At 35.3% G+C, this 57,671-nt stretch carries 47 protein-coding genes and 1 other RNA gene; 5 read left to right on the top strand and 43 right to left on the bottom strand.

All coding sequences use genetic code 11. The annotated features are described in order from the left end of the window. Positions 1–150: 150 nt before the first annotated feature. On the bottom strand, positions 151–888 hold the full coding sequence (locus FG384_RS10970) for a CsxC family protein (RefSeq protein WP_142642705.1): 738 nt from the start codon (positions 886–888) through the stop codon (positions 151–153). A 740-nt stretch (positions 889–1,628) separates the two neighbouring features. Here FG384_RS10970 and FG384_RS10975 point away from each other — a divergent pair. Next, positions 1,629–1,853 (top strand): hypothetical protein, encoded by a 225-nt coding sequence (locus FG384_RS10975; protein ID WP_142642642.1) that lies wholly within the window; start codon positions 1,629–1,631, stop codon positions 1,851–1,853. A 19-nt stretch (positions 1,854–1,872) separates the two neighbouring features. On the opposite strand, the gene FG384_RS10980 is transcribed toward FG384_RS10975, so the two are convergent. The 11 genes from FG384_RS10980 to FG384_RS19810 all read right to left on the bottom strand — a co-directional run bounded on the left by FG384_RS10980 (position 1,873) and on the right by FG384_RS19810 (position 20,330). Beyond that, the gene (locus FG384_RS10980) at positions 1,873–8,217 is read right to left on the bottom strand and encodes a BC_2427 family protein (RefSeq protein WP_142642643.1); all 6,345 of its coding nucleotides are present in this window, start codon (positions 8,215–8,217) and stop codon (positions 1,873–1,875) included. 557 nt (positions 8,218–8,774) lie between these two features. Further along, the gene (locus tag FG384_RS10985) at positions 8,775–10,277 is read right to left on the bottom strand and encodes a carboxypeptidase M32 (RefSeq protein WP_142642644.1); all 1,503 of its coding nucleotides are present in this window, start codon (positions 10,275–10,277) and stop codon (positions 8,775–8,777) included. Between the two features lie 48 nt (positions 10,278–10,325). Beyond that, positions 10,326–12,227 (bottom strand): ATP-dependent DNA helicase, encoded by a 1,902-nt coding sequence (locus tag FG384_RS10990; RefSeq protein ID WP_142642645.1) that lies wholly within the window; start codon positions 12,225–12,227, stop codon positions 10,326–10,328. A gap of 58 nt (positions 12,228–12,285) precedes the next feature. Then, positions 12,286–13,413: a THUMP domain-containing class I SAM-dependent RNA methyltransferase gene (locus FG384_RS10995; protein ID WP_142642646.1), complete on the bottom strand. Its 1,128-nt coding sequence runs from the start codon at positions 13,411–13,413 to the stop codon at positions 12,286–12,288. After that, positions 13,410–15,140 carry a putative bifunctional diguanylate cyclase/phosphodiesterase gene (locus FG384_RS11000; RefSeq protein ID WP_240793402.1) on the bottom strand — a complete coding sequence of 577 codons (1,731 nt, stop codon included), beginning with the start codon at positions 15,138–15,140 and terminating at the stop codon, positions 13,410–13,412. The genes FG384_RS10995 and FG384_RS11000 overlap by 4 nt, the downstream gene beginning before the upstream one ends. 224 nt (positions 15,141–15,364) lie before the next feature. After that, positions 15,365–15,747: RNase P RNA component class B (rnpB, locus tag FG384_RS11005), an RNA gene on the bottom strand. Positions 15,748–15,810: 63 nt separating this feature from the next. Next, positions 15,811–16,104: a cell division regulator GpsB gene (gpsB, locus tag FG384_RS11010; RefSeq protein ID WP_142642647.1), complete on the bottom strand. Its 294-nt coding sequence runs from the start codon at positions 16,102–16,104 to the stop codon at positions 15,811–15,813. A gap of 70 nt (positions 16,105–16,174) precedes the next feature. Further along, positions 16,175–17,470: a ribonuclease H-like domain-containing protein gene (locus tag FG384_RS11015; protein ID WP_142642648.1), complete on the bottom strand. Its 1,296-nt coding sequence runs from the start codon at positions 17,468–17,470 to the stop codon at positions 16,175–16,177. Continuing rightward, positions 17,460–19,739, bottom strand: a complete 2,280-nt coding sequence (locus FG384_RS11020) for a DEAD/DEAH box helicase (protein WP_142642649.1) — start codon at positions 19,737–19,739, stop codon at positions 17,460–17,462. Before FG384_RS11020 ends, FG384_RS11015 begins: the two co-directional genes overlap by 11 nt. After that, positions 19,732–20,100, bottom strand: a complete 369-nt coding sequence (locus FG384_RS11025; protein WP_240793403.1) for a YppE family protein — start codon at positions 20,098–20,100, stop codon at positions 19,732–19,734. Before FG384_RS11025 ends, FG384_RS11020 begins: the two co-directional genes overlap by 8 nt. Positions 20,101–20,174: 74 nt before the next feature. After that, entirely contained in the window at positions 20,175–20,330 is a 156-nt protein-coding gene (locus FG384_RS19810; RefSeq protein ID WP_166462430.1) for a hypothetical protein, read from the bottom strand. Between the two features lie 238 nt (positions 20,331–20,568). Here FG384_RS19810 and recU point away from each other — a divergent pair, with 238 nt between their 5' ends. Then, positions 20,569–21,168 (top strand): Holliday junction resolvase RecU, encoded by a 600-nt coding sequence (recU, locus tag FG384_RS11030; protein WP_142642651.1) that lies wholly within the window; start codon positions 20,569–20,571, stop codon positions 21,166–21,168. A gap of 21 nt (positions 21,169–21,189) precedes the next feature. After that, complete coding sequence (locus FG384_RS11035) at positions 21,190–23,784, top strand: PBP1A family penicillin-binding protein (RefSeq protein WP_142642652.1); 2,595 nt, start codon at positions 21,190–21,192, stop codon at positions 23,782–23,784. A gap of 1,412 nt (positions 23,785–25,196) precedes the next feature. Here the strand turns inward: FG384_RS11035 and FG384_RS11040 are convergent. From FG384_RS11040 to dinG, 7 genes are all read right to left on the bottom strand, one after another. Further along, positions 25,197–25,487 carry a YpoC family protein gene (locus tag FG384_RS11040; RefSeq protein ID WP_142642653.1) on the bottom strand — a complete coding sequence of 97 codons (291 nt, stop codon included), beginning with the start codon at positions 25,485–25,487 and terminating at the stop codon, positions 25,197–25,199. Continuing rightward, positions 25,477–26,127, bottom strand: coding sequence for an endonuclease III (nth, locus tag FG384_RS11045; protein WP_142642654.1), 651 nt, complete (start codon positions 26,125–26,127; stop codon positions 25,477–25,479). Before nth ends, FG384_RS11040 begins: the two co-directional genes overlap by 11 nt. Positions 26,128–26,135: 8 nt before the next feature. Then, positions 26,136–26,846: a DnaD domain-containing protein gene (locus FG384_RS11050; RefSeq protein ID WP_142642655.1), complete on the bottom strand. Its 711-nt coding sequence runs from the start codon at positions 26,844–26,846 to the stop codon at positions 26,136–26,138. A gap of 97 nt (positions 26,847–26,943) precedes the next feature. Next, entirely contained in the window at positions 26,944–28,239 is a 1,296-nt protein-coding gene (gene asnS / locus FG384_RS11055; protein WP_142642656.1) for an asparagine--tRNA ligase, read from the bottom strand. Positions 28,240–28,267: 28 nt separating this feature from the next. Continuing rightward, positions 28,268–28,756 (bottom strand): cell wall elongation regulator TseB-like domain-containing protein, encoded by a 489-nt coding sequence (locus FG384_RS11060; RefSeq protein WP_142642657.1) that lies wholly within the window; start codon positions 28,754–28,756, stop codon positions 28,268–28,270. 3 nt (positions 28,757–28,759) lie between these two features. Further along, complete coding sequence (locus tag FG384_RS11065; RefSeq protein ID WP_142642658.1) at positions 28,760–28,930, bottom strand: YpmA family protein; 171 nt, start codon at positions 28,928–28,930, stop codon at positions 28,760–28,762. Between the two features lie 28 nt (positions 28,931–28,958). Next, complete coding sequence (dinG, locus tag FG384_RS11070) at positions 28,959–31,715, bottom strand: ATP-dependent DNA helicase DinG (protein WP_142642659.1); 2,757 nt, start codon at positions 31,713–31,715, stop codon at positions 28,959–28,961. 179 nt (positions 31,716–31,894) lie between these two features. Between dinG and FG384_RS11075 the strand changes: the two genes are divergently transcribed. Beyond that, positions 31,895–32,587, top strand: a complete 693-nt coding sequence (locus FG384_RS11075; RefSeq protein WP_142642660.1) for a ZIP family metal transporter — start codon at positions 31,895–31,897, stop codon at positions 32,585–32,587. 66 nt (positions 32,588–32,653) lie between these two features. On the opposite strand, the gene panD is transcribed toward FG384_RS11075, so the two are convergent. The 9 genes from panD to FG384_RS11120 form a co-directional block, all read right to left on the bottom strand. Continuing rightward, positions 32,654–33,037: an aspartate 1-decarboxylase gene (gene panD / locus FG384_RS11080; protein WP_142642661.1), complete on the bottom strand. Its 384-nt coding sequence runs from the start codon at positions 33,035–33,037 to the stop codon at positions 32,654–32,656. A gap of 3 nt (positions 33,038–33,040) precedes the next feature. Further along, on the bottom strand, positions 33,041–33,886 hold the full coding sequence (panC, locus tag FG384_RS11085) for a pantoate--beta-alanine ligase (protein WP_142642662.1): 846 nt from the start codon (positions 33,884–33,886) through the stop codon (positions 33,041–33,043). Beyond that, the gene (gene panB / locus FG384_RS11090) at positions 33,861–34,718 is read right to left on the bottom strand and encodes a 3-methyl-2-oxobutanoate hydroxymethyltransferase (RefSeq protein ID WP_142642663.1); all 858 of its coding nucleotides are present in this window, start codon (positions 34,716–34,718) and stop codon (positions 33,861–33,863) included. The genes panC and panB overlap by 26 nt, the downstream gene beginning before the upstream one ends. 429 nt (positions 34,719–35,147) lie before the next feature. After that, positions 35,148–36,137, bottom strand: a complete 990-nt coding sequence (locus FG384_RS11095; RefSeq protein WP_142642664.1) for a biotin--[acetyl-CoA-carboxylase] ligase — start codon at positions 36,135–36,137, stop codon at positions 35,148–35,150. Between the two features lie 1,058 nt (positions 36,138–37,195). Then, positions 37,196–38,425 carry a CCA tRNA nucleotidyltransferase gene (locus FG384_RS11100; RefSeq protein ID WP_142642665.1) on the bottom strand — a complete coding sequence of 410 codons (1,230 nt, stop codon included), beginning with the start codon at positions 38,423–38,425 and terminating at the stop codon, positions 37,196–37,198. After that, positions 38,403–39,533, bottom strand: coding sequence for an N-acetyl-alpha-D-glucosaminyl L-malate synthase BshA (bshA, locus tag FG384_RS11105; RefSeq protein WP_142642666.1), 1,131 nt, complete (start codon positions 39,531–39,533; stop codon positions 38,403–38,405). Before bshA ends, FG384_RS11100 begins: the two co-directional genes overlap by 23 nt. 12 nt (positions 39,534–39,545) lie before the next feature. After that, entirely contained in the window at positions 39,546–39,953 is a 408-nt protein-coding gene (gene mgsA / locus FG384_RS11110; protein ID WP_142642667.1) for a methylglyoxal synthase, read from the bottom strand. Positions 39,954–39,963: 10 nt separating this feature from the next. Further along, a complete protein-coding gene (dapB, locus tag FG384_RS11115) occupies positions 39,964–40,740 on the bottom strand; it encodes a 4-hydroxy-tetrahydrodipicolinate reductase (protein ID WP_142642668.1) in 777 nt (258 codons plus the stop codon). A 2-nt stretch (positions 40,741–40,742) separates the two neighbouring features. After that, on the bottom strand, positions 40,743–41,075 hold the full coding sequence (locus FG384_RS11120; RefSeq protein WP_142642669.1) for a nucleotide pyrophosphohydrolase: 333 nt from the start codon (positions 41,073–41,075) through the stop codon (positions 40,743–40,745). Positions 41,076–41,182: 107 nt separating this feature from the next. On the opposite strand from FG384_RS11120, the gene FG384_RS11125 reads away from it, so the two are divergent. Then, positions 41,183–42,052, top strand: coding sequence for a YitT family protein (locus tag FG384_RS11125; protein WP_142642670.1), 870 nt, complete (start codon positions 41,183–41,185; stop codon positions 42,050–42,052). Between the two features lie 133 nt (positions 42,053–42,185). Here FG384_RS11125 and FG384_RS11130 read toward each other — a convergent pair whose 3' ends face one another. The 15 genes from FG384_RS11130 to FG384_RS11200 all read right to left on the bottom strand — a co-directional run bounded on the left by FG384_RS11130 (position 42,186) and on the right by FG384_RS11200 (position 56,730). Next, positions 42,186–42,866 (bottom strand): zinc metallopeptidase, encoded by a 681-nt coding sequence (locus tag FG384_RS11130; RefSeq protein ID WP_142642671.1) that lies wholly within the window; start codon positions 42,864–42,866, stop codon positions 42,186–42,188. Positions 42,867–42,922: 56 nt separating this feature from the next. Beyond that, positions 42,923–43,519 (bottom strand): lipoprotein heptaprenylglyceryl N-acetyltransferase LhaT, encoded by a 597-nt coding sequence (lhaT, locus tag FG384_RS11135; protein ID WP_142642672.1) that lies wholly within the window; start codon positions 43,517–43,519, stop codon positions 42,923–42,925. Positions 43,520–43,621: 102 nt separating this feature from the next. Continuing rightward, positions 43,622–44,404 carry a menaquinol-cytochrome c reductase cytochrome b/c subunit gene (locus FG384_RS11140; RefSeq protein ID WP_142642673.1) on the bottom strand — a complete coding sequence of 261 codons (783 nt, stop codon included), beginning with the start codon at positions 44,402–44,404 and terminating at the stop codon, positions 43,622–43,624. Between the two features lie 42 nt (positions 44,405–44,446). After that, complete coding sequence (gene qcrB, locus FG384_RS11145) at positions 44,447–45,121, bottom strand: menaquinol-cytochrome c reductase cytochrome b subunit (RefSeq protein WP_142642674.1); 675 nt, start codon at positions 45,119–45,121, stop codon at positions 44,447–44,449. A gap of 20 nt (positions 45,122–45,141) precedes the next feature. Then, positions 45,142–45,645 (bottom strand): QcrA and Rieske domain-containing protein, encoded by a 504-nt coding sequence (locus FG384_RS11150; RefSeq protein WP_142642675.1) that lies wholly within the window; start codon positions 45,643–45,645, stop codon positions 45,142–45,144. 158 nt (positions 45,646–45,803) lie between these two features. Then, positions 45,804–46,250, bottom strand: coding sequence for a DUF2487 family protein (locus FG384_RS11155; RefSeq protein WP_142642676.1), 447 nt, complete (start codon positions 46,248–46,250; stop codon positions 45,804–45,806). Between the two features lie 11 nt (positions 46,251–46,261). Next, a complete protein-coding gene (locus tag FG384_RS11160) occupies positions 46,262–46,813 on the bottom strand; it encodes a ReoY family proteolytic degradation factor (protein ID WP_142642677.1) in 552 nt (183 codons plus the stop codon). 20 nt (positions 46,814–46,833) lie between these two features. After that, the gene (locus FG384_RS11165; RefSeq protein ID WP_142642678.1) at positions 46,834–48,084 is read right to left on the bottom strand and encodes a tetratricopeptide repeat protein; all 1,251 of its coding nucleotides are present in this window, start codon (positions 48,082–48,084) and stop codon (positions 46,834–46,836) included. A 1,594-nt stretch (positions 48,085–49,678) separates the two neighbouring features. After that, the gene (aroA, locus tag FG384_RS11170) at positions 49,679–50,971 is read right to left on the bottom strand and encodes a 3-phosphoshikimate 1-carboxyvinyltransferase (protein WP_142642679.1); all 1,293 of its coding nucleotides are present in this window, start codon (positions 50,969–50,971) and stop codon (positions 49,679–49,681) included. 15 nt (positions 50,972–50,986) lie between these two features. Continuing rightward, positions 50,987–52,084, bottom strand: coding sequence for a prephenate dehydrogenase (locus tag FG384_RS11175; protein WP_142642680.1), 1,098 nt, complete (start codon positions 52,082–52,084; stop codon positions 50,987–50,989). Then, positions 52,084–53,181 carry a histidinol-phosphate transaminase gene (hisC, locus tag FG384_RS11180; protein WP_142642681.1) on the bottom strand — a complete coding sequence of 366 codons (1,098 nt, stop codon included), beginning with the start codon at positions 53,179–53,181 and terminating at the stop codon, positions 52,084–52,086. The genes FG384_RS11175 and hisC overlap by 1 nt, the downstream gene beginning before the upstream one ends. Before the next feature lie 24 nt (positions 53,182–53,205). After that, on the bottom strand, positions 53,206–53,568 hold the full coding sequence (gene aroH / locus FG384_RS11185; RefSeq protein ID WP_142642682.1) for a chorismate mutase: 363 nt from the start codon (positions 53,566–53,568) through the stop codon (positions 53,206–53,208). 2 nt (positions 53,569–53,570) lie between these two features. Next, positions 53,571–54,659 (bottom strand): 3-dehydroquinate synthase, encoded by a 1,089-nt coding sequence (aroB, locus tag FG384_RS11190; RefSeq protein WP_142642683.1) that lies wholly within the window; start codon positions 54,657–54,659, stop codon positions 53,571–53,573. Positions 54,660–54,662: 3 nt separating this feature from the next. Next, on the bottom strand, positions 54,663–55,844 hold the full coding sequence (gene aroC, locus FG384_RS11195) for a chorismate synthase (protein WP_142642684.1): 1,182 nt from the start codon (positions 55,842–55,844) through the stop codon (positions 54,663–54,665). A gap of 115 nt (positions 55,845–55,959) precedes the next feature. Further along, on the bottom strand, positions 55,960–56,730 hold the full coding sequence (locus tag FG384_RS11200) for a CheR family methyltransferase (protein ID WP_142642685.1): 771 nt from the start codon (positions 56,728–56,730) through the stop codon (positions 55,960–55,962). Positions 56,731–57,671 lie beyond the last annotated feature (941 nt).

The raw sequence follows: 57,671 nt of genomic DNA on the forward strand, positions 1-57,671 counted from the left end.
CTCTAGGGATGCTTGCCTAATTTGATAACAACTCTTTCTTTATTTCTATTAATAAAACCGTTGGCGTTGATTTCGCCAACGGTTTTTGATATTTATAAAGATTCCCCTTACACATTTTCAGCATACTTGTTTCTTGCCTAGGAGAAATTTTTAACAATCGCCTAGAGATTCCACTCTTACTTGTCGTACTTGCAAAACCTTTAGCGTAAGGTCAACTACAATTTTCTCGCGTAAACAATCGAATGTTTCATCCGCTTCTACTGGACACGGTGTAAAATCAAGTTCGAAGAAATTTGCACTTATTAACTCGCAATATGGTTGTTCATTATAAAAAGCACTATTTTCAAAGAAGTATTTATCTTGGCGAGGGATATCTCCGTTTTTAGGATTTATAAATCGAGATTTGCTTTCGGAAGATTGACCAATTACTGGGAAAAGAATAAAATCCCCACCCTCATTAACGTCCCCTTTTAAATCTGCAAAACCAGAAAACGGAACAGTAGCAATTCGATCACGTATTACTCCATTACAATTCGCTGTAGCATATTCAATATCTTTGCGGATAAATCCTTGGATGAATAATTTCCCTCTTGTTACTGTTCGTACACCTGGGCATATTTCATCACAAAATTTTACTGGAACTAGTTTACATTGGGTTAAAAATACATCTTTTAACACTCGTTTAATTTCAACTGCTGGTGGATTAAGTGGAATATTTGATTCTACAACGATTTGAAGAGTTGTTTCTGCTAATACAGCTGGAACTTTAATAATTGGTCTAAAATTTTCCGGAATTACACAAGGTTTCGAAGGTTCATCTGACAAAGGTATCAATGTATTAGCTTCTACAGGACAAGGATTAACAATAGGACAATCATCACTACTCATACCATTTTGTTCACTCACAACATTTCCTCCATTCATTCTTTTCATTTGTTTTCACATTTCTCTCTTAAAATATGTTGTCTAAGACATTCGTGTATAAGCAACCAGCACAGAAGATGCACAATTTCAGAAAAGGGAAATAATAAAAATGAAATGTTATTTTGTAAAAACGATTATTTTGTAAAAACGATCATTTTGTATTATGGAAGTTCATCTTAAAAAAGACGACTCCACATTCAAAGTTCGAAAGTGAAGTCATCTTATTAGGAAGTATATAAATTTAACTAAAAAAATGGAATCCCCAAGAAGTTCGTCCAATGCAATTGAAAACTAATTAATAGTATAAATTATGAATGTAATAAAAGATGAGGTTAGACATGTAGAAAATAGAGGTGGAACTTTTCTATTACTTTCTAATATAAATCCAGGTATCCAAAGTGATTGACAGTTGTCGAATTGACTTAATTGACTTAATCGATTTCAACTAATCTTTAAGAACTAACTCCTTGCTCAACTTAAAGGTTCAATTTCAATATCGATATTTATTAACATACTATCTAAAAAAGATGACTTATTTTTATGTATGCAATATAAAGGTATTTATCTGAAATCAAAAATGGAAAATCTTATAGAATCCTTTATTATTTTTAAACAAAAATATTCAATTCGCAAGTAGTTCGTCCAAGTCAATATAAAACTAATAAATATTATAGAGTAAGTCCTGCTTATAAGGAGGTGATATTATGTGTATGAATAAAAAAGAAGATCATAAGGGAGGAATCTTCCACTTACTTTCTACTTTAAATCCTGGTACTGATGTAGAAGATGTTTTTATTAACGGTAGAGAGGAATCTGTTGATTCTTTTGCTACGTTTAACCCTTTCACTGGTCTAGCTTATTTCTCAAAAAACAATGGTGAAATTTTAGTTGTTGATTTTCGTAAAATTGATGCAATTGAATTTAACTAATCTCTTGAAAATTGGCTCCTTAACTCAAAGTTAAGGAGTCAATTTGATTTGTATTAACGGATAATATATTATTATTTTCGAGGAGAAATGTTGAAATATTTGTAAATGAATTATATTCAATAAAAGAGGATACTTTTATTATTTTTCCCTTAACTGTTAGTTGTGTAATATTAGTACCCGGAGCTAAATTTTTTAGCAAGTTTATTATAGGTTTATCTAGGCTAACTTCCTTTTTTGTATGGAACGGCTGAAGTTCTTCAAAATTTATTTTTTCTTGTTGATTTCTTGGTTTCACAGTATACATATTTAAGCTAGGTTGATGTACAGTATCCATTGAAACTTTTTGTACTTGGAGTAATTGCACTATTAATTCTAAAACAATATTTTGACGTAGTAGATGAAATATAGCTTCTAATTCGTTTGTTACTGATTTTTCAACTTGATTATGACCTGAAATATATTCAATATTTTGATTAATATATCCTTCAATAAATAGCTTCCCTCTTAATGCTTCCCGTGTTTCTCCCATTTTTGAAAACGAGAATCCGGCAGGTACGAACTTGCAATTTGTTAATATTACTTTTTTAGAAATTTCTAAAACTTTATGAATTTTTTCTTCAAATAAAACATCTTCTTCTAAACTAATTTCGACGTTATATTCTCCTACTACTACTGGTACTTTAATACTAACAGAAGGAGTAAAATTTGCTTCTCTTGTTTTAACAGATACTGCATCATGTATTGGAGTTAATACAGACCTAGTATTCCCCCTTCCTTCCTTCATTTTTTTATTATATTTGTAATTAATCTCGATTGTATCTAGGATTTCATGGGATTTAAAGCCTACTAAGTAACAGTATGGCTCTTCATGATAAGATGTTATTGTATTAAATAGTTTTGTGTTTAGTTGTGGAATTTGTTTATTATAAGGGTCGATATATTTAAATGTATTTTGAAATGTACTCCCAAATATTGGAGGGTTAAGGAATGTGTCAATATCCGAAACGCTGGAGAACGGAATTTTTATTGATCTCGATCTTACTCCTGATTGTTTATTAAGCTCCGTCGTATAATTAGGTTTATGATTTATTTCATTTACTAAGTTTTCTTCTTCTGCTTCTTTCACTTGGAAAAGTTGCTCTGACGATACAACTTCCTGATCTTTCTCTGCCTTCAATAGTGAAGAATGTTCAGGCTCGTCAGTTAAACTTGTTCTGGAATCTATAGTTCGATGTTGTAAGTTATAAATTTTTACAAAGGTAGTATTGGGTATTTTTATTGTCCTAGGTTTTAACCCTAGTTGTATGTTTGGCTCATTTAGCCGATTTGTATCATTATCAAAACTTTCTTCTACAGTTTCTTCCACTTTGGAAGTGTGCTCAGACCTGAATTCTATTTCCTGTACTGTTGAATCTTCCAAATGATCGAGCTCTTGGTCATTTTTCAGAAGGTGTTGGAATTTATATATTTTTAAGAAAGTAGAATAAGGGATTTTTATCTTTCTCGATTTTGTTCCTAATGGATTATTTGTCTCCTTAAGTTGATTGCTTTCGCTTTTTATTTCATTGAAAAAATTTTCTTTTATTGTTTCTTCCATTTGGAGAGTGTGTTCAGACGTAGGTACTACTTCTTGTACTGTCCCTGTTTCCAATTGATCGAGATCTTGGTCATCTACTGTTTCACTCCAATTCGGACGGTGTTGGAAATTATAGATTTTTATAAAAGTGGTATAGGGGATTTTCATTGTTTTCCGTTTTGTTTCTAATTGGTTACTGGGTTCCATTTGGTGATTAGTATCCTCATTCTTTTCATTAACAAAATTTTCTTCAATCGTATCTTCCACTTTAAACGTGGGTACTGTTTCTTGTACTGTCTCTACTTCCAATTGATCGAGCTCTTGGTCATTGATATCAACTGGGCTGCTCCAATCCGGTCGGTATTGGAAGTTATAGATCTTTATGAAAGTGGTGTAGGGGATTTTTATGGTTCTCCGTTTTGTTTCTAATTGGTTACTGGGTTCCATTAGGTGATTAGTATCCTCATTCGTTTCATTAACAAAATTTTCTTCAATCGTATCTTCCACTTTAAACGTGGGTACTGTTTCTTGTACTGTCCCTGCTTCCAATTGATCGAGCTCTTGGTCATTGACATCTAACGTTTCGCTCCAATTCGGACGGTGTTGGAAATTATAGATTTTTATAAAAGTGGTATGGGGGATTTTTATTGTTCTCCGTTTTGTTTCTGATTGGTTACTGGATTCCATTAGGTGATTAGTATCCTCATTCGTTTCATTAACAAAATTTTCTTCTATCGTATCTTCCACTTCTGTCCTAGGTATCATTTCTTGTACTGTTTCTGCTACGAATTGATCGAGCTCTGTATCATTGACATCTACTGTTTCGCTCCAATTCGGACGGTGTTGGAAGTTATAGATTTTTATGAAAGTGGTATAGGGAATTTTTATGGTTCTCCATATTGCTTCTATTTGTTTATTGGGCTCTATTAGGTGATTTGTATCCTCATTCGTTTCATCAACAAAATTTTCTTCAATCGTATCTTCCACTTTAAGCGTGGGTACTATTTCTTGTACTGTCCCTGCTTCCAATTGATCGAGCTCTTGGTCATTGACATCTACTGTTTCGCTCCAATTCGGACGGTGTTGGAAACTATAGATTTTTATGAAAGTGGCATAGGGGATTTTTATTGTTCTCCGTTTTGTTTCTAATTGATTACTGGGTTCCATTAAGTGATTAGTATCCTCATTCTTTTCATTAACAAAATTCTCTTCAATCGTATCTTCCACTTTAAACGTGGGTACTGTTTCTTGTACTGTCCCTGCTTCCAATTGATCGGGCTCTAGGTCATTGACATCTACTGTTTCGCTCCAATTCGGACGTTGTTGGAAATTATAGATTTTTATAAAAGTGGTATAGGGGATTTTTATTGTTCTCCGTTTTGTTTCTGATTGGTTACTGGGTTCCATTAGGTGATTAGTATCCTCATTCGTTTCATTAACAAAATTTTCTTCCATTGTATCTTCCACTTTAAACGTGGGTACTGTTTCTTGTACTGTCTCTACTTCCAATGGATCAAGCTCTTGGTCGTTGATATCAATTGGGCTGCTCCAATCCGGTCGGTGTTGGAAATTATAGATTTTTATGAAAGTGGTATAGGGGATTTTTATTGTTCTTGATTTTATTCCTAATTGCTTATTGGGCTCGATTGGGTGATTTGTTTCGTCATTCGTTTCATTAAAAAAATTTTCTTCTTTCGTATCTTCCACTTCGTACCTAGGTACTATTTCTTGTACTGTTTCTGCTTCCATTTGATCGAGCTCTTGGTCATTGATATCAACTGGGCTGTTCCAATCTGGTCGGTGTTGGAAGTTATTGAGCTTTAAGAAACTGGTATAGGGAATTTTTATTGTTCTCCGTCTCGTTTCTAATTGGGTACTGGGTTCCATTAGGTGATTAGTATCCTCATTCGTCTCATTAACAAAATTTTCTTCTATTGCATTTTCCTCTTCGGACCTAGGTATTATTTCTTGTACTCTCCCTGCTTCCAATTGATCGAGCTCTGGATCATTGACATCTACTGTTTCGCTCCAATTCGGACGGTGTTGGAAATTATAGATTTTTATGAAAATGGTATAGGGGATTTGTATGGTTCTCCATTTTGTTTCTGATTGGTTACTGGGTTCCATTAGGTGATTAGTATCCTCATTCGTTTCATTAACACATTTTTCTTCTATCTTATCTTTGACTTTGAACATGGGTACTGTTTCTTGTACTGCTTCCAACTGATCGAACTCTAGCTCATTTATATCAACTGTGCTGCTCCAATTCGGACGGTGTTGGAAATTATAGATTTTAATGAAAGTGGTATAGGGGATTTTTATGGTTCTCCGTTTTGTCAATTGGTTGCTGGGTTCTATTAGGTGATTAGTATCCTCATTCTTCTCATTAACAAAGTTTTCTTCTAGTGTATCTTTGACTTTGAACATAGGTACTGTTTCTTGTACTGTCTCTGCTTCCATTTGATCGAGTTCTGAATCATTGACATCTACTGTTTCGCTCCAATTCAGACGGTGTTGGAAATTATAGATTTTTATGAAAGTGGTATAGGGGATTTTTATGGTTCTCCATTTTGTTTCTGATTGGTTACTGGGTTCCATTAGGTGATTAGTATCCTCATTCGTTTCATTAACAAAATTTTCTTCAATCGTATCTTCCACTTTAAACGTGGGTACTGTTTCTTGTACTGTCCCTGCTTCCAATTGATCGAGCTCTTGGTCATCGATATCAACTGTGCTGCTCCAATCCGGTCGGTGTTGGAAATTATAGATTTTTATGAAAGTGGTATAGGGGATTTTTATTGTTCTCCGTTTTGTTTCTAATTGATTACTGGATTCCATCAGGTGATTAGTATCCTCATTCTTTTCATTAACATATTTTTCTTCTATTGTATCTTTGACTTTGAACGTGGTTACTGTTTCTTGTACCGCTTCAATCTGATCGAACTCTAGCTCATTTATACCAACTGTGCTGCTCCAATTAAGACGGTGTTTGAAGTTATAGATCTTTAAAAAAGTGGAATAAGGTATTTTTATGGTTCTCGATTTTTTTCCTAATAGCTGATGATGATGTTTGGTTTCACTATTTATTTCACTAACTATTTTTTTTATCATATCTTCCATTTTGAGTGAGTTCTCGGACTTGAATACTATTTCTTGTACTGTCTCAGCTTCCAATTGGTTCAGCTCTTGGTCATTAGCATCAATTGTACTGCTCCAATTAAGCCGGTGTTGGAAACAATATATTTTCAAGAAGGTCGAATATGGTATTCTTATTTTCCTTTGTTTTATACCAATTTGCTTATTAGCTTTCTTCAGATGATTGGATTCATCATTTAATTCACTAATAATACTTTGTTCTATTACCCCGTCATCCATTTGGAGAGGATATTCAATCTGCGATACAATTTCCTGTTCTATTTTAGTTTCCATATCATGTTCCTTAACATCTTTTGAATTTACTGTGTTAGGTCGGTGTTGGAAATTAACCATTTTTAATAAAGTGGAATGGGGTATTTTAATAGTTCTTTGTTTTACCTCTAATTGCTTAATAGTTTCCTTTAGATGATTGGATTCATCATTCATTTCACTAACTAAGTTCTCTACTAAGTCATCCAATTGGAGTGGATGTTCAGCTTCTTCGGGGGTACTTATACCAGACTTGAAAAATCGATGTTGGTAGTTAATAATTTTTAAAAAAGCAGTATAAGGTATTTTTAATGTTCTTTGTTTTACCCCTAATTGCATATTAGGCTCTGTCAGTTGATGGGTATCATTTATTTCCCTTTTCAAATTTTCTTCTACCTTCGTTTCCACTTGTTCAAGAGAATGTTGAGAGTGAAAAATTTTTAAAAATGTGGAATAAGTTATTTTTATTGTTCGAGGTTCAACTCCCGAATGCTTAATAGGCTTCTTTAGATGATGCTTTTCGATATTCAGTTCACCAGCTACATTTTTTTCTACTTTTTCATTTTCTTGAAGAATATTCTCGAATGGTGATAGAATTCCCTGTTCTGTCTCAGATTCCAATTGGCAAAGTTGTTCAGTTACTTTTGGTCCACTTGAACCCGAATCAATAAGATGTTGTTGATAAGTAAATATTTTCAAGAAAGTGACGAAGGGTATTTTTATTGTTCTAGGTTTTAAGCTTAAATCCTTTTTATGTTCGTTTTCCTGTTTGATATTATTAGATATTACCTCCTGTTTTGTCACCGCTTCGATTTGACCCTCTTGTGAATCGGTAGCAACTTCTCCCTTCAAAATAAAAGGGGGGAGGAGGTGATGAATTTTGGCAAAAGTACTGTATGGAATTTTTACATATCTTGAGCTTCCAATATGTTGTTTGGGAACTTTAGTTTTATCCATATCATTGGTATGTTCATGTATAAATGGCAGTTGGTTTTCTTCTCTTAGGTATGATTCATCTAAACGTTTCTTTTTATAAAGATTATTTTCTCTCAGTAATTTGTTACGTTTTAACACATTTATAGGTACTACTAATTCATTAATTTCAGCAGTATTTATAGTACCTAGCATGGATTCCTCTTTATTAAGGTTATATCTTCTGTTTGCCCTTGCCCCTTTTTTCCTCTTAGAAGTTTTACTTGAATCATTTAGTTTATTGATGTTGCCAACATCAAATTTATGATCAATTTCGGGCGAATCACCTTTGTAAACTTTACTTTCCTGGTCAATATGCTGAATATCAGGATTAAGGGAGAACCTGAAAATGGTTTTTTGTTTTAAACTCAACTTCATTATTGCTTCATAGTTGTACCAAGGAATAGTCATTCTCCCCTCCTTATTTATATAATGAAAATCAGAAGCAACAATAAAACTAAATAAGGGTTTTTGTTTGATATCTATTCTCTGTTTATCTTCACAACTGAACCACCGAATTGTCATCCCCACCTTATTAAAATGTCGAAAAATCGGGAGCAACAGAAAATGTGTATACTTCTTGTTCTACACATGCATTTTTACTATTCTAACCGGTTTTTTCTGTAACCTCCTGTACTTCTAGGCTTCACAAAATTTCAGATATCTAGGCTTTTGTATTATGTATTCTATTCAATGTTACATAATTAGTTCTTCCTGTTGTTAACAGTTGCACAAGTATGGCTGTTGAGGTTTAGTATGTAAATACCACATGCATTTCCCTATACTCTTTGCACTTTGTTTCCATAAAAAATCCCCTTTTAGTTGTTGTGTATTGTTCCATGTATACATGGTTTATTACACTTTTTTCTAAAAGGGGTTAGTAACTGATCAAATCAGTTAGTCATTCTATTATTTTAATGTTTTTTCGAAACGGAATAATTGCTCTTGGACATTCTGTCTCTTTTTCTTTAGGATAATTGATAGATTTCTGTATATTTTTTCTCTAAATAATCTGCCAAATAATTTCCGTTAAGTCCTTCACCAGTCGCATCTTTTAATATTTCCAAAGGTTTTTTTACTGCACCATATTGATGCACGTTTTTTGTTAGCCAATTTTTAATTGGAGACAAATCGCCTTTTTCAAATAACTCATCAAATTCAGGGATGTCATTCAACATAGCCGCTTTTAATTGAGATGCATACATATAGCCAAGTGCGTACGATGGGAAATAACCAAAACTTGCTCCAGCCCAGTGTACATCTTGAAGAATACCTTCTGCATTTGTTGATGGTCGAACACCTAAATATTCTTCATATTTAGCATTCCAGATTTCTGGCAATTCTTCTACTTTTAGATCACCGTTGAATAGCCCTTTTTCTATCTCATATCGAATCATGATGTGGAGTGAATAGGTTAGCTCGTCTGCTTCAATACGTATAAGTGAAGGTTTTACTTCATTAATTGCGCGTAAAAATTCATCTACTGAAACGTCTCCAAATTGTTCAGGTGAGTAGTTTTGTAACTTTCCATAGTTTTGTTCCCAAAACTTTGGATGGCGCCCAACAAAGTTTTCATAAAAGAGTGATTGAGATTCGTGAATTCCCATAGATGCACCTCCAGCTAAAGGAGTGCCTGTTAGTTCTTCTCCGACGTTTTGATCATACATTCCATGGCCACATTCATGGATAGTTCCAAAAACAGCTGAACGGAAATCTGATTCGTCGTATTTCGTTGTAATACGAACATCCCCACGATTTAATCCAGTTTCAAATGGATGAACCGTTTCATCAAGTCTACCCGCTTCAAAATCATAGCCTAATTGCTCTAGAACATCTAAACTAAATGCCTTCTGCTGCTTTTTATCAAAATGCTTAAACAAAAAATCCGTTTTTGGCTGATTAGGAGATTCTGTAATTTTCTTTAATAAAGGAACGATTCTATTTCGGAGATCACTAAACACTTTGTCTAAAACTTCCGTTGTCATACCCGGCTCGTATTGATCTAAAAGTACGTTATATGGGTTTCCGTCCTTTACTCCCCAATACGTAACAAATTTCTTTAACGTTTCAACCATTTCTTTCAAATACGGCATGAACAATTCCCAATCATTTTGTGCTTTCGCTTCTTCCCAAACAGATTCTGATTTCGATTGCAAGATAACGAATTTCTTATATTCATCAGCAGGAATTTTTTTGCTTAAATCGTATTCTTTTTTTACTTCTTCATATGTGCGCTTTGTTACAATGCTCGCGTTATCCAGGGTTGGTTCTAAATCATCTAGTAATTTTTTTAGTTCATCTGAAGTGGACAAATTGAACACGTCTGTCGCAAGAACTCCAACGACTTCAGAGCGTTGATCTATACCTTTTTTCGGTGCTCCTGTTCGCATGTCCCAATATAATACCCCTAGTGCTTCTTGATAAGCACCAATTTTCTTTACGTAGTCTAAAAATTGTTGTTCAACTGTCAAAATTACATCCCCCTTATTACGAATTATTTCTATCGTACCATATTTTTATCAACGAATTATATGAGTAGGTAAAATATTCGTAAAACGATCTTCAAGCATTGCTTCTTCCGCATTAAGAAGTATATGAATTTCTCCTTCATCACTAGATGTACGTATAAGTCTACCTATTCCTTGCTGAAGTCTAAGTAGCATAAATGGAAGATCTACCTCTTCAAATGGATTATTTGAAAATTTTCTTTTCGCTTCAAATAATGGATCAACTGGAGGGAAAGGTAAGTCAAAAATAATTACTCTTGTTAGTGCCTCCTCTGGCAAATCGAGTCCTTCCCACAAATGATAGGAACATAGTGTTGAGAAAGCTCCATTTTGAAATTCTTTCACGATAGTAGAAAGTTCCCGTTCTCCTTCAAATACGATATCATTTGATACCGTAATAGATGATCGAAACATATCCATTGCGGACTTTGATTTAAAGAGTATGAGTGTTTGTTGTTTTTCTTTCAGTAATTCTTGCACTTGGTTAGCTTTGCTTTCTTGTTCTACATTCTGTACGTATATGTTCATCACTTCATCATAATCAAATGGAGAAGCCACAGAGAATGATTGGAATTTTTCTACACCGAGCGAATCCGCAATATACGTAAAATCTTTTTGGATAGATAATGTTGCTGAAGAGAATACAATTGGCATTTTAGAAGAGAAAAGCTTCTCATTCAAAATATCTGTTACCAATCGAGGCATTATTATTAATGTTTCATGCCCATCAATTATTTCAAGCCACTCTACTCCATCGCCCTTCTCCGTAAATAAACGTAAAGAGAAGGAATACTGCTCTAAAAATTCTTCTACCATTCGTAGTTCGTATTCTGGAATCGTAAATAGCTCTGATTCAAAAACAAATTCCTCTAATAAATCATCTGTTATTCGAATTGCCTTTTTGCAAGTTTCAATAAGTGAGTTAGTCTTATCTATTGTCTTTCGCTCTGTATCTTGAGCAGCACTACCTTTTCTTATTAAACTAAAAAGCTCATCATGTGTTTCTTGTAATCGCTCCATTAAATACAATGTTTTTTCTCTAACACCATCTACCATGATTCTTTCGAGTAAACGTACAAGAGTTTCACTTTGTATTTCATACGTAAGCGCTTTTTGAGCTGCAAATTCTAATAAATGTCCTTCATCTAACACTGTCATAGATACTTCTGGAAGTAATGGTAATTGACCTTCACGAATTCTTGATTCTTTTGTCCAAATATGCTCCATTAAAAATTCATGCGAACAAATAATTAGATCTGAAGATTCTCGATAGTTCTGTCGGTGAATTGTTTGACCACAACGATTACGAACATCACAAACTGTACATTGCTGAGTTGGATGGTAATTTACTTTTTGCCAGTCTTCATCACTTACACCAGGATATTGACTTCGTTCCCCATAAGGATAAATCTTTTGAAGAGAAGAGTGACCATATACGAAATCAGGGACTAGGTCTTCTATTTCTTCTAGAAAATAATCATTGTCTCCACTTTTTTGAGCATCCTCTAAACGTTTTAAACATAAATACTGATTTCGAGATTTAGCTAATCGAACATCAATTTTAATATCTAAATAGTTCTGTAGTTTAAAGATATCTCCAGCTTCTTTAACTAGTTGTTCTATTAAAGTTTCGTCTGCACAAGCTATTAATGCTGGCTTTCCTGTATACCTTGCATATGAAATGGCTGGCAACAAATACGCAATTGTTTTCCCAGTACCGACTCCTGCTTCAGCAAATAACACATTTTTTTCTTTTAAAGCTTTTTCAATTTGATAGGCCATAAAAATTTGTTCATCACGGCACTCAAATCCTTTTTCTGGTAATTCATCGTATAATACATCGCCCATCCAATCACCTAGTGATTCGAAGAAAGAACGGTCTTTTGATAATTGAAAAGGTAAAGTTTTTTTCATATGATAACTCCTCCAAAATAATAGAACGGAAAGGAGAAACTCCCTTCCGTGTGACTTTTTAAGAACGTTTACCCCAAAATTGATAATAATCAGTGCGGATAAATCCATTAAATAATTTACGCTTTTTCGTTGCTTTTTTTCCGTATAATTGTTCGAAGTTTTCCATGGAAGAAAGCATGTAAACTGACCAAGTTGGATGTTGTTCCAGTACATAACCTAGATCACTAATCACTTTCTCAATAACTTCAATCTCCCCGATACGCTCACCATATGGAGGATTACCTATCATCACTCCATCTGTTAAAGTCGTAGAAAAATCTCGAGCTTGCATTTGTTTAAATGTTATTAAATCTGCGAATCCGGATTCAAATGAATTTTGTTCTGCAATTTGTATCATCTTATGATCGATATCAGTTCCAATTATTTGTAATTCTTGGTCGTAGTTAGCTAAATCCTCCGCTTCATTGCGTACATCATCCCATATCGTCTTTGGCATCCATGACCACGCTTCACTATGAAAGTCACGATTGTATCCTGGTGCGATATTTTGACCAATCATAGCTGCTTCAATTGGAATCGTACCAGAACCACAGAATGGATCTACAAAAGGACGGTTCGGACTCCATTTAGAAATTTTAACAAGTGCAGCTGCTAGTGTTTCTTTTAAAGGAGCTTCCCCCTGTTCCTGTCTATATCCACGCTTATGAAGTCCAGCTCCACTAGTATCAATCGTAATAGTGGCTATGTCTTTTAATATGCTAACTTCAATCTTATAAGTCGCACCAGATTCATCAAGAAATCCTATACGTTTATGTGCAAGTTTTAATCGTTCAACGATTGCTTTTTTCACAATTGCTTGACAATCTGGAACACTAAATAAAGTAGATTTAACTGATTTACCTTGAACAGGAAATGCCGCATCTACTGGTAAAAACTTTTCCCATTGAACTGCTTTCGTTCGTTCAAAAAGTTCGTCGAATGTCTTTGCTGGAAACTCTGCAGCTATAATTTTCACTCGATCAGCAACTCTCAACCAGATATTTGCTCTAGCAATTGCTCTTTCATCACCTTCGAAATAGATTTTGCCATTTTCTGTTGTTGTTTCGTAACCTAATGCCTTTACTTCATCCGCAACGATAGATTCTAATCCCATTGCGGAAGTTGCTACTAGTTTAAATTTTGTCATAATATATTCCTTTCTTGCTTATGAATTTCCCAAAGCTCCACGAAATCCAATAGCTCTGTACTCGGAATTGGTTTGCTAAAATAATATCCTTGTATAATGTCACAATCCATTTCCTTTAAAAGTTTTACTTGATCTTTCGTTTCTACTCCTTCGGCTACTACTTTTATATGCAATCTATGAGCCATCAAAATGATGCAATCGACAATCGCTTGTTTATCTTTTAACGCTGTTATTTGCTTTACGAAGCTACTATCAATCTTTAGGTAATTTAAAGGAAATCGATTTAAATAACTTAAAGAAGAGTATCCTGTTCCGAAATCATCAATAGAGATTTTAAATCCCATATGTTTAAGTTTGATTAATTTTTTCACAATACTTTCAGAATCTTTCATAACTGTTCTTTCTGTTAGTTCCAATTCTAACTGTTGCGGACTACAATTATATTGCATAACAATTGTATTTATTCGTTCGATAAAGTCGTCCTGTTGGAAATGTAAAGCAGCAATATTAATAGAAACTGGAATATCAGAAATTCCTTTCATCCTCCACTCAATGATATCCATACATACTTTTTCAAGTATTACCTCACTTAGTGGAATGATTAAACCCGTTTCTTCAGCATAAGGAATGAATTCTCCTGGTGAAACAGTGCCTAATTTATCACTAGTCCACCTAACAAGTGCTTCAACACCAATAATTTCTTGTTTTTCAATTGAAATTTTAGGTTGGTAGTGAATGCTGAATTCCTTTTGTTGAATAGCTTTTCTAAGCTCTGCTTCTAAAAGAAGTAAGCGTTTCGAATCCCTTTTTAATTCATCAAAGTAGAATGCATACTGATTTCGGCCATTTTGTTTTGCAAAATACATCGCCTTATCTGCTTTATGTATTAACTTTTCCGCATCTATACCATCTTGAGGAAAAATACTAATTCCTATACTTGAAGTAATATAAATTTCATTTCCCTCTATATAAAATGGTTTATTCAATTTCTTTGTTATTTCTCTCGCAAGTTTTGCTGCTTCTTTTTGATATAAGATATTATTTAAGGCAAGTAAAAATTCATCTCCACCATATCTTGCAAATAAATGTTTTTGCTTTACTAACGATTGAATTCGATTTGCTACCTCTATTAATAGTGAATCGCCTACTTCGTTACCTAAAGTTTCATTTATTTGTTTAAAACGGTCTAAATCTATAAATAATATCCCATGTTTATCATGATTCTGTTTTGAAAGGTTAATCAAATCATTTAAGGAATCATAAAAGGAATAACGGTTTGGTATATTCGTTAAATAATCAGTATTTGTAAGTTCTTCAATTTCCTTTTCCACTACTTTTTCACTAGAAATATCTGAGAACACACCAAAATAATTCGTCGTTTCTCCAGAACTATTTACAATGCTAGCTATGGATAATAATTCTGGGTAAACTTCCCCATTTTTTCTCTTATTCCAAATTTCCCCTCGCCAAATACCAGTGCTTTCTATATCATCCCACATTTTTTTATAAAAAGATGCATTTTGTTTTCCAGATTGTAAAATACGTGGGGTTTTTCCTCTTACTTCATCGAGAGAATATCCCGTAACTGTTTCAAAGGCAGAATTGACGAGTGAAATACACATATTCTCATCTGTAATCATTATTCCTTCAGAAGTCGATTGGAATACTTCTTCCACTAATTTATTTGGGTATAAATAAAACTGATCAGGTTGTTGCTTTTTTTCCACTATCTACCCCTACCTTTGTATATGTTAAGTTAACTACTTACCTGGTCACTTTATAACTGTAGGCACAGTTTATGTCAAGGTTACCTTGCGTAAGCTCGTGGTAAACTCGAATTTACTTACCACTGGTAATAGATAGCGCGATTCTTTTGTTGTATGTAAGAATAGAAAAGCTCTCCTAGAATGGAGAGCTTCTTTTTTATATATAATAATTAGCCACTCATACACTCAATAAGCCATGTTTTGTCTCTACGGTACTCAAACGGCGCTATACCTCGTACGATGTAGATGGCAATCATCTATCTACAGAATATCATCTGTTCTTCTATCCGTTCATTTCCTTCAAGAAGATGCCCCTACCATTATTTGGGTTTCTCACTCGTGGGGTTTACCTCGTTCCACCTGTATAGTTTCCTATACAGCTCCGTCACTGTGGCACTTTCAGGGATTGTCAGCCATATCCAAAGACTTAGGCCTTCATCCCGCCGTCAGCTAAATTAGCTGCCTTAGTTTATTTTTTCACTAAGCACGAACACTACATTCATCGCAGAATTGTGTGAGCATGGACTTTCCTCTACAATGTCTAGCATTGCAGCGATTGCCCGAATATATAAGTGGTCTATTTATTATATACCAAGTATGTCCTTGTTACAATATCTATGAATTAATATAATTATTCGTACAATTTGCTACCAAATACATGCTTTTCTAAATGTGATAATCTTTTTAGAATATCAAAATTTGTTGCACCTGCTTGCGGGGCTTGTTGGGTTCTTTTAGGTGTATCTGCGATTTCTTCTTTAAGTTTTTTATTTTCTAATTGAAGTTGGGAAATTTTCTTTTCAAATGCCTCGTAATCTTGAATAATATCATCTAAGAAAGTGTCAACTTCCTCTTGGTTGTATCCTCTTAAGCCCGTTTTAAATTCTTTTTCTAGTATATCTGAAGCCTTTAATTTCATTTCCATATGGCATCTTCCTTCCATCTACTTTTCGCTAATCGTATTATAGCATAATGGTGTCGAATAATGGAGCATTTTAAGGCATTTCTCCGCGCTTTTTGTTAGGTTGTGCGGTTTCCCGGGAAATATTTATTTTGCGAATAATTCTTTTTCTTCTTTTAAGATTATCTTGCTTATGGCGTTCAAAATTTGTAAGGTGAAACGATTTATACAAGCTTTCTATATAGGCCATACACTGATCTGTCATTTGTAATGCCATATCGTAATTTTTTTCCTGATGTTCAAATAATTTCGCCAACTCTATAAAAACTTCTATACGATATTTCCCATCAATTTCTTTTAAAGCTTCCAAGAAAGCTTTTATACTCTCATCATATAACTTCCTTCGTTTTAAATGCAAACCAACATAATAATATGCTAAGCTCACATCTTTACTTGAAAAGTTTCTCACAACAAATTGAAACCAGTCAAAACCTGCTTGCATCGTTTTTAAATCTTGAAACCATTTCCCGATATTCGTATACGTAATCGCAGATTCTACTACCTCATTCTCTTTTAATAACTCTACTGTTAATATATAGAGAGTTACTAAAGATAAAATATCCCATTCATTATGCTTTAATACTTTCATCAAATTACTCGGATTTCCGTGTTTCACTGCATCGAAATAAATAATTGGTGCAAGATGTCCCGGTATATCATCCTTTCTAACAAACCCAAGTTTCTGTTCCTCTACTTGCTTCAACTTGAATCTATCCAAATCCCCTTTCCAAATTCTTTTAGAAGAGTGCATTAAATCAATTTGCTCATGGATTTTAAGCTTCGGAATGAAATTACGATTCATCGTCCATCTCGATACTAACTGCGGAATATCAAAACTTTTTCCGTTATACGTAACGATTGTTTTAGATTCTTTCCAAAAATCAGATGCAAATAAAAAAGCGGATTCCTGACTAGGATCTGCTAAGACATATTGTGTTAAAAGGAAGCCGTTTTCCACTTTGTTCAATACACCATTTAAAAAAATGAGTACTCCTGTCCCTCTTAAACCTGTTGTTTCAATATCATAAAAACAAAAAGCACTATTGGGAGAAAACGTTAATGGATGACCTGGATATTTTTCTTGCATAAACGATACAGCTTCTGTTAATCTTTGCAGCTCAATATTTCCATGTATATGCTGCTCCGGATAAAAAATTTCTTTCACAAATAAAAATCCATGCTCATTTTGTATTAAACTTAGTCCTGCTTTCTCCCACATTTCCGTATAAAAAGGAAGCACAGTGTTAGGCACTTCCTTTTTTGTTTGCTCGCTTGGAGAATTCTTTTTTACAAGACCTTTCATTTGCATTAGTTTCTTTTCATAAGACATTTTCTTTTACCTGCAAAAAGGAGAGTAGTTTCGTTACTTCTTTTTTCAAATTTAAGGCTGCATCTTGTGCCCCTATACAAGCTGGGCAACCATTTGAACATGAACAATTTTCCACTTGCTCTGTTACTTTTGGAACTAATTCGTCCCATAAATCAAACATTCTTTCAGATAAACCAATTCCTCCAGGATAACTATCGTATACATAGAAGGTTGGCTTCTCCATATTAATAGATTTAACTTGTGGAACTACATGAATGTCTTTTGCATCACAATGAATGAACAATGGAATAAACGAATGCAACGCATAAGCAACTCCGGTCATAGCATCTGATAGCAAAGTATCTGTCCAATCTGTAGGTTTGTCAAAAGTAAACCATGTAGAAGAAGTATGCAATTCTATAGGAGGTAAATGAATTTTTCCAGATCCAATATTGTCATGTGTGTCAAACTTAATTTTTTTGAATATGGTTGGTTGAGCAAGAACGATTATATCGCCATACTGCAATGCTCCAACATTTACTACTCTTTCTTTGTCTTCACTTAACACTTTTAATTCAACAGCTATATTCGCATCTGTGAAATAATCTACATCTACCTCTCGAACAAAAGCCTTCTTTTCTTCCCAATCTAGTTTTTCCACTTGAAATTGTGTCCCTTGATGTAGATAAATAGCCTCTTCATGAAGCAAAGTCATCGCACTATACTGATCCATTTCCCCAATTACACGTGTACGTGAAGGTATAGATTGATCAATAATGATAACATTTTCTTGCGATGCAGAACGCAAACTAATATTGCTTGCTGGAAAGCTTTCAGACATCCAGTGCCATTTATCCGCTGTTTTTAACAAAACACTTTCTTCTTCTAAAAATGCTAATAACTCTTGCACAGAAAACTCAGCATATGAATCTAGCGTAGAAAAGGGTAACTCAAAAGCTGCACATTTCAAATGATCCATCAAAATAATCATGTTATCAGGATGAATTCGAACTTCTTCCGGAGACTGCCCTAAAAAATAGGATGGATGATTCACGACATATTGGTCTAATGCAGTCGACTGCGCAACGTAAATAATTAGCGCTTCATCTTGTCTTCTACCCGCTCTTCCAGCTTGCTGCCAAGCGCTTGCTATATTACCCGGGTATCCAGTCATAATACAAGCCTGTAATTGGCCTATATCGACCCCAAGTTCAAGTGCATTCGTGCTTACTACTGTACGAATTATTCCTTCACGTAAGCCTTTTTCAATCGTTCTTCTTTCAGAAGGCAAATAGCCACCACGATAGCCACGAATTGATTGATCATTAATCTTTTTACTTACTAATGCTTGTAAGTAAGTAACAAGCATTTCTACTCGGACTCTACTTTTCGCAAACACAATTGTTTGAATTCCATTCACATACAGTTCTTGCGCTAAATCTCGTACTTCTAAAACAGCACTTCTACGTACATTAAATACAGGGTGTATGACAGGTGGATTATAGAATACAAAATGTTTTCTACCAGCAGGTGCTCCATTTTCATCGATTAGTTTATGCGTCGTATTCGTTAAAGACTCCGCAAGTTCTTTTGGATTTTTAATGGTTGCAGATGTACAAATAAACTGTGGATTACTCCCATAAAACTCACAAATCCTTTTTAACCTTCTAATGACATGTGAAACGTGACTACCAAAAACACCTTTATATGTATGTATTTCGTCTATTACTATATATTTTAAGTTTTCAAAGAGAGATACCCATTTTGTATGATGAGGAAGTATACCTGAGTGTAGCATATCCGGATTCGTTAAAACGATATGTCCAGACTTCCGTACTTTTTGTCTAATCCCTGGCTCCGTATCCCCATCGTATGTATAACTTAAAATTTCTTCCCCACTAGCTTCAATTAGATGCTGTAAATCACTTTTTTGATCTTGGGCCAATGCTTTTGTAGGAAATAAATAAATAGCTCGAGAGGTGGGGTCGTCTAATATCGACTGTAGAACCGGTAGATGATAACAAAGAGATTTACCAGAGGCAGTAGGTGTGATTGTCGTATAGGAATCGCCAGAGACTGCAGCATCAAACGCTTGTCTTTGGTGAATATATAATTGGTCTACTCCCCGACTAACTAATGCTTTTTGCAAGGATGGATGCATTTTGTCTGGAAAAGGAGCATATTTTGCCTTTTTCTCTTCAGTAGTATGAACATGCACAATTTTTGAATTTCGATTTCCATCTATTTTCCAGCCATCTAATAACTGTTGAATTGTCTGTTGTTTATGCATGTTCGTCCCCTACTTCCTTTATCGCCTGAATAATCGTTTCTAAAGTATACTTTGAAGAATGTATGGATTTATAAAACCGTTTTTTACTTGTACCCTTATAATAGGATTGAACTATAAACTGTTTCATGGATTCAACTAAAGAATTTATTTGGCTTGGATGTACATACTTTGGCCTTTTTACTTGAATCCATTTCCGGACAAGATTTTCCCATTCAAGGAGAAGTTCGTCTATATAATACGCGTGTGGACGAACTTCTTGAAAAAAATCTGGATCTTTATCTTCTTCTCTATATGATTCAAAACGAATGATACAATCATCACATTCGCCTAACAACTGTTTACTTAAATCTGCTAATGACAAAATAATCCCTCGCATTCTAGTAATAGTTTAACAAATTCGAAGGCATATTACTAGTTTCAACGAACATACATTCTTTATAATTTATTTTCAATTTTTTCAATCTTTGCAAGTAAATGAAAGGATGATTTGCTAAAATTCTCTTCGAACTTATCCTGTTCATCATGTAAGCGACTTTCAAGTAAATACTCCAACAATTCTAGTTGGTCAATTAAACGTTCAATTTTATTCATCCTATACTCCCCCTTTATTTATAAGTATGTTCCGTATTAATTGTTCAATACCTCCCCCGTCGACAAACGTTCTTTCGAACAGACAAAACTAGTGCGGTGTCGACACTTCCTAAGATAAGTAGTTGAATTTACTGTAATTCGATTTATTTATTTTTTCAAATAGAATAATGAAACTATATTTGTTTCATTAACGTCTAATTAACTTGTGATAAACTAATAGCATAAAGAGGTGAGCAGCTTGGCTATTCGTTATCCAAATGGAAAGGTATACACTCCAAAAAAAGATCAATCAATAGTAAAGAAAAAGGATTATTCTTTTAGTAATAGGGGTAAGACATTAGAGGATGAAATAAACGATGCTAATGAGTACTACCTGACACATGGAATTGCCGTAATCTATAAAAAACCGATTCCAATTCAGGTCGTTAAAGTAGATTATCCAAGTAGAAGTAGCGCTGTTATAAAGGAAGCATACTATCGAACTGCTTCTACAACCGACTTTAATGGAGTGTACGAAGGGAAATATATTGACTTTGAAGCAAAAGAAACGGAAAATAGAACAGCATTTCCTTTAAAAAATGTTCATCTTCATCAAGTGGAACATATGAGAAAAGTGGTTAAACAACATGGTATTTGTTTCTTACTTGTTCGCTTTTCTGCTATTAATCGTTATTTTTATTTGCCATTTGAACATTTAGGTCTATTTTGGGATAGAATGCAAACAGGAGGACGAAAATCTATTGCCTTATCTGAATTTGAAGAACATGCAATAGAAATATCCCCCAAATATGCACCAAGAATTGATTATTTAGAAATAGTTAAGAACTTGTCTGTATAAAGTGAAAGTGAGGAGACGTTTATGAGTGAGCAAAAAAGAACTCGTGAACAACGAAGAAAAGAATTACAACAACAAAAGCAAACAAAAAAACCTATAAAACTATGGATTAAACGAATATTTATTACATTGATTGCTTTAGGTGTTCTAGCCGGTATAGGAGGCGGTGCACTCTTTGCTTTTTACGCAAGCACAGCACCAGAGTTAGATGAGACGTCATTGAAGGATCCTATAAGTCCGAAACTTCTAGATGCAAATGGAGACTTATTTGCAACTGTAGGTGCCGAAAATAGAGAGTACGTACCATACGATGAAATTCCTAAACAAATGGAAGATGCTATTCTTGCTACGGAAGATGCACGTTTCTATGATCATATGGGTGTCGATTTCTTACGTTTAGGGAAGGCAGTACTTGCAAACTTCACCAGCGGGTTTGGTTCTCAAGGTGCAAGTACACTGACACAACAAGTTATAAAAAACTCGTTCTTAACGAATGAAAAAACGTTAAAGCGAAAAGCACAAGAAGCATATCTTGCTATTCAATTAGAGCGTAAATACGAAAAAGAAGAAATTTTTGAAATGTACTTTAACAAAGTATTAATGTCTGGAAGAATTTACGGTTTTGGAACAGCAGCTCAATATTTTTACGGAAAAGAATTAAAGGACTTAACATTAGATCAATTTGCAGTCCTTGCAGGGATGCCACAAAGCCCAAATAATTATAATCCATTTAAAAATCCTGACCTTGCAGAAAAACGTAGAAATATCGTTCTTCATCTGATGAATCTTCATGGCAAAATTACAGAAGAAGAAATGAAAGCAGCACAAGCAATACCAATCGAGGACACTTTACTCCCTGAAGATCAACGTGTTGCTAAACAGAATTCTAAATATGATGCCTTTATTGATGTTGTATTAGATGAGTTAGAAAAACATGGAGATGGAGATTCCATTTCGGATGGTATAACAATTCATACAACACTACAGCCAGATGCACAAAAACAAGTAGAAGCAACTTTAAACTCTGATATGTTCCCAACAGAAGATATTCAGTCAGCTGTTGCAGTAATCGATACGAAGACTGGTGCAATTGCTGCAGTTGGTGGTGGACGAAATTACGGAGCAATTCGTGGATACAACTACGCTTATGATATGAAACTTCGATCACCTGGTTCTACTATTAAGCCTTTACTGGATTATGGTCCTGCGATTGAATTTCTAAACTGGTCAACTGGCCATACAATTGTTGATGAAGAAATTAAGTACACTGGCACCGATCAAGTAGTTCGTAACTTTAGTGGGAAATATAGAGGTGCTATGACGATGCGTGAAGCACTTTATAATTCTCAAAACGTCCCTGCTGTAAAAACATTAAAAGAAGTCGGGACTAAAAACGCAAAAGAATTTATTAATCGATTTGGAATTGATATTGGAGATGTAACAGAAAGTAGTGCAATTGGTGGAACATCTAAATCAATGTCTCCAATTCAAATGGCTGGAGCATATGCAGCGTTTGGTAACAATGGTGTCCATACAGAGCCATATGCAATTAATAAAATCGTTTATCGTGATGGAAAGACAGAAAAAAATTATCGTCCTGAATCAAAGCCTGTTATGAAAGATTCCACAGCTTATATGGTGACGGATGTCTTAAGAGATGTATTAACAAAAGGGACTGCAAAAAAAGCAGCTGTTAGCGGATTAGATATTGCAGGTAAATCTGGTACTTCCAATTATGATTCCAATCAAATGTCATCTTGGAATTTACCAAAAAGTGCCTTCCCGGATGTTTGGTTTGCTGGTTATACAACGAATTATTCAATTGCTGTATGGGCTGGATATCCCGACATAAAAACGCCAATGACAACAAATGAAGAACGTTACTTACCACAAAAGATATTTAAACAAGTAATGGGTAATATTTCAGACGGAAAAACAACTGAAAAGTTTAAAAAGCCTAATTCCGTTGTAGAAGCAACAATTGAAAAAGGAACTGATCCACTTCAGTTAGCAAGTGAATTCACTCCTGATGACATGAAGTATACAGAGTTGTTTGTAAAAGGAACAGAACCAACTTCTGTTTCCGAAAAATATAAAAAACTAGAGCTAAATGCTCCGACTAATTTAAAAGTAAACTATGATGAAATAACTTCTACTGCAACACTATCATGGGATTTTGAAAAGCCAGAAGATCAAGATGTCGATGTAAAATTTGAAGTGTCTGTTGCAATAGACAATGGTCCTAATGAAGTTCTTCAAACAACAGACCAAATGGGACTGATCGTTCAAAGTCTAATACCAGGAAGTACGTATGTATTCTCTGTCACAGCAGTTTCCGAGGATGTCCGAAGTGAACCTACTTCTATATCCTTAACACTGGAAGCAGTTGTTGAAGAAGATCTAGAAGAAATACCTCCTGCTGAAAATGGAGGAAATGAAAATCCTGGGGACTCCAGCAATAATGGAAATGGTAACAACAACGGCAGTGGAAATGGAAACGGCAATGGTGACGGAAACGGTAGCGATGGATCATCTGAAGATAATTCAGGTGGTACCACTTCACCTGGAGATATAGTACCTCCTACTGAACCTACCGAGCCAGAAGGATCAAATCCGTAATAAGAAAAGTGCAGAAGCACCCTTTTGCATCTTGTCTTCATCGTTTCTATCGTGCTTTGGACAGCATGTCGGCCATCTTATTACCGGATAAGTTTTATGAGGGACGGGAAGTGGCAAACCACTTCCCGTCCCTCTTTTTCGGTAATCCTATAGCTGTCGTTTGTCCGTCTCCCGCTCGAAACGGTTGGAGTCAGGTGGCTTTGCTTTAGGTTAATGAAAGAATAGATACTATCTACCTAGAGAGCGGCGCGCGAAGATTCAATTTCGGGCGCCGCTCTCCACTTCTCAATTTAGAGATGCTACTAATTTTTGTTCATCAGAAATCATAAACTGCACCTCTTTTATTAGATTTTTAAGTCCAATATTAAGGGTGCAGTTCAAAGCGAAACAGACGAGCCCCGCCCGGAGCGAAGCGAGGGCACTGAAAAAGTCCTCCAAGAGATTTCATAGAGAGTATGGTGAATGACAAGTTGTTCACATACTCTCTTTTTATTGGGAAATCGTTGATTTCCGATCCAGGCGGACGCTTTCCGCCGGCATGGCTTCAGCCGCTTCCCTTGCTCCTGCGCAAGCTCGTCGCAAAAATTAATTTCGCTACGCTCAGTCCAGGGTCTTCAGCTCATGCACCTGCCGCTTCGCTTTCAGTGCAGAAAACATTGCTATTCCGGCTGGAGTCGCCGCCTTCCCCTCCAATCAACTAGCACCCACCGCGAGGAGGTTGAGGAAACGCCCGCGGAAAGGGAGGTCACTGAAAAAGTCACTTTTTTTCAAAAAATAAAAACGAAATCCCATAATTCCTTCACTTTTTAGGGTGTTTATGGGGACGTCATGCCAATTTTGATACAAATATACTTCTCAAGTGGTGACTTTATTTTCTGAATTTTGGTTTTTCAGTGGCCTCCGGAAAGGGAGCCGTTTCAACGATTTTCTTATTTATTGGACTATTGGATAACCCTTCGGACTTTTCAGTCCCCTGCGAAGCGAGGGAGGATTCTCGTAGCGGCTATTTGATAGATAATTTATTGGAATGACACTCTTTCAGCGCCCTTACAAGTCTTTACTAATCCTAGTAAAAGTACTATAAACACTAGGTTCATAGTACATCAATTTTATATACTTTCTTATCTTTTAACAAAAGCTATAAAGCCATCCTATTAATTTCAGCTTAATTGGATATCTTTTATAGTAATAAATCTCTAGGGGTTGTACGAAGGCTACCGACAGATGACAGCCATACGATCACGATTACTGATAGGTTGGTGAGGACATGACTTAGTCACGTTCCTAACATACAGAAATTGCGATAATTGTGTGTAGTAGTCATCTTGTCCAAATAAATCCGAAAACAGTAATACCAAAATTCAACATTCTTATAAAAAAAGATGCTGGTTCATAACGAAACCAGCATCTTTTTATTTATGATGTTTTTGAGCTTTTAACGAAGCTATTCTCTTTTCAGTTTCTTTGAACATTTCATCTAACTGTCGAAATGCAGTGTAGATATGCTTATTGGATTTAATAAAATGAAATCGTTCTTCCATATTTATCGGGGAGGCATCCGTGTTCTTACTAACTATATCCTCTAGTAAACTGATACCCTTCTCCATGAACTCACCTTTAGAAGAATCATTCTCTTTGTAAAGAGTAACTAGTTTCTCTCTTATCTTTTTCCACTCTGTTAAGTTATCGTGTTTAGAGTACATTTTTCATCCTTTTCTTTCCTTCTCTACATACTGAAAGAAGTGGGCATTCAGGACAGTTCGGGTTTTGAGCTTTACAATGATATCGGCCGAAAAAAATTAGTTGATGATGAGCTTTTGACCACAATTCTATTGGCGTTTTTTTCATTAGTGTTTCTTCGACTTGAAGTACGGAATCTTTCCATCTGCAGAGACCTAAACGTTTAGTAACTCGTTCTACATGTGTGTCCACAGCAATTGCAGGAATATCAAATGCGACGGAGACGACTACATTCGCTGTTTTACGGCCGACCCCTGGAAAGGTAGTAAGCAAGTCTCTATTTGCCGGAACTTCACCCTCATATAATTCTATAAGCTGTTTACTTAATGCCTGAATATTTTTTGCCTTGTTACGATATAAACCAATTGAACGAATATCATCTTGCAGCTCCTCAATTGAAACCGCTAAATAATCCTCAGGCTTTTTATATTTTTGGAATAAACTTTTTGTTACTTTGTTCACCAATACATCTGTACATTGTGCAGATAATAATGTAGCTACAAGTAATTCGAATGGATTTTCATGAACGAGCTCACAATGAGCATCAGGGAACATCCGCTCCATCTCATCTAGGCAATAATGCCATTGTGCTTTCGTAAGCATTTTCCCACCTACTCTCTTTCTTCTAACCAATTATAAAAAGAAACTTTTGTTGAATTGGAATTATGTTCAGCTTGTTTCTGAATAGGTATTTGTTGTCTAAAATTAGATGTTTGTTTTTCTGCTGCTTCTACCGTTTTGATATTTTTTTTCTTCCATTCAAATAAAATACGGTCGATATAGCGTAAACTAAGTTTTTGTGACAATACCGCTTCTTTTAGGGCTAAACGAATTAGCGAAGGGGTATGTTGATCTTGATCGAACCACATACCTATTGTTTCATATTCCATTGGAGATAAGAGCCTACCAAATTCCTCTTCAAATAATTTATAAATTGTACCTTCTTCTACTTCCAATAATTGATCTTCTTCGCTATTTTCTTCTTGCTCCGCACAGTTAAGCAGAAGATTCCATAAATATTGGAAATTATAGTATTCATAACGCACACCATTTTCATCAATCTGCTGCTCAATTTGAACAAAACCTTTTTGAACTAGACGTTGCAATATACTAACAACTTTATTTTCATCGAAATGTGTACGTTCTACTAAGTTTAGAGGTGTAGGAAAGTGATTTCCAGCCTCTCCAAATGCGATTAAATGTAAAAGTAAAATAGCTTCTTCATCCTTTACATCAATCATTTTATAATAGCTAAAAAAAAGCTGGGAAATGGTTACATTTCCCTGCTCTGTCCAAATACGGAGTCGATCTCGCTTTTGCATACTCGTCTCCCTTTCTTAAAATAGTACAAAATATATTATTTTTCTATAAGGTCGTAATATCTTCTTGCCCAATAAAATTATCGTAGCAAATATATCATTATGGGTATAATCTATTAAGTAAACGTGGGAATGGAATTGACTCACGTACGTGCTCTGCTCCACTTAACCAAGCAACTGTTCTTTCTAAACCAAGACCAAATCCAGAGTGAGGTACTGAACCTTGCTTACGAAGTTCTAAATACCAAGCATAAGCTGCTTCATCTAAACCATGCTCTTCTAAACGTTGTTTTAATAATTCATAGTCATGAATACGCTCTGATCCACCAATAATTTCGCCATAACCTTCCGGTGCTATTAAGTCTGCACATAACACAACATCATCTCTGTCTGGATGTGGCTGCATATAGAATGGCTTAATGCCTACTGGATAATGTGTAATGAATACTGGTTTATCGTAGCTTTCAGCAATCGCTGTCTCATGAGGAGAACCAAAATCATCGCCCCACTGGATATCATCAAAGCCCTTTTCATGTAGAAATTTAATCGCATCATCGTAAGAGATTCTTGGGAACGGAGCTTTAATGTTTTCCAATTTCGAAACATCACGGCCTAAACGCTCTAATTCCAATGTACAGTTTTTCAGTACAGCTTGAGCGATATATTCAACATATTGTTCTTGTACTTCTAGATTTTCTTCGAATTCCACAAAAGCCATCTCTGGTTCAATCATCCAAAATTCTATTAAATGACGACGAGTTTTCGACTTTTCTGCACGGAAAGTAGGTCCAAAAGAGAATACTTTTCCAAGTGCCATAGCAGCAGCTTCCATATATAGTTGACCTGATTGAGAAAGATACGCGTCTTCGTCAAAATATTTCGTATGAAATAATTCCGAAGTTCCTTCAGGTGCAGATCCAGTTAAAATAGGTGGATCCATTTTAACGAAACCGTTATTGTTAAAAAACTCATATGTAGCACGAATAATCTCGTTTCGAATTTTCATAATTGCATGTTGTTTTCTTGAACGAAGCCATAGATGACGGTTGTCCATTAAAAATTCCGTTCCATGTTCTTTTGGTGTAATTGGAAAATCAACTGCTGCATGAATAACTTCAATTTCTTTAACTTGTAATTCATATCCAAAAGAAGATCGTTCGTCTTTTGTTACTTCACCAATTACATACATAGATGTCTCTTGAGTTAAGCCTTTAGCAGTTTGAAAAATTTCTTCGCCTACTTCTTCTTTTACAACAACACCTTGCACAAATCCAGAACCATCACGTAACTGTAAAAATGCAATTTTTCCACTTGAACGTTTATTTGCAAGCCAAGCACCTAGTTTTACTGTTTCTCCAACATGGTTGGCCATTTCTTTAATCATTATTTTTTTCATCTTATCCTCCAAAAATTAAAAGATTTACTTATAAATTTGAAATTCGTTTCCACCAATCACCATTATCGAATAATAGATAGACATAGCTGAGATTATCCTCTTTATTAATATAAGATATTTCCCAAACCGGTCCTATTTCTTCCACTCCAAGTTTTGCGTGTAAAAGTTTACTATTTTTTTCATCTTTCATTGCAATTTCTATTGCCTGTTCCTTCGATATGCCGTCCTTCATGTTGACTTCCATAATAGCTTCGTCGGTTTTCTTTTCAGGGATAAAAAGTGCTTTCGTATCCCCTTTTGCAGTTTGACCAATAACCGTGTGGAAGGTTGCCGTGCTATTGTAAACATATGAATCCTCTATATGGGACAATAAATCATTTTTTAATACATATGTTTCGGCTTCTTCATTTGCAGCACTAAATGGTGCTTTCGCTTGAAAATAAATGAGTAAGGCAAGAATAATCGTTAAACTAATCGCAAACACAACAATAAACAATAACCATCTTTTTACAATCATTTGTTACGTCCTATAAATAGTAAATACAGCTTTTTCTTGATCTTGCTTATCTAGTGCTAGTCCGAACATTAAATCGTTTTCTTTTAAAGTACGATTTAATACATCAACTATTTTATATAAGTCAGTTTGATAATTGACAGTTACAGTTGATAGCACTTCAATTTTGTTTTCCATATTTCTACCCGCTTTCTAAAACTCATACTTACTTAGTATACCAATTTTCAAGCTCTAAGACCATATCTTCTAGTGATACTTTCTTAATAGGTATATTAGGAATCGCTTGTAAAAAATCACTTCCATAAGACTTTGTCTCAATTCTTCTATCTAACACGATAAACACACCTTTATCAGTTGAGGAACGAATTAATCGGCCAAATCCCTGTCTAAATCGAAGAACTGCCTCTGGTAATGAGTATGCTGTAAAAGGATTTTGCCCGTTTATTGTTAGTAATTCTGCTCTCTTCTTAAAGAGTGGGTCATCTGGAGAGGAGAATGGCAGCCTTACCATAATAATTACCGAAAGAGCATCTCCTGGTACATCTACTCCTTCCCAAAAACTATTTGTTCCAAACAATACTGATTTGGAAAAACGTTGAAAAGATTTTAACAAACGCATTCTACTCCCAGAAGACATACCTTGTGCAAATAACATGTAATCCTCAAGTAAATTCGTGTCTTGTATTAGTTCCACTGTTTTTCGTAACATATCTTGAGAAGTGAATAAGACAAAACATCTACCTTCGGAAACAAGTACGGTTTGAACAATAGCTTCTGCGACAGATTCAACATACTCATTTTGAGATACATGTTGGATATCTGGCATATCTTCAATAATGAGTAATTCAGCTCCGTTATAATAATCCGCAGATGCTTTAAATTGATGAATGTGAATTTTCTCAGATAAACCAAGTTGGGAAGTAACAAAATGTCTATTGGAAGGTACAGAAAGTGTCCCAGAGGTCCAAATAACTGCTACAGCTTCTCTCATTGGATTAAGTGCCTTCTTTATATCATTTTGAAAATTTAACGGTCTTTTAATGATTGTAAGACTTCCTGGAATACTTCTTGAATCTATTTCTAACCATTTGGCTTCAATGGACTCCTCTTGTAGAAAAATCTCATCCCACTCGCTTACTTTTATCTCTAGCTCTCTTATCCAATATTCCCATTCATTTAAAATAATTGATGCCTCGTCATCCGTTGCATTCTTCGTATAAGAAGAATCTAAAATAGATTTAGCAGATAAGATAAAGCTTTGAATCGAATTGGCAACTAAACGGAGAATGGGTGGATCTATATTCATTTCATCTAGTGAAATTGTTCGTTTCGTATTTTTCGAGCGTGTATTCATCAGCTGAACAGATGAAATGATACAAGAAACTGCTACATCGAAAGCATTTATCACTTCAACATACAATTTTTCAAGTCGCTCACGTAAAGGACGAGGTACATTTACTTTCGAAAGTTTACGTAATAATTGATCGGTATCTAACGTACCAAATTGACCGAGTACATATTTCCAATTTGTATAAGAGAAGATTCGTTCTTTTCGAGAAATACTTGCATGTATAAATTGATGAGCTTCATCAATGATAGTTACAGATCCATTTGATAACAATCGATTTTCTCGGTCTTGATCCGCTAACACCATCGCATGATTCGTAACTAAAATATCGCATGTTTCACTTTTATGAATGGCTCTCTTATAAAAATCAACAACTTCTAAATCATCTGATTTTGATCGATTCGTTCTTCTAATTTTATCTACAAATAATTGACCACCACCAGACACATTTAGCTCGGTTAAGTCACCTTCATCTGTAATTGTTAACCAAACTAATACTTGCATAATCGCAAACGTTTCATCATAAGATTCATCGTCTAGTTGGAGATACTGCCAAAATTGATATAGATCAATATAATGATGCATCCCTTTTAACTTGGCAACGCGAGTTTGAACTCCTAATAATTGATTTAGTTTCGGAATCTCTTCTAGCACGAGTTGGTCTATTAGGTGGGTTGTATAAGTGCTAATAATAACTGGTTTTTGCTTTTCCATAGCATAAATGGTTGCTGGCAGTAAATATCCCAATGTTTTACCAATCCCTGTTTCTGCTTCACAAACAATTTCCCTTTTTTCGCGCATTGCAAAATGAATCGTATCCATTAATTCGAATTGACCTTGTCTTTCTTCAAAATTCGGTAAACTAGATCGAAACAGCTTTAATTTAGAAGCTTTATCTAAAGGGAAGTTTTGTCGAATTGGACGCACAAGTACATCTTCATTTACCGGTTTTAATGGGATGTTACGATAAAATGGATACTCTTTTGTATCTAACTCTGTTCTTTTTTTTGATAATACTTCAAAGAAAAGTAACGATAAATTTGACTTCAGTTGAAAAGATCTTTTATGTAATAACTCGATTGTTCTAACCGGTAAACTAGATAGACGTTCGATACATTTCAATAATAGATGTGCCGTAGCTAATGCGTCATCATCAGCTCGGTGTGCCTTTTGTAAATCAATATGTAATTCAGATGCAATATCTTGCAACTTATAACTATACACATTTGGAAACATTAGTTTCGCGAATTCAACCGTATCCATTGTTTTACATATTAACTTTGGAAGACCTACTCTTTTTAACTCACTTTGTAAAAAAGAAAGATCAAAATTGATATTATGCGCCACAAAAATATGATCTTGTAGCATGTTTAAAATTTCTGAACCTACTTCTTCAAATAATGGAGCATTCACTACATCTTCATTATTTATTTTAGTTAAATCTTGAATAAAAAAGGGAATTGGCTTTTCCGGATTAATAAATGTCGAAAAAGTATTCACAATTTGATAATTATTAATAAATACAATTGCAAGTTGAATAATACGGTCACCACTCGTCGATGAATGGCCTGTTGTTTCAATATCTACAACTGCATACTTATGATTCTCCACCATTCCTCAACTCACTGTTCATTATGTTCTAAAAAAATTGTACCACATTCACCTTCGAGAAACGAAAATTTTGATGAAATCAAAGTAAGAAAAAATAGAGGAACTAGGTCTATCATACAAACGAGCAGCATGCATATATTCTGTAGAAAGATTTTACAAATCATTTCATGTGGAGGATAAAATTGAACGCTATCACACTTGGGATATTACTTTTTTTAAGTGTAAGTACGGGGGGAGTATTAGCTTGGTTTATATCTAAACTTTTCTTTAATTCAGAAGTTGCATTATCACTATTATGCGGAGGTTTTTTAGTAGGATTACTTGCTAACGATATATTTCCTAATGCATTAAAGATATACGGATCTTTTGGTGTAACACTTGGAATATTAATTGGTTACTTATTTTTTTTAGTACTCAAAGATTCCTTCCATTCATCTACTCCTTTAAAGACGTCTATTTTTTTGCTAATGCTTGCAATGTTTTTACATACAATACCTTTAAGTATCACCATTGGAAACTTGTTAGAGGACTCTACTTTTGGTGGAACAGTTACTGCTTCAACAATTCTTCATCATTTACCTGAAGGATTTGCACTTACATCTGCGGTCTTGTCACAAGGTGAAAAATTGTGGAGGTTGTTTGTTTGTTTTATTGGGTTATCTGTCTTTTTTAGTATATTTATATGGATTGGGCACCATCTAAACCTCACGATAAAGTCACAAAGCGTACTTGTTGGCGTTTCCATTGGTCTTATCGCCTCTACAAGCATAAAAGAATTTATACTACATAACATACGTGCTGTTCCATTAAAACTATTTCTACTTTACATTTTATCTGGTTATGTATTAAGTAATCTTTTTCACTTTTTTTTGTAAAGTGAAAAAGAACAAGCTCCTTGATGCAATGAAAAAAGCTGGACTTTTAATTGTCCAGCTTCAAAATTACATAACTGTTGCTTCAGGCTCATAGTGAATAATTTGTTTAATCGTATTATTTTCATTCATAATAGCGACAGTTGGCTGATGTGTTTTTGCTTCTTCATTCATAACATACGCATAAGAGAGAATAATAACGATATCACCACGTTGGACAAGTCGAGCAGCTGCTCCATTCACACATATAACTCCGCTGCCTCTTTCTCCAGCAATAATATACGTCTCAAATCGAGCACCGTTATTATTATTCACAATATGCACTTTTTCATTTGGCAGCATACCAACTGCATCTAAAATATTTTGATCAATTGTAATACTTCCAACATAATTTAAGTCTGCTTCCGTTACTACTGCTCTGTGAATTTTACTATTTAACATCATTCGTAGCATCTATTACACTTCCTTTACTTCAACGATAATATTATCAATTAATCTAGCTTTTTCGAAAAATACAGCAGTAGCAAACAATAGTTGCTCCGCATTTTCTATATTTGCTTTTAAATTGGGATAGGTTAATACATCAAAATAATCAATTCTACCAGATGTATTTTGTTCGATATGGGATTTACCTTTAGCTATTGCTTCGTTTACATCTTTCGTTTTTTTCCAAGTTTCTGTTGCGATGGATAGCGCTTCGTATAAATGTACAGCTTCTATTCTTTCACTATCACTTAAAAATACATTACGTGAGCTTTTTGCCAATCCATCATTCTCACGAACTGTTGAAACTCGAATGATTTGTACTGGGAAATTATATGCTGATACAAATGTTTCGATAATGGCAAGCTGTTGCGCATCCTTTTGCCCAAAATAAGCTTTTGTCGGTTGCACTAAATGGAATAATTTTGTAATTACTTTTAATACGCCATCAAAATGCCCAGGTCTGCTTTCTCCACATAACTTATTAGATAGCTCTCCAGCGTTTATAGTAATACCACTTTCAAATGGATACATATCTTTAGCCGTAGGTACAAATAGAGCATCCACCCCAGCTTTTGCAGCTAGCATAGTATCACGCTCTAAGTCTCTTGGATAACGATCTAAGTCTTCATTTGGACCGAACTGAGCCGGGTTTACAAAAATACTCGCAACTACAATTTCATTTTCTTCTCTTGCCATATTTAATAACGCTAAATGACCTTCATGTAAATAACCCATAGTTGGCACAAAACCAATTGTTTTTCCTTTATTACATTCTAAAAAGTTTGTTAAGTCATTTATTGTTTGAACTGTTTTCATAATTACCTCCGTACAGTTGTTGAAGCTGATCTTCTTTCATCGTAAACTGATGATGTTCTGCTGGAAAAATTTCATTTTTTACATCTTGGACGTATTGAGTAATACCTTCTTCAATGGTAATGCCTACATTTGCGAATTCATGTACAAATTTAGGGATATGGTGCGTTCCGTATTTTACCATGTCATGAAAAACCAAAACTTGGCCATCCGCCTTCACACCCGCTCCAATACCAATTGTAGGAACTATTAGCTCCTTTGAAACACTTTCAGCTAACTGATGTGGAATGCATTCTAATACAACTGCACATGCACCTGCTTGTTCACATTTTTGGGCATCCGTTATTAATTTTTCGGCAGCTTCAGCTGTTTTACCTTGCACTTTATATCCGCCTAGCACTCCTGCTGATTGTGGTAGTAATCCAAGATGTGCAACTACTGGTATTCCTGCAGAAGTTAACTTCTGAATGACAGGTAATACTTCATCAGCACCTTCTACCTTAACGGCCTGTGCATTCGTTTGCTGCATAATTTTCACTGCATTCGCAAGAGTTTGTTCAAGTGAGCCGTGATATGTCCCAAAGGGCATATCTACAACTAGGAAAGTGTTTGGAGCTCCTCTTCTTGCAGCTTTTCCATGATGAATCATATCGTCTAGTGTTACAAGTACTGTGGAATCATACCCTAAAACAACCATTCCAACAGAATCTCCAACTAAAATCATGTCTACACCAGCATTTTCTGCAAATCTGGCAGATGGATAATCGTATGCTGTCAGCATAGCAATTTTTTCATTATTTTTTTTCATGTTTACAAAACTACTTGTTGTTTTCAACTTTATCACTCCTCTTTTCACCTTTTAAGAAAGTAGTACTTTCCTATCAAGTTCATGTCTAGCTTCTGGCACGCCATCAACTCAAGGTCAAATGCTATCTAGATCCTATTTCAATCCTGGATAAGGAATCTTAGTTGCCAATTCAGGCTTTACAATGCATGGCATTGTTACTTTTTGTGATGATCAAAGACTGCATTCCTTGAGGACGAGGCACTTTCTGCATTTCTTTTGAGGAGAAAACCAATAAAAAGCCCTTCAATCCAAATTGGACAGAAGGGCAGAAAATATAAAAGTAGGTTTTCTCCGTCCCTGTCATTACAAGATCAAGGCAGACTATTCAATTTTTCAATCAAAATTACTAAGGTGTAGTTCTATTAAAGATACTACCCTATGTTTTCAGAATAACAGATTTTTAATAATTAGTCCAAATTAACTTTTGTTTACTAAGTGAATATCCGCAGAATAGATACCTCTTATTTCTCCATCATCTAGTTGAAGTTGAAGCACTCCTTCATTAGTTATTCCTATCGCTACACCTTCTAACGTTTCTTTTAAGAGACTAGCTCTAATTCGTTTTCCAATTGTACAACTATAGGATTCCCAAAGTAACTTAATAGGCTCAAATCCACTTTCAATGTATATATTCGAATATTTCTCTAAATAATATAATATTTTCGCTACGAGTTCTGGTCGATTTACTTCCGATCCTGTTTCTATTTTTAAAGAAGTAGCAAGTGATTGAATTGATACATCGAAGGCTTCCACTTCTTGATTTACATTAACACCAATACCGATAATTATAGATTGCACTCGATCCATTTCTGCTTGGAGCTCAGTTAAAATGCCCGTCACTTTTTTTCCATTCATTAATAAATCGTTTGGCCATTTAATTTCAGCAACACAACCAGTAATATCTTCTATTGCTTTTGTAATTGCTACAGCTGAAACAAGCGTAAATTGTGGTGCAAGATGAGGACTAATCTCGGGGCGAATGATAACACTCATCCATACTCCTTTATTTGCAGTGGAATCCCAGGACCGTTCCAGTCTGCCTCTTCCAGCAGTTTGCTCCTCTGTAATAACTAGCGTTCCATGTGGTGCGCCTTCTCTAGCTTTCTCTGCCGCAATATTTTGGGTAGAGTCACAAATTGGATAATACATTATGTTTTGTCCTAAATGTGATGTAGTTAAATACGGAGAAATCCTTTCTTTAGAAACGACATCTGGTATGGATTGTAGAACATATCCTTTTTTCTTTACTGCTTCAATAACATATCCCTCTTCTTCAAGACCTTTTAGATATTTCCAAATCATAGTACGAGAGATATTTAATTCATCCGCTAATTTTTGGCCTGAAACAGGTTCACCCTTTGCAGCGAGCAATTGGGAAAGAATCTTTTCCTTTATTGTCATTTTCACGAAATAACCATTCCTTTATCAAAGTATACTGTGGAAAAATCAAGAACTTTAAAATCCTTGATTTAAGACTATTTATTAATAACAATACTATCACAAATCACGTTAATGAACTTATTTTACAAGGTAATAAGTTGATTATTCTAAAGGAATTATCAAAATAACAAGTGTTAGAAGATTAGTTAAAGATGGTTTTATCATTTTACTCGTTCGATTGTATTTATTAACGCATAGCAAGTGATCCAACAAACATCAACCACAAAGGTATACATATTATTAACAATAATACTAATAAGTTAGATGTTTGAAAAAAACTATAATCATTAATGAATAGAGAAAGGCTACAGTAAAACTCCACTTTGTATATCCTTTTTTACTTATATCCGCCTTAATCATTATGAAAAGAAGTGAGATCATTATCAGAATGAAGAACAATACAATAGCCCCCCTATATGTAAAAAATAATTAACAAGAATAACTCTAACAAATTTCTAGTTTGAAAGCGTTGGATAACCATGTATGTAAAGTCAGAACTGAGAATCGGAGTAAGAAGGTTAGCATTTTCGACTATTTTGGAAATATTAATACGGAATAGGTAATTATAAATTAGGAATGTCATTTAAGAATGTATTCTCAAAAGCTGTGAAGTGGGAAGTTCATTAAAGAGAACCCAATCAAAAATGTAGACGCACACAAGTGAAATAAAGACATTGAGTAATACAAACTTTACGAAGAGGAACATTAAAAGTAGCATCCGGTGAGGCTTGGAATCCAATTAGATGATAGGAGAAACGATAGACTTATAATTAACTAGAAAAACTGGTTATCCTACATAGCATCATGGTTTAGAATTATCGATGGTATTATGTTATTAAGGAATACAACTAACCTCCACTAATCTTTCATGGTCTGAGACATATTTGTAATTTTTTCATGATTAATAAAAAGAACATTTTGGCCATTCTAACAAAAAAAACAAGTGACCTATTCGACTATTTAACATAATTTGGTCGCCTTTCAGTCACTTGCCCAATCTATAAAATTAAACAATAAAAAACGTTTTAGTCTAAAGGTTTTAAGTTACCATTTATAAATTCACGAAAAAACCATTCTTTTATTTGTTTTCGTTCATTTTTCACTTGTCCATTAATTATAGCTATTGTTAACTCATTTAGAACTTCTTTGATCCAAGGACCCCTTTTTTGCTGTTTCCAATTCATTAGATCATTTCCGTTTACAACGATGTCACTTGAAGAGGAAATTGGAATAGCTTTTTTTAACTGAAGAATTTCATCCATCGTATAAGGAATATGAATAGTAAAAATAGATGCCGCATAAAGAGATGACACTATTAATACTTCTTCGTTAAATTGATAAAAATCTTGCTTTGTCCATGGACCTTTTTTCAATTTTTCTACTGCACTCAATACATGTTTCACATGCAATTTTTCTGCGTTTGAACACTTATAAAAATTTAATAAGCTATTTATGTCCTCCGACGGTTGCATAAGTGAAAAAAATGCCCAACCATTTGCTCTATTTTCGAAGTAATTAAAATTACCCCACTTGTTTATAAAAGTCTCCCAGTCACCTGGAAAGTTATTAGCTAATCTACTAGACACAAATAGATGCATTCCTTTTTCTACATTATTACTTGTCCAAATTTTCTCCAGCTCCACTTTCACACGTTCAATGGAAACATGTTCAATTAAATGATGGAGCGTTTGAATTGCTTCTAACGTGTCCTTGTGCAGAGAAAAGTCTAGCTGTGCTGAAAATCGAATCGCTCTTAGCATACGAAGTGCATCTTCTGAAAAACGTTTTTGGGGATCACCCACTGCTCGAATACGTTTATTTTCAATATCTTTTCTTCCACCAAAATAATCTATAAGTTCATCCGATTTTGTTAATGCCATTGCATTCATTGTAAAATCGCGTCTTTGTAAATCTTCTTCTAGAGACCGAACAAACATTACTTTATCTGGCCTTCTAAAATCAGTATAAGTATCTTCCGAACGGAATGTTGTCACCTCTATCGTTTCACTTAAGATGACAAGGACAGTACCATGTTCGATACCTACATCAATGGTGCGATCAAATAGCTGTTTGACTTCGTTCGGTGTTGCATTCGTTGTGACGTCCACATCATTTGCATGAACATTTCTTATGAAATCTCGGACAGCTCCTCCTACAACATATGCTTCAAATCCTGCATTCTCAAGTATTTCAATTACTTGATAGGCATCGGGCCACCGATGTTTCATCATGTTATTTTCTCGCCACTCTTTCATACATCATCTCGTATTGCTCGACTATTTTAGAAGAGCTAAATTGCTCCTGAACAATACGTAAAGCCGTCTCGCTTATTTGTTTATGTAAAATAGGGTCTTGTAGTATTTTTACACCATATTCTGCTACTTTTTCTATATCTCCAAGTTCTACTAAATATCCGTTTTCCCCATGGGAGATCACTTCTGGTATTCCACCTACATTAGTTCCAATACAAGGCACTTCACATGCCATCGCTTCAAGTAACACTAATCCAAATGACTCTTTTTGAGATAAAAGTAACATCAAGTCGGAAATTGCATATAATTCGGATAAATTATCTTGCTTTCCTAAAAACAGAACATCCTTTTCAATACATTTGTCTTTTACATATTCCATTACAGGGTGTTTTTCAGGTCCATCTCCAACTAATAATAATTTTGCAGGGACTTCTTGTCGAATGAGTTCAAAACTTTTTATGATATCTGGCACTCGTTTTACTTTTCTAAAATTAGAAACATGAATAATAACTTTCTCATGTGGTTCAATTCCAAAAATCTCCTTCAAATTTCCAGCATCTTTTTTAGAATATTCTTGTTCATCTACAAAATTATAGATTGTTTCAATTTCTTTTTGGGGTGAAATTAACTCCATCGTTTGACCTACTAATGAATTAGAAACTGCTGTCACGATATCTGATTTTTCAATACCATAACGAATGGCACCAGACAGAGATGAATCATCTCCAAGTACAGTAATATCCGTTCCATGGAGAGTTGTAACAATACCAATGTCGGATTTTGCCATGTCTTTTGCAAGTATTGCACATACAGCATGTGGTATTGCATAATGCACATGAAGCACATCTAATTGTTCATCATTTATGACTTCAGCCATTTTGTTAGCCAGTGCAATATCATAAGGAGCATATTGGAAAACGGAGTAACTATTTACTTCCACTTGGTGATAGGTGATGGTCGGATACATTTTATTTAACCGAAACGGCATGCTTGAAGTGATAAAGTGTATTTCATGTCCTTTTTCTGCAAGCATTTTTCCAAGCTCCGTGGCAATAACACCCGATCCTCCTACAGTTGGATAACAGGTTATACCAATCTTTAATTTACGCACTTAATCACTTCCTTAACGTGAACGTCTTTCTTCTAGTAATCGCCAATCTAAAAATCCTTCTTCTAATCCTTTTAATAATATTTCCGCAGTTCCCATATTTGTTGCTAAAGGTATTTGATATACATCGCAAAGTCGTATTAAAGCAGATACATCTGGTTCATGCGGCTGAGCTGTTAGAGGATCACGAAAGAAAATAACCATGTCCATTTCATTATTTGCAATTGCAGAACCTATTTGTTGATCTCCGCCGAGTGGCCCAGATTTATATCTATATACAGTTAAACCGACCTCATCAATAATTCTTGAACCAGTTGTTCCAGTAGCAAACAATTCATGGTCTTCTAAGATTGGCTTATATGCTGTCACAAATTGAATTAAATCGTTCTTTTTTTTATCATGTGCCACTAAAGCTATTCTCATATCGTCACTCCTATAAAATAATATCTTCCAAACCGTAAATAAGCTTATTTTGTTTCATAATTTCGTTGATCGACAGCACAATACCTGACATAAAAGATGTACGGTTAAAGGAATCATGACGGAGCGTCAATAGTTGGCCCTCTCCTCCAAGAAGTACTTGTTGATGTGCTACTAGTCCAGGCAACCGTACACTGTGAATGTGCATGCCAGAGAAGTTAGCACCACGTGCCCCATCCATTATCTCCTCTTCATGTTCATGCCCTTGCTCAAAAGTCATTCTTGCCTCATTTATCATTTGAGCAGTTTTAATAGCAGTTCCGGAAGGAGCATCCACTTTTTGGTCATGATGCATCTCTATTATTTCTACATTCGGTAAATATTTTGCAGCCATTTGTGAAAACTTCATCATAAGAACTGCACCAATGGAAAAGTTAGGAGCAATAATGCATCCTATTTCTTTTTCTTCAGCTTTCTTTCTAATCTCTTCTAATTGTAAATCAGTAAATCCTGTAGTACCAATAACAGGTCTTACCCCGTTTTCCAAGGCTATTATCGCATGCTCGTAAACACATTCCGGTACAGTTAAATCTATTAACACATGGGGTTCTGTTTGAAATATAAGCTCTTGTAAGGAAGTAAAGATTGGAATACTATCTCCAAAGAACTCTTCTTCTTTTTTATGATCTAATACACTAACTAATAAAAAGTCTTCGTTTTTTAGAATTGTTGCTACTGCTTCTTTACCCATTCTTCCTCTAGGTCCTGCTACTGCAACTTTAATAACCACAGTTAGTCCTCCTTTTTAGTCCATCGATCTTTATCACGTGTATTGTATTTATATAAGACATTTTGTAGAGACTGTTGTAAATCAATACCTTCAGCATTCGCCATACATATTAGGACAAAAAAGAAATCTCCCATTTCATCTGCAAGTTCTTTTTCTACTTCTGTAGCTTTCTTTTTCTTTGTCCCATATTTATGTTGAACTTCTCTTGAAAGCTCTCCTAACTCTTCCGTTAGTCTAGCAAGAAGTTCCATTGGAGGAAAGTAGCCTTCCTTAAATTGACTTATGTATGTATCTACATCTTTTTGCAATTCCATTAATGTTCTGTTGTTGTCCATATTTTTCACTCTCCCTCCTTCATCCTAATAAAAACATACACCAGTTGTCAAAAGCATTTAAATAAATGATAATAGTAAAAAGAAATTAATCAAAAAGAGGTGGATTCATGGGGCTTGGATTAAAACTTAAAAATATTATTTTCATTATTATTGGATCCGCTATTTATAGCTTCGGATTTGTTCACTTCAATATGCAAAATGAGTTAGGTGAAGGCGGATTTGCAGGTATTACGCTAATATTATATTTCGTTTTTAAATGGGATGTAGCATTGATGAACCTTTTACTTAATATTCCAATGTTCATAATAGGTTGGAAATTACTAGGTCGAAAAGTGTTTGCATACACAGTTATTGGGACAGTTTCTGTTTCGATATTTTTAAAAATCTTTCAAATTTACGAAATACAAATTGGATTAAAAGATGATATGTTCCTTGCCTCCTTATTTGCTGGTGTATTCGTTGGTGTTGGTTTAGGTATTATTTTCAGGTTTGGCGGGACTACTGGTGGCGTCGATATTATTGCACGCCTTGCACATAAGTACATAGGCTGGAGTATGGGAAAAACAATGTTTTTGTTTGATGCATTTGTCATATTATTATCTTGGCTAACTTTCCTAGACGAACGCTCAATGATGTATACGCTTGTTGCTGTTTTTGTTGGAGCAAGAGTGATTGACTTCGTGCAAGAAGGTGCATATGCAGCTCGTGGTGCTTTTATTATATCTGAATCACAAGATGAGATTGCAAATCGCATTTCTGATGAAATGGAACGAGGTGTAACTATATTAAAAGGGCATGGACATTACACCAAAAACGAACGGGAAGTTCTATATTGTGTAATTGGTAAAAATGAAATTGTTCGTTTGAAATCTATTATTACATCCGTCGATCCCCATGCATTCGTTTCCTTGACAGAAGTACATGATGTAATGGGTGAGGGTTTTACTCTAGATAACGAGAAAAAGCCAATAGACTAACAAAACATAATCGTGCTGAAATCTAAACGTAGAAACTTGTAGATTGATACTAGCAAATCCAGTTTTTTAATATCGTATGAAAAAATAAAGGATTGTCCTAAGTCATTTTAACTTGGGACAATCCTTCTATTTTTTATTCGTCTCTGGTCATACCTGTATAAATTAATACTAAACGTAATAACTCAAGTACAGCAACAGCAGCAGCAGCTACATATGTCAAAGCAGCAGCGCTTAATACTTTTTTCGCATGGGGCTCTTCCTCATTGCGAATAATTCCTAAAGATACCATTTGGTCCATTGCACGATTGGAAGCGTTAAATTCCACTGGGAGGGTTACTATTTGGAATACTACACCTACAGCAAGTAATACAATACCTAGTAACATAAAACTAGGGAAAGTTGCTAGCATACCTATCATAATGAAGATCCAAGAAGCATTTGAAGAAATGTTAGCGATTGGAACTAGTTTATGTCTCAAAGTTAGAAAAGAATATGCTTCTTTATGTTGAATAGCATGTCCAACTTCATGAGCAGCAATTGCAGCACCAGCGACAGAAGCTTCATGATAGTTATGAGAAGACAATGCAACAATTTTAGTCATTGGGTTATAATGATCGCTCAAAAAACCACTACTTTCAACCACTTTTACATCGCTCAATCCATTCGCATCTAAAATAGTTCTTGCAACTTGTGCACCACTCATACCTGAAGTTGAGCGAACTTTTGTATACTTTTTATACGTGCTTTTCACTTTCATTTGAGCATAAATCGGCAATAACAGAATGATCGCAAAATACACGATATAAGAAATCAACTCTTTTTTCCCCCTCTCAAACTATACTTCTATTTTATATGGTTATTTAGGATGAATCAACTAATTCGATTTGACCTTTTTCGATAATTAGCAACAGCAATGCAAATACATGTAATTGATAACCAAAAAGTAAAGTAACCTATTTGACTCGCATACACACTTAAACTTCTATACACGGGCATCTGACCAAACACATAATCAATGACATCATTATGTAAAGTCCAAATCGATGCAATCAATATATGCACCCAAGTAAATTTATAAAATGGCATGTACAAAACAGCTTGAAGTGCCATTGCAAAGTGTGAAGCAACTAACATCCATCCCATCCATCCGATAGAGCCTGTCTCCATATAAGTCCAAACGTTCATAACAACTGCCCAAATTCCGTATTTAACAAGAGTTATTAACGCTAGAGTCTCTATTAATTTCCAATTTTTCTTTAACAGCCATCCTAATAAAGCAATTGTGAAAAATAGACTAGCTGTTGGACTATCTGGAACAAAAATATAATATTTAGGCTCTGTTACAGAGAGCTGAGAACCGTACCAGTAATAACCGTATATAGTGCCTAATAAATTCACGATAAATAAGAGCCACATAAATGACTTATTGTAAAGTATTACTTTCAACAACATCATCAGATCTTTCATGAATTCGCTCCTCAATATGTTGGTAAAAAAAAAGAGTCAGTAATCTGACTCTTTTTTATGTCAAGCTTCATCCCCTATAGGATAGGAGATGAAGCTTTCTAATTATTCTGCTGGTTGTAGAGTTGTAATAAACTCTGCAATTTTATGAAGTTCTTCATCAGTTCCTTGGAACGTACCACCTGGCATACCGTTTAAACCGTTATGTGCAATTTCAACGATTTCATCAGCAGTATAGTCTAAACCAATTAATGGCTTACCTAATCCACCTTCAAAGGCATTACCATGACATCCAATACAGGAAGATCCCAAATAAAGTTGATATCCTTCTGCACTTTCATCAAATTCCACTGTTGCGACTTCTTCTTTAATTTCACCTTGAGCTTTCGCTGCTTCCCAGTCATGGTTTGCAACTGATTCCCAAGTTAAGTAGAACATAGCTGCAAAAGCAAGAAGCATAAATCCAGTTGGAAGTGGACGTTTAAATGGACTTCTTTCTTTGCTCGTATCTAAAAATGGAACTAATAATAGCGCACCAAAAGCTAAACCTGGAATAATGATAGATCCAATTACGTTAAATGGACCAGAAGCAAACTCATATTTTAATAATTGGTATAAGAATAAGAAATACCAGTCTGGTAAAGGAATATAACCTGTGTCTGTTGGATCCGCCTGTCGCTCAAGTGGCGAAGGATGGGCAACAGTCAATACTAAATAACCTACTAAGAAAACTGCACCGACTAACCATTCTTTTAATAAGAAGTCAGGCCAGAAAGCTTCTGTTTTACCTGGATACTCAGAATAGTCTTTCGGAGTTTTTTTCGTACGGCTAGCAGGGTCTGTTATACGAGAGTCACCTACAAATTTCATACCTTTTCCGCGATGCATAATGTCCCCTCCTTTTAAGAAATTATCTGTCCGACTTACCCATTAAAGTGGACCAGAAATACCTTGACGACGAATCATGATAAAGTGAGCTGCAAGTAATGCGAATAATGCAGCTGGTAAGAAGAACACATGAATCGCAAAGAATCTTGTTAATGTTTGTGCACCGATGATATGTTCATCACCAGCTAATAATGTTTTAATTGCTCCTCCAAGTAATGGAACAGATGCAGCAATTTCAATACCTACTTTTGTTGCGAACAATGCTTTCATGTCCCAAGGCAGTAGATAACCTGTGAATCCTAAACCTAACATAACAGCGAAGATTAATACTCCAACCATCCAGTTTAGTTCACGAGGTTTTTTATAAGACCCAGTAAAGAATACACGTAACGTATGTAAGAACATCATAACAATAACAAGTGACGCTCCCCAGTGGTGCATCCCTCGCACTATTTCACCGAATGCTACTTCGTTTTGAAGATAGTAAACAGATTCCCATGCATTTTCAATATCCGGAACGTAATACATTGTTAAAAACATACCTGATAAAATTTGAATTACTGTTACGAAGAATGTTAATCCTCCAAAACAATATACAAATGCTGAGAAATGATGTGCAGGGTTTACGTGTTCTGGTACTTCGTGGTCAGCGATATCACGCCATATTGGTGTAATATCTAGTCTTTCGTCCACCCAATCATAGATTTTATTAAGCACTGATGTCGTACCCCCTTACTTTAAACTAATGTGTTAGGTATAGCTTTTCCGATTTCTAAGAGACCGTCATTTACACGAACTTCATATTGATCCAACGGACCTAGAGGTGGTGTTTTTGGAACATTCTTTCCGGTTTTCTCATAGCGACCAGCATGACATGGACAGAAGAATTGATTTTTGTGTGCCGGGTCACCTTCCCAGTTCACTGTACAACCTAAATGTTTACATACTGGAGAAAGAGCGATAATTTCATCTCCCTCTTTGTAAACCCATGCAGTATTTGTTACATCAGACTTGTACCATGCATCCACTTGTTCAAATGTGAAGTCTACACGTTCAGGAACTTCTGTAATATCAGCAACTTTTTTGTCGGTTAGTACAAAATCTCCACCAGCTGATTTTTGCAATACAGGATCAACTGCAAAACGTACCATTGGCATTAGCATTCCTGCCGCCATAAATCCGCCAACACCAGTTAATGTATAACTTAAAAATTGGCGTCTTGATACTTTATTGTTACTCATCCTTTTCCCCCCTCTTACTTAAAGGTCAGTCCAATGGACATACTTGCTTGAATTAATAATACTAGGACATATCCATGATATATCAATAAAAAAGGAAGGTCAATATTCCTTTGAAACGAATTATACACTTTGTGAACAATTCTTGAAAGATATTGACACTAATTCGCCCATTTTTTTGCGAAAATTGGTACTAGCTGACGAAGTTGATCTTCTAATATTGAATTTCTCATCTTTTGATCCATAGATTCTAGTGGTACGGAAGGAATCCATATAACGTTTTGTTCCTCACCCATCGTGTTCCATTCTCTATCAGAAGTAATGAAAAAAATATGTTTAAATTCTGCTTTGTTTATCTCTTCTTTCCAGTTTTCAAACAAAGTGAGCTTGTCCTGATTACTCGTATAAGAGAAGGAAGGAAATAAAACGATCCTTCCTTTAAATTGATTTTCAATTACGTTACCTAATGATAAAGTAAAGTCTGCAGCGGATGCTGCAAATTGGAAACCATGTTCGGAACCATCTATTAGTGTTAAGGGTATTACTGCTGTATCTATAAATTCTTTTTGTGCTTGAAATACTGCACTATCTTTTCCGTTCCAATGCATTACTATCTCTCCTAATTGTCTTTCTCTACTAGTTCTTTCCATAAAGCAGAAAGTTCATAAAATTTTTCTTTATTATTTTGATCTATTGCCTCGTCAATCTGTTTTTTTAACTGTTCTACCTGAAAAAAATGTAAGCTCTCTGACAAAATATCTTCTACAATAAGTTTATCTTTTTCGCTTATATGCAAATATTTAGGCATATACGGATTTTCTTCTAAAACAGCTAAGTATTCAGGACTTGGTGGTACCATTTGAAAATTGAGTTGAATATACATTTCTTCATCTGGATGCAATCTTAAATCGTGGAAAGACTTTTCTGCGTCAGCAGTCATAATACTTCCTTTATAAAATCGAAAAGGTATACCAGAGGATGTCGTTACAGACATTACCATTGCTCTAGGACAATAATGTGCTTCCTCCACAAAATGAACGTTATTCAACAATGTTTCGTGACTTATTAAGTAATTCAAGATCCAAACGCACTCTCTTCTTTTCATTTGATACTTTTTTAAAAACCAACGAACAAATTCCTTTTTCTCGCCTACTGAAACAGAAGCAGTCACGTAACCTCTCCTTCCTTTATTTATTCACTCATTTCAAACCATGTACTGTTCTCAGGCTGTAACTTTTGTAATATCGATACTACTTCTAGAGCTTCTTCTCTTTTTCCGTCTTCTAACAAGAAATAGACGTATTTCTCTAAAAATGGAGCATCCTCTTTATGTTCAGTATATGCTAACTTATAAAATTCGTATGCTTTTTCATAAAATTCTAATCGATCATATGCGTAGGCTAAAAATGGGTACATGGATGACCATTCAAATTGGTCTTGTTTCAAAGTTTCGTACAAATCAATTAGCTCTTCATCTTGTTCTTCCGTTGAAAACAGAGATGTTAATGTAAATATAGCATCCATATACTCTGGATCCAATGCAATTGCTTCACGTAAAAAAGACTCTGCTTCTTTCACTCTACCCAATTTTAGAGAAATTTTACCTGCAAATAAATAATATTCTTTTTCATACTCGTCTCTAGCAATTCCATCTATTATTGCTTTCAATGCATCTTCATTTTTTTCCTGCATTGCATACGCTTCTGCTAATAGCATATACGCAGAAAAATAGTCAGGATCTATTTCCAAAAGGTTTTCTAAATGTTTCACTGCTGTTTCATAATGTTGTACTTGGAAGGAGGCATATGCAGCGTGAAATAAAACATCAGGTGCTACTTCCTTTTGTAAAGCTTTTGCATAATAAGGTATTGCCTCTTCATACGCTGCACCTGCGCTATAAATTTCGGCAAGTTTTAAAGGCAAATCGACTGCTTGAATGGAATTTTGTACTGGTAGCAGTTCTTCCATCATTCTTGCAGCTTCTAAATACCTTCCAGTTTCAAATAAAAGCTCACCTTTTGCATATAGTAACAATGGTTCATTTGGCAGTATATTAATGGCTTCATTTATTTTTTGCTCTGCTACTTCAAAGAGGCCAATCATTTGATAATAGTCTGCTAGTGTCAGTAACGCTTGAGGATATGCCTCACTAGACTTATCTACACTTGTTAATAGGTTTAATGCATCATCTTCTTTATCCATTTCTAAATAAAGCTGCGCTTGATCTATTTTAAGCTGATTCTCCTCTGGAAAAAGAAACTGTAAATATTCCAATACTTTAACAGCTTCTTGCAAATAACCATACTGTGTAAATAAATCCGCCAACACGTATTGGTCGTCAGGATTTTCCTCTAACAGAAATGCATCAAGCATTGCTGTTAACATTTCTACATTTCCTTCTTCCATCGCTTGTAAAAATGGTTGTAGTTTATCCAATTCCATCACCTATCTTTCTAGTGTCCTTTTTATCGTACAGGACTGTTAAATGTCATACAAGTAAAATACTCTCCCAAAGTAGAGTTCCAGGCTATTAAAAACTCAAAATACAAGTTTAGTACAGTCATTTTATTTTTAAATAGGATAATTCAGCTTTTCCAAAGCTTGCCGCTCACTTTCCTCGGGCGAGCGCCGAGCCGCTTGGGCCCACACGACGTGGGTCATGAAACCGTTGCCACAGGATGTGGCGAACTTAGGTTGCCTTCTAGACGAGGCGTCCTTAACCTTCCTTCCTCTAACACACTCCTGCAGGGTCTCGTCTGTCTCGCTTTTCTCGTAGGAGTCGAGTGGCAAGCTTCTCCAAACCATTAAAATGATACCTTCCTACTTTAATCTTAAGATGATGAAATCATGACTAGAAAAACAAAATCATAAACGCGAACAATTAGAAATGATTACAACCGATCAATTTGTTCCAATAGAACATCAAGTACAAAATTGGATACTGCAATCGTTATCGTTTACTTCATAAAAAATTTGAAAAGGTAGAAATGAAAGAATTAATACAGACTGTTCTATTGTTAGAATTTCTACCTTTTGCGTTCATCGATTTGATTTGATTTTTCGTCAACCTACCATCACCTTAGTTATTTTCAGAGTACTAGTTGATTTGAGCGGAGGACGACGACTCCTGCGGGAATAGCGTTAGCCGAAGACCTCACAGTGCAGCGAGGAGGGCACTGAAAAAGTGTCATTCATATAAATTATCTATCAAATAGTCCTAAGAGAATTTAGCGCTTTGGCATTCGCTTTCCGCGGGCGAGCGACGAGCCTCCTCCTACGCTTCGCTTCGTGCGGGGTCTCGTCTGTCTCGCTTTCCCGCAGGAGTCTCATACGTCGCGCTAAATTTTTTAAATGATATACAGCAAATAGTTCCTATAAAAATAATAATTTTGAGTTTTTCAGTGGCCTCGCTGCTCTCGTTTGGGGTTTTGGAAGCTCCGTTTTTTCGCAGGATTCTCGTAGATTTTTCCTTTATGTATAAGGAATCTAGTAGTTGTTATGAGAAGGTATCCCTAAAAGCAAATAAAATTAAAGTGATTAGCTAGAAAGGGTTCCATCTATTTTCTTATAAAATGAATGAAGACTAGTTGAACGGAAAAAGCTACTCGCTTTTCGCGGAGAATCGCCAAGCATACTCCTCACTGCAATGAGGGCACTGAAAACCCACCTTTGTTTTAATAAATACTTTTTAGTTCTAGAAAATCGTTGAAGAAGGCGACACTCCTGCGGGAATAGCGTTAGTCGAAGACCCCGCAGCAAAGCGAGGAGACTGAGGCAACGCCCGCGGAAAGGGAGCCGTTTCAACGATTTTCTTATTTACTGGAATATTAGACTACCTCATTTGGCAAAATCGAATTATAGGCACTTTTTCAGTTTCCTCGAAGCGAGGAGGCTAAGGCAACGCCAGCGGAAAGCGTTCGCCCACAGTGGAAATCAAATGCTTCCAATTATTATTTCATTTTAAAAATAAAAGAGACTGTAAACAAATTCGATTTTATCGAGTTTGCCTACAGTCGGAAATCTCCCAAAGGAGAGTTCATTTTACAACAGTTGAAAGCTGATCAAAAAAGTTTGGATAAGAAACAGCGATACAAGCTTCATTGTCAATCGTAACTGGACTGGAAGTGATGAGAGAAGCAATTGCAGCCATCATACCGATACGGTGATCACCGTACGTATGCAAATCTCCGCCATGTAATGCTGTAGGGCCTTCTATTACCATCCCATCATTAGTTGCTATAATGTTCGCACCGAGCTTTTTTAATTCATTTACAACTGCATCTATTCGATTTGTTTCCTTTACTTTTAATTCTTCAGCATCTCTAATAATTGTTTTTCCTTTTGCTTGCGTTGCAAGTAAAGCAATAATTGGAATTTCATCAATTAATCTAGGTATCAAATCGCCACCAATTTCTGTACCTACAAGATTGGAAGTCTCTACTTGTACTGTTCCCATTTCTTCGTGGCTTTTATTTGAATCTAATTCAATTGTAATGGTTGCACCCATTTCATGTAGTACATCAATAATTCCAGTTCTTGTTGGATTCAATCCAACATTTTGAAGGATTAATTTACTATGAGGCACAATCGCTCCGGCTACTAAAAAGAAAGCAGCAGATGAAATATCACCAGGTACAACAACATGAGTACCTTTGAGAGCTTGTCCGCCTAGGAGACTAATTGTTTTATCATCCACCGATATATTTGCCCCAAAATGTTGTAGCATTTTTTCTGTATGATCACGAGATGTTTCTTTTTCTGTAATTATTGTTTCGCCTTCTGCGCCTAATGCCGCTAACAAAATTGCAGATTTCACTTGAGCACTAGCAACAGGCATCTCATACTGAATAGCTTTAAGTGGAGCTCCTTCTACTGTTATTGGAGTTAATTGAGCATTTGCACGCCCTATTAACTTAGCACCCATTTCTTTTAATGGATCAGTTACTCGTTTCATCGGACGTTTCTGAATCGATTCATCCCCTATTAAAACCGAAGAAATAGAAGAACCTGCAAGTATTCCAAGCATAAGTCTAGTTGTTGTACCAGAGTTTCCTGTGTACAGTATCTCGCTAGGCTCATTCCATGCATCTATTCCATCGCTCGTAATCCGAACACTTTCGCCATCCACAGAGATTTCTACACCAAGCTTTTTGAAACAATCAATAGTGCTTAAACAATCATCACTTTGTAGAAACCCTTCCACAGTTGTGATCCCTTTAGCAATCGCTCCAAACATAACAGAGCGATGTGATACAGATTTATCCCCAGGTATTCTTAATGTTCCTTGTAAGGAAGGCTGGGCGTAATCTAATAGTTTGCTTGCTACCATGTTCAATCTCCTTCCTTAAGAAATGTACGTTTCAAAGGTCGTATTTTTTGCAATACATTCCACTGCTTTTTCTCGATCATCGATTGTTTGAAAACTAATTACTAAAATACCAAATATGTCCTCTCGTGTTTCAATAATCCGTAAGTTTGTAATACTAATATGATCATTAGCTAAATACCCTGTGATTTCGGAAATAACCCCTGGATAGTCAGGAACATCCACATATAAATCATGAACTGCAAACATTGCTCCTTTTGAAATTGGCAATTCATCCCGAACTTGTTTTGCTGTCGAAAAATACTGTTCAATGTCTTCTGCATCTGAATGTAACAACAGATTTTGAAGTCGTTTCATTTCTTCTAACCACACTTGTAGCTGATTACTGAGTTCTGCCCTATTTTGAACAGTAATATCTCTCCACATGATTGGATTAGATGATGCAATTCTTGTTAAATCACGGAATCCTCCAGCAGCCAGTTGTTTTGTGAAAGGAAAGGATTCATTCTCCACTGCTAATTGATGAACAAGTGATGCTGCAACTAAATGTGGAAAATGACTTACTACCGCTGTCATATGATCATGTTCCTCTGCGTTTACTTGAACAACTTTTGCTTTTGTTACATGCAATAAATCTGAAAGTACTTTTGCTTCCTCTTTATTTTCATTTTCAAATGGTGTAAGCATATAGAATGCATTTTCAAATAAGTGCGCACGAGCTGCTTCTACTCCACTTTTATGCGAACCTGCCATCGGATGACCGCCAATGAATGTTATACCCGCTTCTTTTAAAATTTGGGCCGCTTTCATTATCTCTTTTTTAGTACTTCCAGTATCAGTTACAATAACATTTTTTTTAAGTTGCCAGCTTGGCATTTCTTTTATTAATCGTATAGTTTCATTGACCGGAGTAGCAAATATGATGATGTCTGCAAGCTCTGATGCATCTTCCATTTGAACAGCCATTTCATCAATTACGCCAATCCTCTTGGCTGTTCGAAGCGTTTGATCTGATGCATCATATCCTATGATGGAAACATCTGTATGTCGCTTTAAACCAAGCGCCAAAGATCCTCCTATTAATCCAAGTCCAATGATTAGAACCGTTTGTTTCATTAAAGTACGCCTTCCTCATGTAAAACTTCATCTAGTTTTTGTAAAAGTTCTGTATTTTCTTGTTCAGTACCAATTGTAATTCGAAGATATCCTGGGACACCTAATGCATTTCCACTTCGCACAATAAATCCACGCTTCATTAATCCTTGGAATACTGCATCGCTATCCGTTTTCACTTCCATTAAAATGAAATTAGTATGGGATGGATAAAAGTCCAACTTACGTTCTGTACAATATGTTTCATACTGCTTTTTACCAGCATTATTTTTTGCTCTACATTCTTCTATAAAAGTTTGGTCTTGTAATCCAATAACAGCTACATCTTGACTTAAAACTGTATTATTAAATGGCTCACGTGTAGGTTCAAGCTGACTGATTACTTCTTCTGAACCAATTGCATATCCTACTCGGAAGCTTGCTAGTCCATAAGCTTTTGAGAAAGTACGCATAATTAAAAGATTCGGATGTTTTTCTATTAATCTAATTGAATCCACATACGTTTCGTCTGTAATATATTCTATATAAGCTTCGTCCAGCACGACCAACACATCATGAGGAACTTTTTCGATGAACACTTTAATTTTTTCACTTGGTGTAAGAGTTCCTGTAGGATTATTCGGGTTACAAATCCAAACAATTCCTGTATTTTCATCAATAGAATCATACATTTTGTCAAGATCATGCTCACCATTTTTGAGCGGTACTTCTCTAACTTCTGCACCTTCTACTATTGCATTATGCTTATATTGACCAAAAGTTACAGATGCCATTACTGTATTCAAACCAGGTTGAAGAATAGCTCTTGAAACGATAAGAATATTATCATCAGAACCATTACCGAATAATAACTGGTTTTCGGATACTTTTAAATGCTTTGCAACAGCAGTACGGAGCTTTGTCGCATACCCATCTGGATATAAAGCATAATTTACATCTGCACTCTCTAAATATGCTTTTACTTTTGGAGATGCACCATATGGATTCTCATTAGATGCTAGTTTAATTACTTTATCTAAATTAAAGATTCTTTTCACTTCGTCCATCGTTTTTCCAGGTTGGTAAGCATTTAAACCTTTAATTTGTTTTTTGAATTTCATCATAGTACCCCTCGATTCTTCAATTTACTTCACTAAGTCAGGTCGTAATTGAACAGCATTATTTAAATAGATATGGTGAATATCTTTTTGTGCTTTTTCAGTATTGACATGCATTAATATTCGAATACATTTTTCTAATGCGCCAGGAACATTCATTTCATGCGTACACATAACTGGAACAAAGCTCCATCCTTCAATGCTTCTAACTGCCTTGGCAGGAAATGTAGAGGAGATATCTGTTGTCGTGGATATAATAACGGAAGCAACAAACTCCGGTTCTATATTATTCGCCTTTGCCATTTCTAAAGCAAGTCGAGTTGTTTCGTGAAGAACTTGCTCATTCGAATCTTCTAGTACTGTAATTGCTCCCCTAATTCCTCTGATCAATTTTATTGTACCTCCATAATCCAGTCTCTTAATAGTTCATCACATTTCTTTACGTCTTCCATTGATATAATTTTTACAAACGGTTCTCCTATTTTTTCTAGCAGTGCAAAATGCAATTCACCATTTGTCGTTTTTTTATCTTTTAACATAAATGACGCTAATTGTTCAAATGAACAATTCAATACATGATGAAAGTTGTAATCGAGTTTTATCGCAAGGTTAAATACTTTTCGTGCATATCCTTTTTCTAGTTTCCCACGAATCTCACTTAACATTAATGCGGGAATCATCCCAATCATGACAGCTTCTCCATGTGTGATTTTCCCATAACCAATAGAAGCCTCGATTGCATGTCCATATGTATGACCAAAATTCAAAAACTTGCGAAACGACTGTTCTTTCTCATCTAACTCTACAATATGTGCCTTTACCCGGATTCCTTTTTCAAGCCAGACTAAAAGCTCATCCTTTTGAATAGCATCGATACTTGGCAAAAGAAAAAAATCATGAACCCAAGCTTCATTACTAATGAGCGCATGCTTTATCACTTCTGCAAGTCCTGAACGAACCTCATTTTTTGGAAGTGTTTGTAAAAAATGAAAATCATATAATACTTCTGATGGTTGATAAAATGCACCAATCATATTTTTTCCATTAGGATGATTTATAGCAGTTTTTCCGCCTACTGCACTATCGTGTGCTAAGATCGTTGTTGGTATTTGATAAAAAGAAATTCCACGCATAAATGTAGCTGCTACAAACCCCGTTAAGTCTCCTATTGCTCCTCCACCAAATGCTAGTAAGATACTATTTCTGGAACAATTTTCTTGAAGCAGAAACGTCTGAACATCAAAATATGATTCAAACGTTTTGCAAGATTCTCCATTTGGTACAAGATGAATTTTATATGGTAACGAAAAATTTTTATTAAAATATTCTTTATGTATATTCCAAACATTTTCGTCAGTAATTACAATAATTTGATCTGCCTTTTGAAATGACATAACATTTCTTTCGCAAAACTCTCGTAATATTTTTTCACCAAGATGTACTTCATAAAAAGAGTCTTTTGTTCTTACTGGGATAATCATGTATTAAAACCCCTTTGTATAGGCACGGTGTCTTTCAATTTCTGCTTTTAAAGAATCGATTTTATCACCATTAAATGTATCCAGAACAGCTGCTGCTATTTCCCATGCGATGACTGCTTCAGCAACTACAGATGCTGCAGGTACAGCACAGCTATCAGAGCGTTCTATGCTTGCTTTAAATGGCTCTTTTGTATCTATATCTACACTTTGTAGTGGTTTATATAATGTTGGGATTGGCTTCATGACGCCTCTTACAACGATTGGCATACCTGTAGACATTCCACCTTCTAATCCACCAAGACGATTCGTGTCTCGAGTATAACCTTCTTCTTCACTCCAAGATATTTGATCATGTACTTGACTTCCAAATAAGTTCGCCATTTCAAAGCCTAAACCAACTTCTACCCCTTTAAATGCGTTAATACTCATCATTGCCATTGCAAGTTTTCCATCTAACTTTCGATCGTAGTGTACATAACTTCCAACCCCTGCAGGCATTCCTTCAACAATCACTTCCACTACTCCACCAATAGTATCGCCAGCCTTTTTTGCACTGTCAATTGCTTCAACCATTTTTTCAGAAGCTTCAGGATCTAAACAATAAACAGGGTCCGCTTCAACAATTGCTCGAATTTCCTCTATCGTTTTTCCTGCTGCTAAATTTAAGTTTGCTTCGATACCGCCTATTTTCGTCACATGAGCAACGATAGAAATACCTAATTGTTTTAATAATTGCTTTGCAACAGCCCCAACTGCTACACGAACAGTAGTTTCACGAGCGGAAGAACGTTCTAATACATTTCGTAAATCTCGGTGTCCATATTTCATACCACCGACTAAATCTGCATGACCTGGTCTTGGTCGAGTTATTTGTCTTTTAATATCATCTGGATCTATATCTTCACTAAGTGGCTCGATTCCCATAATATTTGTCCAATGCTTCCAGTCGTCGTTGTTTACGACGAGACAAACTGGAGATCCTAATGATTTTCCATGGCGAACACCCGCAGTAATAGCTACAGTATCTTTTTCGATCTGCATTCGTCTTCCACGACCATGGCCACCTTGTCGTCTCTTAAGCTCTTTATTAATCTGTTCACTAGTAATTTCTAATTGGGCTGGCAAGCCTTCAATAATTGCTGTAAGTTGTGGTCCATGAGACTCACCTGCTGTTAAATATCTCACAACACTTTCCCCCTTCAACTCGCTAAAGTATTTGTTTTCCACTATATCATAAAATGTCATTCGGAGTACAGAATATTAGAAGAAAACTGTCCGATTTTTAATCAGACAGTTTCCTTTACTTTTTTCGATAGAAAAATGTATCTTCGGTTTCAAAACCATATTTACTCGGATTAAAGATTTGTTCCGTACTGCCTACAAAGAGAATTCCTCCTGAACGGAGCGATTCACTAAAGTTATGATAAATTTTATCCTTTGCTTCTTCAGTAAAATAAATCATCACATTCCGACAAATTATTAAATCATAATTTTTCTCATATGTATCTTTTAATAAATTGTGTTTTTTAAAATGGGCAGTCTTTTTTATCGCATCATCAACTTTAAAAAATTGGCCTTGTTGTTCGAAATATTTCAGCTTCATGTCCTCTGGTACTTCCGCAAGAGAACGTTCTGGGTATATACCAATCTTTGCACGTTGAATCGCGTTTTCATCCAAATCTGTTGCGTTTACAGATATTTGAGATAGAGGGACATAATTTGAAAGTACCATAGCAGTAGTATACGGTTCTTCTCCTGTGGAACATGCAGCACTCCAAATTTTCAATCGTTTATTCTCGGATAACAGCTTAGGGAAAATTTTGTGTTGCAATACTTCCCAGCGTTTTCCATTACGATAAAACTCAGATACGTTGATCGTCATTCTATCTAAAAATTCATTCATTAAATCTCTGTCTTTATCAAGAGCTTGATAAAACTCGACAAAGTTTTTATATCCTTTTTTTTCATACAATGAAGTAAGACGTCGTCTCATCTGTGCTTCTTTATAAGCTGCAAGATCGATACCTGTTTTTAGTTTAACTGATTCCACAAACTTTATGTAATCTGGCAAATGACATCGTTCCTTTCGAAATCATATATCAAGTATACAGTATTCAGAACATTTAGGACATAAAAAATACGCATGCGCCCTTTAAGTGCATCTTCTCTTCATCGTTTCTAGCGTGCTTTGGACAGTATGTCGGCCATCTTATTACCAGATAAGCTTTAAGAGGGACGGGAAGTGGCAAGCCACTTCCCGTCCCTCTTTTTCGGTAATCCTTTGGCTGTCGTTTGCCCGTCGCCTGCTTGAAATGGTTGGAGTCAAGTTTCTTTTGCTTAGGTTAATGAAAGAATTGATACTATCTACCTGGAGAGCGGCGCCCGAAGATACAATTTCGGGCTCTCTTCGCTTCTCAATTTAGAGATGCTGCTTATTTTTTTCAAGTATTAATGTCGAAAACATATGAACAAAAACGAGGGCGGAGAAAAACTTGAAGTTAGTACTTTTATGGGGACTATTTACTGTATTCTTTTTTATATAAGAGAATTTAGCATGGCACATTTTTTTTGCAATGGTCTTGAGCAGGAGCAACTTCTTTGTTATTTCTTGAAAATCGTTGAAAAAGGCGACATTCCTACGGGAATAGCGTTAGTCGAAGACCCCCGTGCTGCGCGAGGAGGCTGAGGCAACGCCCGCGGAAAGGGAGGGCACTGAAAAAGTGTCATTCATATAAATTATCTATCAAATAGTCCTAAGAGAATTTAGCGCTTTGGCATTCGCTTTCCGTGGGCGAGCGACGAGCCTCCTCCTACGCTTCGCTTCGTGCGGGGTCTCGTCTATCTCGCTTTCCCGCAGGAGTCTCATGCGTCGTGCTAAATTCTTTAAATGATATACAGCAAATAGTTCCCAAACTCGTTCAGGGTCCTTACAAGTCTTTACTAATCCTAGTAAAAGTTCTATAACCACTGGGTTCATAGTACATCAATTTTATATACTTTCTTATCTTATAA

It is taken from the genome of Psychrobacillus vulpis (genome assembly GCF_006861825.1).
GTDB classification, from domain to species: domain Bacteria; phylum Bacillota; class Bacilli; order Bacillales_A; family Planococcaceae; genus Psychrobacillus; species Psychrobacillus vulpis.

Coding starts and splice junctions, on each gene's coding strand:
- FG384_RS10990 (WP_142642645.1), bottom strand. CDS start 12,227: ATGAAAAAAACTTTACCTTTTCAATTATCAAAAGACCGTTCTTTCTTC.
- FG384_RS11125 (WP_142642670.1), top strand. CDS start 41,183: ATGGGGCTTGGATTAAAACTTAAAAATATTATTTTCATTATTATTGGA.
- hisC (WP_142642681.1), bottom strand. CDS start 53,181: ATGAAATTCAAAAAACAAATTAAAGGTTTAAATGCTTACCAACCTGGA.
- FG384_RS11040 (WP_142642653.1), bottom strand. CDS start 25,487: ATGTACTCTAAACACGATAACTTAACAGAGTGGAAAAAGATAAGAGAG.
- FG384_RS11155 (WP_142642676.1), bottom strand. CDS start 46,250: ATGCATTGGAACGGAAAAGATAGTGCAGTATTTCAAGCACAAAAAGAA.
- FG384_RS11050 (WP_142642655.1), bottom strand. CDS start 26,846: ATGCAAAAGCGAGATCGACTCCGTATTTGGACAGAGCAGGGAAATGTA.
- panD (WP_142642661.1), bottom strand. CDS start 33,037: ATGCTACGAATGATGTTAAATAGTAAAATTCACAGAGCAGTAGTAACG.
- FG384_RS10980 (WP_142642643.1), bottom strand. CDS start 8,217: ATGACTATTCCTTGGTACAACTATGAAGCAATAATGAAGTTGAGTTTA.
- aroA (WP_142642679.1), bottom strand. CDS start 50,971: ATGGTAGCAAGCAAACTATTAGATTACGCCCAGCCTTCCTTACAAGGA.
- lhaT (WP_142642672.1), bottom strand. CDS start 43,519: ATGAAAGATCTGATGATGTTGTTGAAAGTAATACTTTACAATAAGTCA.
- nth (WP_142642654.1), bottom strand. CDS start 26,127: ATGCTTACGAAAGCACAATGGCATTATTGCCTAGATGAGATGGAGCGG.
- FG384_RS19810 (WP_166462430.1), bottom strand. CDS start 20,330: ATGAATAAAATTGAACGTTTAATTGACCAACTAGAATTGTTGGAGTAT.
- FG384_RS11120 (WP_142642669.1), bottom strand. CDS start 41,075: ATGGACAACAACAGAACATTAATGGAATTGCAAAAAGATGTAGATACA.
- aroB (WP_142642683.1), bottom strand. CDS start 54,659: ATGATTATCCCAGTAAGAACAAAAGACTCTTTTTATGAAGTACATCTT.
- FG384_RS11060 (WP_142642657.1), bottom strand. CDS start 28,756: ATGATTGTAAAAAGATGGTTATTGTTTATTGTTGTGTTTGCGATTAGT.
- gpsB (WP_142642647.1), bottom strand. CDS start 16,104: ATGGAAATGAAATTAAAGGCTTCAGATATACTAGAAAAAGAATTTAAA.
- FG384_RS11140 (WP_142642673.1), bottom strand. CDS start 44,404: ATGCATCGCGGAAAAGGTATGAAATTTGTAGGTGACTCTCGTATAACA.
- FG384_RS11035 (WP_142642652.1), top strand. CDS start 21,190: ATGAGTGAGCAAAAAAGAACTCGTGAACAACGAAGAAAAGAATTACAA.
- FG384_RS11100 (WP_142642665.1), bottom strand. CDS start 38,425: ATGAAAGAGTGGCGAGAAAATAACATGATGAAACATCGGTGGCCCGAT.
- FG384_RS11020 (WP_142642649.1), bottom strand. CDS start 19,739: ATGCATAAACAACAGACAATTCAACAGTTATTAGATGGCTGGAAAATA.
- panC (WP_142642662.1), bottom strand. CDS start 33,886: ATGAAAACAGTTCAAACAATAAATGACTTAACAAACTTTTTAGAATGT.
- asnS (WP_142642656.1), bottom strand. CDS start 28,239: ATGAAAAAAATAATGATTAAAGAAATGGCCAACCATGTTGGAGAAACA.
- dinG (WP_142642659.1), bottom strand. CDS start 31,715: ATGGTGGAGAATCATAAGTATGCAGTTGTAGATATTGAAACAACAGGC.
- FG384_RS11165 (WP_142642678.1), bottom strand. CDS start 48,084: ATGGAATTGGATAAACTACAACCATTTTTACAAGCGATGGAAGAAGGA.
- FG384_RS10970 (WP_142642705.1), bottom strand. CDS start 888: ATGAGTAGTGATGATTGTCCTATTGTTAATCCTTGTCCTGTAGAAGCT.
- FG384_RS10975 (WP_142642642.1), top strand. CDS start 1,629: ATGTGTATGAATAAAAAAGAAGATCATAAGGGAGGAATCTTCCACTTA.
- FG384_RS11015 (WP_142642648.1), bottom strand. CDS start 17,470: ATGTCTTATGAAAAGAAACTAATGCAAATGAAAGGTCTTGTAAAAAAG.
- FG384_RS11150 (WP_142642675.1), bottom strand. CDS start 45,645: ATGAGTAACAATAAAGTATCAAGACGCCAATTTTTAAGTTATACATTA.
- FG384_RS11175 (WP_142642680.1), bottom strand. CDS start 52,084: ATGAAACAAACGGTTCTAATCATTGGACTTGGATTAATAGGAGGATCT.
- FG384_RS11065 (WP_142642658.1), bottom strand. CDS start 28,930: ATGGAAAACAAAATTGAAGTGCTATCAACTGTAACTGTCAATTATCAA.
- FG384_RS10995 (WP_142642646.1), bottom strand. CDS start 13,413: ATGACAAAATTTAAACTAGTAGCAACTTCCGCAATGGGATTAGAATCT.
- mgsA (WP_142642667.1), bottom strand. CDS start 39,953: ATGAGAATAGCTTTAGTGGCACATGATAAAAAAAAGAACGATTTAATT.